Source organism: Aquicoccus sp., from assembly GCF_041686535.1.
Lineage (GTDB): Bacteria > Pseudomonadota > Alphaproteobacteria > Rhodobacterales > Rhodobacteraceae > Aquicoccus.
Genome location: NZ_JAWLDS010000002.1, coordinates 1 through 55,156, shown reverse-complemented (window position 1 = coordinate 55,156; position 55,156 = coordinate 1). Strand labels below are relative to the sequence as shown.

59 protein-coding genes, 1 tRNA gene and 1 other RNA gene (1 of these 61 cut by a window edge) are annotated in these 55,156 nt (G+C 63.4%); 37 read left to right on the top strand and 24 right to left on the bottom strand.

What is annotated here, in order from left to right; genetic code table 11:
* From ACESL9_RS01035 to ACESL9_RS00995, 9 genes are all read left to right on the top strand, one after another.
* Positions 1 to 654, top strand: the 3' portion of a protein-coding gene (locus ACESL9_RS01035; RefSeq protein WP_372674400.1) for an SDR family oxidoreductase. 585 nt of this gene lie to the left of the window's left edge; the window shows 654 of its 1,239 coding nt (coding positions 586-1,239); its start codon lies off the left edge, out of view; the stop codon is at positions 652 to 654.
* Entirely contained in the window at positions 651 to 1,430 is a 780-nt protein-coding gene (locus ACESL9_RS01030) for a cyclase family protein (protein ID WP_372610617.1), read from the top strand. The genes ACESL9_RS01035 and ACESL9_RS01030 overlap by 4 nt, the downstream gene beginning before the upstream one ends.
* Positions 1,427 to 2,146 carry an SDR family NAD(P)-dependent oxidoreductase gene (locus ACESL9_RS01025; protein ID WP_372610615.1) on the top strand — a complete coding sequence of 240 codons (720 nt, stop codon included), beginning with the start codon at positions 1,427 to 1,429 and terminating at the stop codon, positions 2,144 to 2,146. The genes ACESL9_RS01030 and ACESL9_RS01025 overlap by 4 nt, the downstream gene beginning before the upstream one ends.
* 181 nt (positions 2,147 to 2,327) lie before the next feature.
* Positions 2,328 to 4,085, top strand: coding sequence for a dihydroxy-acid dehydratase (gene ilvD, locus ACESL9_RS01020; protein WP_372610613.1), 1,758 nt, complete (start codon positions 2,328 to 2,330; stop codon positions 4,083 to 4,085).
* On the top strand, positions 4,066 to 4,719 hold the full coding sequence (locus ACESL9_RS01015) for a hypothetical protein (RefSeq protein ID WP_372610611.1): 654 nt from the start codon (positions 4,066 to 4,068) through the stop codon (positions 4,717 to 4,719). Before ilvD ends, ACESL9_RS01015 begins: the two co-directional genes overlap by 20 nt.
* Before the next feature lie 192 nt (positions 4,720 to 4,911).
* Positions 4,912 to 5,685 carry a DUF6478 family protein gene (locus ACESL9_RS01010; protein ID WP_372610609.1) on the top strand — a complete coding sequence of 258 codons (774 nt, stop codon included), beginning with the start codon at positions 4,912 to 4,914 and terminating at the stop codon, positions 5,683 to 5,685.
* Between the two features lie 8 nt (positions 5,686 to 5,693).
* Positions 5,694 to 6,068, top strand: a complete 375-nt coding sequence (locus ACESL9_RS01005; protein ID WP_372610607.1) for a hypothetical protein — start codon at positions 5,694 to 5,696, stop codon at positions 6,066 to 6,068.
* A 41-nt stretch (positions 6,069 to 6,109) separates the two neighbouring features.
* The gene (locus ACESL9_RS01000) at positions 6,110 to 6,403 is read left to right on the top strand and encodes a hypothetical protein (protein ID WP_372610605.1); all 294 of its coding nucleotides are present in this window, start codon (positions 6,110 to 6,112) and stop codon (positions 6,401 to 6,403) included.
* A gap of 145 nt (positions 6,404 to 6,548) precedes the next feature.
* Positions 6,549 to 8,576 (top strand): FAD-dependent oxidoreductase, encoded by a 2,028-nt coding sequence (locus ACESL9_RS00995; RefSeq protein WP_372610603.1) that lies wholly within the window; start codon positions 6,549 to 6,551, stop codon positions 8,574 to 8,576.
* A 19-nt stretch (positions 8,577 to 8,595) separates the two neighbouring features.
* Here ACESL9_RS00995 and rimM read toward each other — a convergent pair whose 3' ends face one another.
* From rimM to ffh, 6 genes are all read right to left on the bottom strand, one after another.
* A complete protein-coding gene (gene rimM, locus ACESL9_RS00990; protein ID WP_372610601.1) occupies positions 8,596 to 9,105 on the bottom strand; it encodes a ribosome maturation factor RimM in 510 nt (169 codons plus the stop codon).
* 59 nt (positions 9,106 to 9,164) lie between these two features.
* A complete protein-coding gene (gene rpsP, locus ACESL9_RS00985) occupies positions 9,165 to 9,551 on the bottom strand; it encodes a 30S ribosomal protein S16 (protein ID WP_372610599.1) in 387 nt (128 codons plus the stop codon).
* A 44-nt stretch (positions 9,552 to 9,595) separates the two neighbouring features.
* Positions 9,596 to 9,892 (bottom strand): chorismate mutase, encoded by a 297-nt coding sequence (locus ACESL9_RS00980; RefSeq protein ID WP_372610597.1) that lies wholly within the window; start codon positions 9,890 to 9,892, stop codon positions 9,596 to 9,598.
* Between the two features lie 289 nt (positions 9,893 to 10,181).
* Positions 10,182 to 10,733 (bottom strand): GNAT family N-acetyltransferase, encoded by a 552-nt coding sequence (locus tag ACESL9_RS00975; RefSeq protein ID WP_372610595.1) that lies wholly within the window; start codon positions 10,731 to 10,733, stop codon positions 10,182 to 10,184.
* Positions 10,730 to 11,323 (bottom strand): GNAT family N-acetyltransferase, encoded by a 594-nt coding sequence (locus ACESL9_RS00970; protein ID WP_372610593.1) that lies wholly within the window; start codon positions 11,321 to 11,323, stop codon positions 10,730 to 10,732. Before ACESL9_RS00970 ends, ACESL9_RS00975 begins: the two co-directional genes overlap by 4 nt.
* Before the next feature lie 4 nt (positions 11,324 to 11,327).
* Entirely contained in the window at positions 11,328 to 12,827 is a 1,500-nt protein-coding gene (gene ffh, locus ACESL9_RS00965; protein WP_372610591.1) for a signal recognition particle protein, read from the bottom strand.
* Between the two features lie 302 nt (positions 12,828 to 13,129).
* Between ffh and ACESL9_RS00960 the strand changes: the two genes are divergently transcribed.
* A complete protein-coding gene (locus ACESL9_RS00960) occupies positions 13,130 to 13,912 on the top strand; it encodes a hypothetical protein (RefSeq protein WP_372610589.1) in 783 nt (260 codons plus the stop codon).
* On the opposite strand, the gene ACESL9_RS00955 is transcribed toward ACESL9_RS00960, so the two are convergent.
* Positions 13,890 to 14,357, bottom strand: coding sequence for a hypothetical protein (locus ACESL9_RS00955; protein WP_372610587.1), 468 nt, complete (start codon positions 14,355 to 14,357; stop codon positions 13,890 to 13,892). The genes ACESL9_RS00960 and ACESL9_RS00955 overlap by 23 nt on opposite strands.
* A gap of 100 nt (positions 14,358 to 14,457) precedes the next feature.
* Here ACESL9_RS00955 and ACESL9_RS00950 point away from each other — a divergent pair, with 100 nt between their 5' ends.
* Both ACESL9_RS00950 and ACESL9_RS00945 read left to right on the top strand, forming a co-directional pair.
* On the top strand, positions 14,458 to 15,342 hold the full coding sequence (locus ACESL9_RS00950) for a LysR family transcriptional regulator (protein WP_372610585.1): 885 nt from the start codon (positions 14,458 to 14,460) through the stop codon (positions 15,340 to 15,342).
* On the top strand, positions 15,339 to 16,223 hold the full coding sequence (locus tag ACESL9_RS00945) for a DMT family transporter (protein ID WP_372610583.1): 885 nt from the start codon (positions 15,339 to 15,341) through the stop codon (positions 16,221 to 16,223). The genes ACESL9_RS00950 and ACESL9_RS00945 overlap by 4 nt, the downstream gene beginning before the upstream one ends.
* Before the next feature lie 14 nt (positions 16,224 to 16,237).
* On the opposite strand, the gene ACESL9_RS00940 is transcribed toward ACESL9_RS00945, so the two are convergent.
* Entirely contained in the window at positions 16,238 to 16,573 is a 336-nt protein-coding gene (locus ACESL9_RS00940; protein ID WP_372610581.1) for an ArsR/SmtB family transcription factor, read from the bottom strand.
* A 231-nt stretch (positions 16,574 to 16,804) separates the two neighbouring features.
* On the opposite strand from ACESL9_RS00940, the gene ACESL9_RS00935 reads away from it, so the two are divergent.
* The 5 genes from ACESL9_RS00935 (at position 16,805) to ACESL9_RS00915 (ending at position 19,400) form a co-directional block, all read left to right on the top strand.
* Entirely contained in the window at positions 16,805 to 17,137 is a 333-nt protein-coding gene (locus ACESL9_RS00935; RefSeq protein ID WP_372610579.1) for an AtpZ/AtpI family protein, read from the top strand.
* Positions 17,138 to 17,191: 54 nt separating this feature from the next.
* A complete protein-coding gene (locus ACESL9_RS00930) occupies positions 17,192 to 17,899 on the top strand; it encodes a F0F1 ATP synthase subunit A (protein WP_372610717.1) in 708 nt (235 codons plus the stop codon).
* 74 nt (positions 17,900 to 17,973) lie between these two features.
* Positions 17,974 to 18,210: a F0F1 ATP synthase subunit C gene (locus tag ACESL9_RS00925; RefSeq protein ID WP_111362866.1), complete on the top strand. Its 237-nt coding sequence runs from the start codon at positions 17,974 to 17,976 to the stop codon at positions 18,208 to 18,210.
* 82 nt (positions 18,211 to 18,292) lie between these two features.
* The gene (locus ACESL9_RS00920) at positions 18,293 to 18,838 is read left to right on the top strand and encodes a F0F1 ATP synthase subunit B' (protein ID WP_372610577.1); all 546 of its coding nucleotides are present in this window, start codon (positions 18,293 to 18,295) and stop codon (positions 18,836 to 18,838) included.
* Between the two features lie 4 nt (positions 18,839 to 18,842).
* Positions 18,843 to 19,400 carry a F0F1 ATP synthase subunit B gene (locus tag ACESL9_RS00915; protein ID WP_372610575.1) on the top strand — a complete coding sequence of 186 codons (558 nt, stop codon included), beginning with the start codon at positions 18,843 to 18,845 and terminating at the stop codon, positions 19,398 to 19,400.
* A gap of 150 nt (positions 19,401 to 19,550) precedes the next feature.
* Here the strand turns inward: ACESL9_RS00915 and ACESL9_RS00910 are convergent, their stop codons facing one another.
* Positions 19,551 to 20,318, bottom strand: a complete 768-nt coding sequence (locus tag ACESL9_RS00910; RefSeq protein WP_372610573.1) for a FadR/GntR family transcriptional regulator — start codon at positions 20,316 to 20,318, stop codon at positions 19,551 to 19,553.
* 281 nt (positions 20,319 to 20,599) lie between these two features.
* Between ACESL9_RS00910 and ACESL9_RS00905 the strand changes: the two genes are divergently transcribed.
* The 4 genes from ACESL9_RS00905 (at position 20,600) to ACESL9_RS00890 (ending at position 23,812) form a co-directional block, all read left to right on the top strand.
* Positions 20,600 to 21,271, top strand: coding sequence for a COQ9 family protein (locus ACESL9_RS00905; RefSeq protein WP_372610571.1), 672 nt, complete (start codon positions 20,600 to 20,602; stop codon positions 21,269 to 21,271).
* Between the two features lie 10 nt (positions 21,272 to 21,281).
* A complete protein-coding gene (locus tag ACESL9_RS00900; protein ID WP_372610569.1) occupies positions 21,282 to 22,268 on the top strand; it encodes an NAD(P)H-quinone oxidoreductase in 987 nt (328 codons plus the stop codon).
* Positions 22,269 to 22,293: 25 nt separating this feature from the next.
* The gene (locus tag ACESL9_RS00895; protein WP_372610567.1) at positions 22,294 to 23,268 is read left to right on the top strand and encodes a quinone oxidoreductase family protein; all 975 of its coding nucleotides are present in this window, start codon (positions 22,294 to 22,296) and stop codon (positions 23,266 to 23,268) included.
* A 211-nt stretch (positions 23,269 to 23,479) separates the two neighbouring features.
* Positions 23,480 to 23,812: an H-NS family nucleoid-associated regulatory protein gene (locus ACESL9_RS00890; RefSeq protein WP_372610715.1), complete on the top strand. Its 333-nt coding sequence runs from the start codon at positions 23,480 to 23,482 to the stop codon at positions 23,810 to 23,812.
* 51 nt (positions 23,813 to 23,863) lie between these two features.
* Here ACESL9_RS00890 and fnrL read toward each other — a convergent pair whose 3' ends face one another.
* Entirely contained in the window at positions 23,864 to 24,610 is a 747-nt protein-coding gene (fnrL, locus tag ACESL9_RS00885) for a transcriptional regulator FnrL (RefSeq protein WP_372610565.1), read from the bottom strand.
* Positions 24,611 to 24,675: 65 nt separating this feature from the next.
* Here fnrL and hemN point away from each other — a divergent pair, with 65 nt between their 5' ends.
* Together hemN and ACESL9_RS00875 are read left to right on the top strand one after the other, a co-directional pair.
* On the top strand, positions 24,676 to 26,031 hold the full coding sequence (gene hemN, locus ACESL9_RS00880) for an oxygen-independent coproporphyrinogen III oxidase (RefSeq protein WP_372610563.1): 1,356 nt from the start codon (positions 24,676 to 24,678) through the stop codon (positions 26,029 to 26,031).
* Positions 26,032 to 26,048: 17 nt separating this feature from the next.
* Positions 26,049 to 26,978 carry an endonuclease/exonuclease/phosphatase family protein gene (locus ACESL9_RS00875; RefSeq protein WP_372610561.1) on the top strand — a complete coding sequence of 310 codons (930 nt, stop codon included), beginning with the start codon at positions 26,049 to 26,051 and terminating at the stop codon, positions 26,976 to 26,978.
* Positions 26,979 to 26,997: 19 nt separating this feature from the next.
* Here the strand turns inward: ACESL9_RS00875 and ACESL9_RS00870 are convergent, their stop codons facing one another.
* The 5 genes from ACESL9_RS00870 to ACESL9_RS00850 form a co-directional block, all read right to left on the bottom strand.
* Complete coding sequence (locus tag ACESL9_RS00870) at positions 26,998 to 28,596, bottom strand: ABC transporter ATP-binding protein (RefSeq protein ID WP_372610559.1); 1,599 nt, start codon at positions 28,594 to 28,596, stop codon at positions 26,998 to 27,000.
* On the bottom strand, positions 28,593 to 29,699 hold the full coding sequence (locus tag ACESL9_RS00865) for an ABC transporter permease (protein WP_372610557.1): 1,107 nt from the start codon (positions 29,697 to 29,699) through the stop codon (positions 28,593 to 28,595). The genes ACESL9_RS00870 and ACESL9_RS00865 overlap by 4 nt, the downstream gene beginning before the upstream one ends.
* Before the next feature lie 101 nt (positions 29,700 to 29,800).
* Positions 29,801 to 30,913, bottom strand: a complete 1,113-nt coding sequence (locus ACESL9_RS00860; RefSeq protein WP_372610555.1) for a microcin C ABC transporter permease YejB — start codon at positions 30,911 to 30,913, stop codon at positions 29,801 to 29,803.
* Between the two features lie 7 nt (positions 30,914 to 30,920).
* Complete coding sequence (locus ACESL9_RS00855; protein ID WP_372610713.1) at positions 30,921 to 32,852, bottom strand: extracellular solute-binding protein; 1,932 nt, start codon at positions 32,850 to 32,852, stop codon at positions 30,921 to 30,923.
* Positions 32,853 to 33,057: 205 nt separating this feature from the next.
* Positions 33,058 to 33,585, bottom strand: coding sequence for a c-type cytochrome (locus ACESL9_RS00850; RefSeq protein ID WP_372610553.1), 528 nt, complete (start codon positions 33,583 to 33,585; stop codon positions 33,058 to 33,060).
* A gap of 123 nt (positions 33,586 to 33,708) precedes the next feature.
* Between ACESL9_RS00850 and ACESL9_RS00845 the strand changes: the two genes are divergently transcribed.
* On the top strand, positions 33,709 to 34,539 hold the full coding sequence (locus ACESL9_RS00845) for a prephenate dehydratase (protein ID WP_372610551.1): 831 nt from the start codon (positions 33,709 to 33,711) through the stop codon (positions 34,537 to 34,539).
* Between the two features lie 54 nt (positions 34,540 to 34,593).
* Here ACESL9_RS00845 and ACESL9_RS00840 read toward each other — a convergent pair whose 3' ends face one another.
* Positions 34,594 to 35,064: an SRPBCC family protein gene (locus tag ACESL9_RS00840; RefSeq protein ID WP_372610549.1), complete on the bottom strand. Its 471-nt coding sequence runs from the start codon at positions 35,062 to 35,064 to the stop codon at positions 34,594 to 34,596.
* 29 nt (positions 35,065 to 35,093) lie between these two features.
* Positions 35,094 to 36,059: an NAD(+) diphosphatase gene (nudC, locus tag ACESL9_RS00835; RefSeq protein ID WP_372610547.1), complete on the bottom strand. Its 966-nt coding sequence runs from the start codon at positions 36,057 to 36,059 to the stop codon at positions 35,094 to 35,096.
* Between the two features lie 248 nt (positions 36,060 to 36,307).
* Between nudC and ACESL9_RS00830 the strand changes: the two genes are divergently transcribed.
* The 4 genes from ACESL9_RS00830 to ACESL9_RS00815 all read left to right on the top strand — a co-directional run bounded on the left by ACESL9_RS00830 (position 36,308) and on the right by ACESL9_RS00815 (position 40,850).
* On the top strand, positions 36,308 to 38,182 hold the full coding sequence (locus tag ACESL9_RS00830; RefSeq protein ID WP_372610545.1) for a bifunctional 2',3'-cyclic-nucleotide 2'-phosphodiesterase/3'-nucleotidase: 1,875 nt from the start codon (positions 36,308 to 36,310) through the stop codon (positions 38,180 to 38,182).
* Between the two features lie 44 nt (positions 38,183 to 38,226).
* Positions 38,227 to 38,325: signal recognition particle sRNA small type (ffs, locus tag ACESL9_RS00825), an RNA gene on the top strand.
* 241 nt (positions 38,326 to 38,566) lie between these two features.
* Positions 38,567 to 40,048 carry an NfeD family protein gene (locus ACESL9_RS00820; protein ID WP_372610543.1) on the top strand — a complete coding sequence of 494 codons (1,482 nt, stop codon included), beginning with the start codon at positions 38,567 to 38,569 and terminating at the stop codon, positions 40,046 to 40,048.
* A gap of 34 nt (positions 40,049 to 40,082) precedes the next feature.
* Positions 40,083 to 40,850 carry a slipin family protein gene (locus ACESL9_RS00815; protein ID WP_372610541.1) on the top strand — a complete coding sequence of 256 codons (768 nt, stop codon included), beginning with the start codon at positions 40,083 to 40,085 and terminating at the stop codon, positions 40,848 to 40,850.
* Between the two features lie 114 nt (positions 40,851 to 40,964).
* On the opposite strand, the gene ACESL9_RS00810 is transcribed toward ACESL9_RS00815, so the two are convergent.
* The 3 genes from ACESL9_RS00810 to ACESL9_RS00800 all read right to left on the bottom strand — a co-directional run bounded on the left by ACESL9_RS00810 (position 40,965) and on the right by ACESL9_RS00800 (position 43,099).
* Positions 40,965 to 41,948 (bottom strand): adenosine kinase, encoded by a 984-nt coding sequence (locus tag ACESL9_RS00810; protein ID WP_372674399.1) that lies wholly within the window; start codon positions 41,946 to 41,948, stop codon positions 40,965 to 40,967.
* A complete protein-coding gene (gene nth / locus ACESL9_RS00805) occupies positions 41,945 to 42,589 on the bottom strand; it encodes an endonuclease III (RefSeq protein ID WP_372674398.1) in 645 nt (214 codons plus the stop codon). Before nth ends, ACESL9_RS00810 begins: the two co-directional genes overlap by 4 nt.
* 78 nt (positions 42,590 to 42,667) lie before the next feature.
* Entirely contained in the window at positions 42,668 to 43,099 is a 432-nt protein-coding gene (locus ACESL9_RS00800; protein ID WP_372610535.1) for a hypothetical protein, read from the bottom strand.
* A 177-nt stretch (positions 43,100 to 43,276) separates the two neighbouring features.
* Here ACESL9_RS00800 and ACESL9_RS00795 point away from each other — a divergent pair, with 177 nt between their 5' ends.
* The 3 genes from ACESL9_RS00795 (at position 43,277) to ACESL9_RS00785 (ending at position 45,629) form a co-directional block, all read left to right on the top strand.
* Positions 43,277 to 44,113 (top strand): methylated-DNA--[protein]-cysteine S-methyltransferase, encoded by an 837-nt coding sequence (locus ACESL9_RS00795; RefSeq protein ID WP_372610534.1) that lies wholly within the window; start codon positions 43,277 to 43,279, stop codon positions 44,111 to 44,113.
* A 136-nt stretch (positions 44,114 to 44,249) separates the two neighbouring features.
* Complete coding sequence (locus ACESL9_RS00790) at positions 44,250 to 44,921, top strand: OmpA family protein (protein ID WP_372610532.1); 672 nt, start codon at positions 44,250 to 44,252, stop codon at positions 44,919 to 44,921.
* 153 nt (positions 44,922 to 45,074) lie between these two features.
* Entirely contained in the window at positions 45,075 to 45,629 is a 555-nt protein-coding gene (locus ACESL9_RS00785) for an NADPH-dependent FMN reductase (protein ID WP_372610530.1), read from the top strand.
* A gap of 30 nt (positions 45,630 to 45,659) precedes the next feature.
* On the opposite strand, the gene ACESL9_RS00780 is transcribed toward ACESL9_RS00785, so the two are convergent.
* Positions 45,660 to 46,379 carry a helix-turn-helix domain-containing protein gene (locus ACESL9_RS00780; protein WP_372610528.1) on the bottom strand — a complete coding sequence of 240 codons (720 nt, stop codon included), beginning with the start codon at positions 46,377 to 46,379 and terminating at the stop codon, positions 45,660 to 45,662.
* A gap of 2 nt (positions 46,380 to 46,381) precedes the next feature.
* The gene (locus ACESL9_RS00775) at positions 46,382 to 46,621 is read right to left on the bottom strand and encodes a hypothetical protein (RefSeq protein ID WP_372610526.1); all 240 of its coding nucleotides are present in this window, start codon (positions 46,619 to 46,621) and stop codon (positions 46,382 to 46,384) included.
* 175 nt (positions 46,622 to 46,796) lie between these two features.
* Between ACESL9_RS00775 and ACESL9_RS00770 the strand changes: the two genes are divergently transcribed.
* From ACESL9_RS00770 to ACESL9_RS00755, 4 genes are all read left to right on the top strand, one after another.
* A complete protein-coding gene (locus tag ACESL9_RS00770; RefSeq protein ID WP_372610524.1) occupies positions 46,797 to 47,267 on the top strand; it encodes a hypothetical protein in 471 nt (156 codons plus the stop codon).
* A gap of 102 nt (positions 47,268 to 47,369) precedes the next feature.
* Complete coding sequence (locus ACESL9_RS00765) at positions 47,370 to 48,002, top strand: ribonuclease HII (RefSeq protein ID WP_372610522.1); 633 nt, start codon at positions 47,370 to 47,372, stop codon at positions 48,000 to 48,002.
* A gap of 90 nt (positions 48,003 to 48,092) precedes the next feature.
* Positions 48,093 to 49,199: a site-specific DNA-methyltransferase gene (locus tag ACESL9_RS00760; protein ID WP_372674397.1), complete on the top strand. Its 1,107-nt coding sequence runs from the start codon at positions 48,093 to 48,095 to the stop codon at positions 49,197 to 49,199.
* 306 nt (positions 49,200 to 49,505) lie between these two features.
* Positions 49,506 to 49,581 (top strand) — tRNA-Thr (locus tag ACESL9_RS00755).
* Positions 49,582 to 49,592: 11 nt separating this feature from the next.
* Here the strand turns inward: ACESL9_RS00755 and ACESL9_RS00750 are convergent.
* Together ACESL9_RS00750 and ACESL9_RS00745 are read right to left on the bottom strand one after the other, a co-directional pair.
* Positions 49,593 to 49,715 (bottom strand): helix-turn-helix domain-containing protein, encoded by a 123-nt coding sequence (locus tag ACESL9_RS00750; protein WP_372610711.1) that lies wholly within the window; start codon positions 49,713 to 49,715, stop codon positions 49,593 to 49,595.
* A 161-nt stretch (positions 49,716 to 49,876) separates the two neighbouring features.
* On the bottom strand, positions 49,877 to 50,755 hold the full coding sequence (locus tag ACESL9_RS00745; protein ID WP_372610518.1) for a LysR family transcriptional regulator: 879 nt from the start codon (positions 50,753 to 50,755) through the stop codon (positions 49,877 to 49,879).
* 201 nt (positions 50,756 to 50,956) lie between these two features.
* Between ACESL9_RS00745 and ACESL9_RS00740 the strand changes: the two genes are divergently transcribed.
* A complete protein-coding gene (locus tag ACESL9_RS00740; protein ID WP_372674396.1) occupies positions 50,957 to 52,399 on the top strand; it encodes a proton-conducting transporter membrane subunit in 1,443 nt (480 codons plus the stop codon).
* Positions 52,400 to 52,415: 16 nt separating this feature from the next.
* Entirely contained in the window at positions 52,416 to 54,836 is a 2,421-nt protein-coding gene (locus tag ACESL9_RS00735) for a YbcC family protein (protein WP_372674395.1), read from the top strand.
* Positions 54,837 to 55,156 lie beyond the last annotated feature (320 nt).

The window sequence follows — 55,156 nt, the reverse complement described above, 5'->3', positions numbered from 1 at the left end:
GGTGTACCCGAGATGTGGCGCCGGCCGCACGGGGTTTCGGCGCTTGAGGGCATGGAGGGGGTGAGCCTGATGCCGCTCGACGTGACCGACCAATTGAGCCTGAAGGAAGCGGCGAGCGAGATCGGCGGCAAGGTCGATATCCTGATCAACACCGCGCGGCATGTGCGCCCGGGCGGCGTCCTGGGACAGGACGTGACCCATGCGCGCGACGAGATGGCAGTGAACGCGCTGGGCCTGATGCGGCTGGCGCAGGCGTTCGGGCCGGGGATGGCGGCACGCACGGCGGACGGGGTCAATTCCTCGGCAGCCTTCGTGACGGTGCTTTCGGCGCACGCGCTGTCGCCTGATCCGACCTATGGCGCGTTCAACGCGAGCCAGGCCGCCGCGCGCTCGGTGGCACAGACCCTGCGGGCCGAGTTCGCGCCAAGCGGCTTGCGCGTGATGTGTGTCTATGCCGGGCCGCTCGATGATGACTGGCACCAGCCCTTGCCGCCGCCCAAGGTGGCGCCGGAGGCCTTGGCGCGATCTATTGTCGATGGGCTGCAACGTGGGCTCGAGGATGTCTATTGCGGGGATGTGGCCAAGGATATCGCGGAGCGCTGGCGCCGCGATCCGGGCATTCTCGAGCGGGAAATAACGGGGGGACAGGGATGAGCGTTCTGGACAGCCTGACGGCGGCGATGGCGGGGGGCGCGGTCGAGGTTGTGGACCTGACCCACCGGCTCGACCCCGATTTCCCGGTGATCGTGCTGCCGCCCGAGTTCGGTCAATGCGCGCGGTTCCGCATGGAGGAAGTGAGCGCCTATGACCATCGCGGACCGGCGTGGAAATGGCACAATCTTACGCTGAACGAGCACACGGGCACGCATTTCGACGCGCCGATCCACTGGGTGTCGGGGCGCGACTGGCCGAATGGCGCAGTGGACGAGATCCCCGCCGAGCATCTCATCGGCCCGGTCTGCGTGATCGACTGTTCCGAGGGCGCGGCGCAGGACGATGATTTCGAGCTGACGCCGCAGATCATCGAAGGCTGGGAGGCCAAGCACGGGCGCATCCCGGCGGGGTCATGGGTGCTGATGCGCACCGACTGGTCGAAGCGGTCGGGCGCGGAGTATCTCAACATGGCCGATGACGGGCCGCATTCGCCCGGGCCGGTGCCGGATGCCGTGCGCGTGTTGGTGCAGCGCGACATTCGCGGGTTCGGCACGGAATGCGTGGGCACGGATGCCGGACAAGGCGCGCATTACGACCCACCCTTCCCTGCGCATTACCTGTTGCACGGGGCCGGCAAATACGGGCTGCAATGCCTGTGCAACCTTGACCTTTTGCCGCCCACGGGCGCAGTGCTGATCGCGCCGCCATTGAAGATCAGGGGCGGGACGGGCAGCCCGCTCAGGGTATTGGCACTGAGTCCGGGGAGTGCAGCATGAGTTGCGTGGCGGTCATCACGGGGGCGTCGAAGGGAATCGGCTTCGATCTGGCACAGCGTCTTCTGGACAAGGGCTATGCGGTCATCAACCTTTCGCGCAATGCGCCCGAGTTTTCCCATGAGCAGTTCGAGACGATGGCGGTGGACCTTCTCGATGCGGATGCGGTGCGGGACGTGGCGGCGCGGCTGGCGGATCGCGGGGTCACGCATCTGGTGCATAATGCAGGGCTGATCTGGCCCAACCTGTTGGAAGATGCCGAGCCCGAGGACATCACCGGGCTGGCGCAGCTTCATCTTGGGTCGGCGCTGACGCTGCTCAAGGCGGTGCTGCCGGGGATGAAGGAACGCGGTTTTGGCCGGGTGATGTTCAACGGCTCGCGCGCGGCGCTTGGCGTGCCGACACGCACCGCCTATGCGGCGACCAAGGCGGGCATGGTGGGCATGGCGCGGACATGGGCGCTTGAGCTGGCCCCGCACGGGATCACCGTGAACGTGGTGGCGCCGGGGCCGATCCGGACCGACAATTTCTGGGAGATCATCCCCAAGGGATCGGAGCGCGAGGAAGAGCTGGCGGGGCGTATCCCGGTGCGGCGGCTGGGCACGGTCGAGGACGTGTCGAACGCGTTCCTGTTCTTCTGCGCCCCGGAAAGCGGGTTCGTGACCGGCCAGGTGCTTTACGTCTGTGGCGGGGCGAGCGTGGGGTCGGTCAGCCTTTGAGGGGGCCGCGGGGCGTTGTCCGGCCGGGTGATGCCCTTTCGTCGTGCATGACCGGCATCGGGCGCATCCAGTTCCCGGGATGCACTCCGGTGTCCGGCCGTACTCCGGTTTGGTCATCCGGCCTTGTGCCGGGCCTGTGGCTTGGCTATTCCGATTCCAACATGTTTCCGGGAGGCCCATCATGACCAAGTTCGACAAATCGAAACTGCCCAGCCGTCACGTGACCGAAGGGCCACAGCGCGCGCCGCATCGGTCCTATTACTACGCGATGGGCATGAGCGAGGAAGAGATTCACCAGCCTCTGGTCGGTGTCGCCACCTGCTGGAACGAGGCCGCGCCCTGCAACATCGCGCTGAGCCGACAGGCCCAGGCCGTCAAGGGCGGCGTGAAAGAGGCACATGGCAGCCCGCGCGAATTCACCACCATCACCGTCACCGACGGTATCGCGATGGGGCATGAGGGGATGCGATCGTCGCTGGCGAGCCGCGAGGCGATTGCCGACACGGTGGAACTGACCATGCGCGGGCATTGCTATGATGCGCTGGTCGGGCTGGCGGGTTGCGACAAGAGCCTGCCCGGCATGATGATGGCGATGGTGCGGCTCAACGTGCCGTCGGTCTTTATCTATGGTGGGTCGATCCTGCCGGGCCGTGCGCCACAGGTCGACGAGATTCCCGAGGATTTCCGCAACCGCGACCTCACCGTGCAGGACATGTTCGAGGCCGTGGGGCGGCAACAGAACGGCACCCTCTCCGAGGCGGCGCTGGACATGCTCGAACGCGTGGCCTGCCCGTCGTCGGGGGCCTGCGGCGGACAGTTCACCGCCAACACCATGGCCTGTGTTTCCGAAGCGATCGGCCTCGCGCTGATGAACTCGTCCGGGATGCCCGCCCCTTACGAGAGCCGCGACCAGTATGGCGAGGCGTCGGGGCGTGCAGTGATGAACCTGCTTGAGAAGAACATCCGCGCGCGCGACGTGGTCACGCTCAAGAGCTTGCAGAACGCTGCCCGCGTGGTGGCCTGCACCGGGGGAAGCACCAATGCCGGGCTGCACCTGCCCGCCATTGCCCACGAGGCGGGGATCGACTTCTTCCTCGAAGATGTCTGCGAGATCTTCCGCGACACGCCCTATTTCGTCGATCTCAAGCCCGGCGGGCAATTCGTGGCCAAGGACCTCTACGATGCCGGCGGCATCCCGGTAGTGATGAAGGAATTGCGCAAGGCAGGGCTGATCCACGAGGATTGCATGACCGCAAGCGGCATGAGCATCGGCGAAGAACTCGACATGATCGACCGCGAGGCCGATGGCCGCGTGATATACCCGATCGAGAACCCGCTCACCAGGACCGGTGGCGTCGTCGGCCTCAAGGGCAATCTCGCGCCGGAGGGGGCTATCGTCAAGGTCGCGGGAATCGCGCCCGAAAACCAGGTCTTTACCGGGCCCGCCCGCGTTTTCGAATGCGAGGAAGATGCCTTCGCGGCCGTGAAGGCACGCGGCTACGAGGAGGGCGAGGTGATCGTCATCCGCAACGAGGGCCCGGCAGGCGGCCCCGGCATGCGCGAGATGCTGGCCACAACCGCCGCGCTTTCGGGCCAGGGCATGGGCAAGAAGGTCGCACTCATCACCGACGGGCGGTTCTCGGGGGCAACGCGGGGGTTCTGCGTGGGTCATGTCGGGCCGGAGGCCGCCCATGGCGGGCCGATCGCGATGCTCAGGAATGGTGACATGATCACCATCGACGCGATCAAGGGCGAACTTTCGGTCGACGTTTCGGACGAGGAACTCGAGGCGCGCAAGGCCGAGTGGAAAGGCCCGCGCGAGACGATCTATGCCAGCGGCGCGATCTGGAAATTCGCCCAGCAGGTTGGCGCGACCTACAAGGGTGCGGTGACCCATCCTGGTGGCAAGGCCGAGAAGCATGTCTACATGGACCTCTAGAGCCGGTTTTTCCGGGCGCATCGGGCGCCCGGGCCTTGCGCTTGGGCTGGTTCTGTTTCTGGGCGGCTGTCTCGGCGAAGGCAGCGGTCAGGGGGGTGGGTTTTTCGAGGCGTTGTCAACCCGGGCGCCCGAAGCAGAACCACTCGGCCGGGCAAAGCTGGCCGGAGGGCAGGTCATCGTGGCCGGGCCGACCGGCTATTGCGTGGATCCGAGTTCTCTGGATGCGCGCCCGTCTGGCGGGTTCGCCCTGATCGGGGCATGTTCGGCACTGGGCAGCACCGAGCCATGGCAAGAGCCCGTGGTGATGACGGTGCAGGTGCAACGCCGGCCGTCGCGACAGGCGCCACCGGATGCACAGGCGCTGGCCGAAGCGGTCGCGCCGCTCCGGGTCATTTCACAGGAGGACGGAGAGGGCATATCGCTTGTTCAACTGGCCGAAGGCGGGGATGCCGCCCTGCCCGGCAGCGATCCGCGACATTGGCGCGGGACGATGATGATCAACGACCATACCGTGGCACTTTCGCTCTATGCGCCCGAGGGCAGCGGCGCAGCCGGGCGCGACGGGCGCACATTGCTGATTGCCTTTGCCGAAGCCATACTGGAAGCCAGTCCCGTTCGGGACCAATCGGAATAGATGGCCGCGGCACAGGGCGTTGCGTCAAAACGCGAGACCGCGCAGGGGATAGGCGCAGACCAGTGACGCGAACGGCCACGCGGAAATGTTTCACTATTTGTTTCAATGACCCCTTTTCGTTAAATCTGTTTCCGGTAAGACTGTTCCAGGAATTTCAGACAGGATGCGACAGGCAACCGACCCCCGGCAGAGATGGTGAAATTGGGCAACGGAATCGTCAAAAAGCTGCTGCACGAGGCAACGGTCCGGCGTTGGGCACGTGTCGCGCGCGAGGCCGGTTCGACCGATCTGTCGCTCTTGCGGACGCAGCGCGGGCGCGCACGGCGGCTCAAGTCGCATCTCGACAAGCTGATCCATGTCTCGGAAAGCCGGCTGGCGCTTCCGCTCATCGGCTCGCACGCCTTTCCAAGGCCGCATGATTCCGACTGGGCATGGCGGCCCGAACTTTGGCGTGGCCCCTTGCCCGTGCCGGGGATGTCGTCGGTCGCGACCAAGAGCATGCTGGGCAACGAGGTGACACTGTTTCACGATTGCAAACGCTCGGAACTGACCCTGCGCCAGTTGCGCAACCGGCGCGAGGCGGATCTTGCGCCGTTCGGCCTGCGCATGGACGTGTTCAATTTCGACGGCTCGTTCCTGTCGCTCGTGGTCGATCTGCCCGAGGAGGCGGCGCAGGGACTCAAGCGCAAGCATCTGATCCGTGTGGATGCGATCGTCGAGATGGAAAAGCCGCTGGAGATCTTTGCCCGGCTCAACGTGAAACACGGGCCCAATACCGAGCAGATCGTGCGTGAATTGCCGCTTGGTGCTGAAGAGGTCATGGTCGAGTTCGACCTGGCCTATACCAAGCTGAACGAAAAACGGGTCGACAAGCTTTGGCTCGATCTTATCTTCGAAGGGCCGCAGATGAACCAGGTCACGCTGCGTGACCTGACGTTCAGTCGGCGCCCGCGGGCCGAGTTATAGGGGGTGTGATGGGTGATCTGAGCCTGACCAAGACGCGGATGAAGGAAGGGGTCTGGGAGGGTCTCTTGCAGCGCGAGGGCGAAGAGGATGCGCCGCCGGAGATTACCGTGACGCTGGACGAGGAACCGATTTCGGGGGTCGAGGTGATCCCGGATCGGGCCGGGGCCTGGGTGTTGCGCGTGGCGGTGCCCGCCACGGCGATCGCTGACGGGGTGCAGACATTCCTGATCCGCGACAAGGCGGCGGATGAGAAGCTTGGGTCGTTCACCCTACTCGCGGGCGAGGCGCTGGACGACGACATCCGCGCCGAAATCGACCTCCTTCGCGCCGAGCTGGACATGCTCAAGCGCGCATTTCGACGGCATTGCCTTGAGACGATGTAGCACGGGGAACGGGGCCCCCGCAGGATGAAGAGGGATGACGAATGATCACCGAAATCGTGCAGTTCGACCTGCCCGCGGGCATGACGCGCGACGAGGCGGTGGCGCTTTACCAGGGAACGGTGCCGCGTTGGGAAGCCAACGAGAAGCTGGTGCGGAAATACTATCTCTTCGACGCCGAGGCGGGGATTGGCGGCGGGGTCTATCTGTGGCCGTCGGTCGAGGATGCGAAGGCGGCACATGACGCGGCATGGTGCGACATGGCCGAAAAAACCTATGGGAGCCGGCCGCGGTTCCAGTATTTCGAAACCCCATTGATTGTCGACAACGCGCGGTAGGCGCGGCCGGCGCGGCCGCCAACGCAATACCGGTCAGGCGAGGCGTTTCGGGCCTCCGGGTCTGGTGGCTGGTGCTTGACGCTGCGTTGAGGGGTGACAGGTGATCCGCCGGATTGCAATGTGGCCTGCGCAAAGGGAGGCCAACATGACTGGATACCCACATCTTCTGAAGCCGCTCGACCTCGGGCATCTCACGTTGAAGAACCGGGTTCTCATGGGCTCGATGCATACCGGGCTGGAAGAGCGGGGCGATTGGAACCGGGTGGCAGAGTATTACGCCGCGCGGGCGCGCGGGGGCGTGGGCCTGATGGTGACGGGGGGTATCGCGCCGAACAACGAGGGCGGCGTTTTCCCCGGGGCAGCGGGGCTCTATTCGGCCGAGGACATCGCCAACCACCGTCAGGTGACGGATGCGGTGCATGACGCGGGCGGGCGGATCGCGATGCAGATTCTCCATGCCGGGCGTTATGCCTATGGCCCGGAATGCGTGAGTGCGAGCCCGGTGAAAAGCCCGATCTCGCCTTTTTCGCCCAAGGAACTGGACGAGGCGGGCATCGAGAAACAGATCGCCGATTTCGCCACCACCGCCGCGCGGGCGCGCGAGGCGGGGTATGATGGAGTCGAGGTGATGGGCTCCGAAGGGTATTTCATCAACCAGTTCCTTGTGAAGCACGTGAACAAGCGCACCGACCGCTGGGGCGGCTCCTATGAGAACCGGATGCGCCTGCCGATCGAGATCATGCGCCGGGTGCGCGCGGCGGTGGGAGATGATTTCATCATCATCTACCGGCTGAGCATGATCGACCTGGTGCCCGACGGTTCGACCCACGAAGAGGTGGTGCAACTGGCCCGAGAGGTCGAGAAGGCCGGGGCCTCGATCATCAACACCGGCATCGGCTGGCACGAGGCGCGGGTGCCGACGATTGCCACATCCGTGCCGCGCGCGGCCTTTGCTTGGGTAACGAAAAAGCTGATGGGCAAGGTGTCGATCCCGCTGATCACCTCGAACCGGATCAACACGCCCGAGGTGGCCGAACAGGTTCTGGCCGAAGGATGCGCCGACATGGTGAGCATGGCGCGACCCTTCCTCGCCGATCCGGATTTCGTGCAGAAGGCCGAAAACGGGCGGGCGGAGGAGATTGCACCTTGTATCGCCTGTAATCAGGCCTGTCTCGACCACACGTTCAGCGGCAAGGTCTCAAGCTGTCTGGTGAACCCCAGGGCCTGCTTCGAGACCGAGATCATGATTGAACCCGCAGGCGAGAAAAAGCGCGTCGCGGTGGTCGGCGCGGGCCCGGCGGGGCTGTCGGTGGCGATGACGGCGGCCGAGCGGGGCCACGCGGTGACGCTCTTTGACAAGGCCCCCGAGATCGGCGGGCAGCTCAACATGGCCAAGGTGATCCCCGGCAAGGAAGAGTTTCACGGGCTGGTCGCCTGGTTCGCCACGATGATGGAAAAACACGGGGTTGAATTGCGCCTTGGCACCGAGGCAACGGCGGAAATACTGGACCCGTTCGACGAGGTGATCGTGGCCACGGGTGTGATCCCGCGCGATCCGGGCATCCCGGGGCAGGAGGCGGCGAACGTGCTGTCCTATGTCGATGTGCTGCGCGGCGGGGCCGAGGTGGGTCGCCGCGCCGCGGTGATCGGGGCCGGAGGCATCGGGTTCGATGTTTCCGAGTTCCTGGTGCATGATGGCGAAAGCCCGACCGAGAACCTTGCGCTGTGGCGCGAGGAATGGGGGGTGGGCGACCCCGAGAAGGCACCCGGCGGGTTGGCCGCGGCGGGGCCGCAGCCGCATCCCGCGGCGCGCCAGATAACACTGATGCAGCGCAAGACCAAGGCTCTGGGCAAGGGCCTGGGCAAGACGACCGGCTGGATTCACCGCGCCGCGTTGCGCATGAAGGGGGTCGAGATGGTGGGCGGCGTCAACTACGAGCGGATCGATGCCGACGGCCTGCATGTCAGCAGCGGCGAGGCACGGGAAGATCCGCGCGTGATCGAATGCGATACGATCGTTCTGTGCACCGGCCAGGTGAGCGAACGGTCGCTGGCCGATACGCTCGAGGCGCGGGGCAAACCCTGCCACGTGATCGGCGGGGCCGAGCTGGCAGCGGAGCTTGATGCCAAGCGGGCGATCGATCAGGGGGTGCGGCTGGGCGCGCAGCTTTGAGCGCACCGGGTGGCGCCGGTCACTCGGGGAAAAGCCCCTCGGGCGGGTCGGCGACAAGACGCCCGGAGGCAAGATCGACGGTTGGCACCGCCTCACGGGTGAAGGGCAAAAGCACGCTATCCTTGAGGCCCGGGCCGGTGATTTCAAGCAAATCGCCCGCGCCGTGATTCTGGACCGATTTCACCCGGCCCAGCTCGGCGCCACCGGTATCAAGGACGACAAGCCCGATCAGGTCGGCATGATAGAATTCGTCATCAGGTAGCGAGGGCAGCTTGTCTCTGGGGGCATAAAGCTCGGTCCCGCGCAGCGCATCGGCCTCTTCCTTGGTGGTGACGCCGGAAAGGCGGGCGGCAAATCCGCCCTTGACCGGACGGATGATCGCGACCGAAAAGGCGCGACCGCCGTCGCGGGTTGTCAGCGGCGCGTAATCGGCAATTGCCAAAGGATCGGCGGTGAAGCTCTTGAGCCGCACCTCGCCGCGGACGCCATAAGCGCCCGCAATGGCACCGACGCAGATGAGGTCTGTCATGGCCTTGCCTTCGCGGATCGGGGTGGACCGGGCCGGACAGTTCCGGCCCGGACACCGGATTATTCGGCGCTGGCCTCTTCGGTCGCTTCGGCCGGGGCAGCAGTGGCTTCGGCGGCTTTTGCCGCCTTGGCCTCGGCCCGTTCCTGTGCGGCCTTGCCGGGGGTACCCTTCTTCGGGTTCGAGCGCTCTTTCTTGGCGATCACGCCGGCGGCCTCGAGAAAGCGCGACACGCGGTCGGTGGTCTGCGCGCCCTGGTCGAGCCAGTATTGCACGCGCTCGAGATCCATCTTGACGCGGTCTTCGCTATCCTTGGGCAGCAGCGGGTTATAGGTACCCAGCTTCTCGATGAAACGGCCGTCGCGCGGCATGCGGGAATCGGCCGCGACGATGCGGTAGAAGGGACGTTTTTTCGAACCGCCGCGGGCGAGCCGGATTTTCATAGCCATGTCGTTTCTCCTTTGAATGGCGAGTTTGGTGGGAAAGCCCCACCCTAGGTTTGATGTTGGCGATGGTGCTGAATCACTTCAGCGATGATGAAATTGAGGAATTTGCGGGCAAATTCCGGGTCGAGATCGGCGTCTTGCGCCAATTGTTCCAACCGTCCGATCTGCTGCGCTTCGCGCGTGGGATCGGACGGGGGAAGATCGTGTTCGGCCTTAAGCTTGCCCACCGCCTGGGTGTGCTTGAACCGCTCGCCCAGCGTATAGACAAGGATTGCATCGAGCCGGTCGATGCTGGCGCGGTGCTCCCTGAGCAGGTCTGCGGCACGGGTGACAGCGTCAGTCAATGGTCCATCCTTTCGGTTTGAAGCGCGGATCGATGAAATTGACCGCATCCTCGCTGCCCTGCGTGGCGTGAAAAGGGGGCGCCTGCGGCAAGGTTCGCCCCAAGGACGACGGCTTGTCCGGGTCGAGCCGGACAAAGGATCAATGCGTACGCGGCACGAGCGAGCGGGCGGCCCGTGACAGGCGTGCGATGGGACGGGAAGGCTGCCTTGACCTCGGGGAAAGCGCCGCACCGGGGTCCGCGGGGGACAAGACACAGGGGTTCCGGCCTGGGGATATTCGTGGTGCGCATCAGGCGTAAGCCTCCATCCCGCCGTTTTCGATATCGGCCGGCGCGAGGTGGCGCCAGATCTCGACCGGTCCATATTCGGGGTCATCGTAGATCTTTTCGAAGGATGCACCGAGGCGGCGAGCAACGGCCTTTGACGCCTCGTTTCTCGGGTCGATCTGGGAAATCGCGGTGTCCCATCCCAGCACGTCATAGGCATGGGCGCGCGCGGCCAAAGCGGCCTCGGTAGCATAGCCTTTGCCCTGTCCATGGGGCATGAGCGTCCATCCGATCTCGCGTTCGGCCCAGCCCTCGGGGAACCAAAGGCCGACGCGACCCTGATATTGACCCGTCGCCCTGTCGTCGAGCGCCCAGAAGCCATAGCCGCGAAAGGCCCAGTGCCCGACCAGCATGGCAAGGCTCCGCCAGACCCGGTGCGCCGGAAGCGGACCACCGACAAATCGCGACCCCTCGGTGGCAAAGAAATCGCGTTCGTGCTCGAAATCACTCTCGCGCGGGGCGCGGAGGATCAGGCGCTCGGTCTCGAGAACCGGGATGTCGGGGGCGAGTGTCATTGCGGAACCTCGCTCGGATGGTGGCGGTAGACCAGCAGCGGTTCGTCGAAAGCGGCTTCGGCTTGTGGGTCGCGGCGGGCACCGAGGCGTTCAGCCAAGGCGATGGATCGGCTATTGAGTGGGTCGATATAGCTGACCAGCGAGGTCAGCCCTGCAATGCCGATCCCCCAGTCGCGCAGGGCCTGCGCCGCCTCGAACGCGATTCCGCACCCTTCAGCGTCCTGAGCAAGGAACCAGCCGAGTTCCGGCTCGCGGTCGCCGAACTCCATGCAAATCAGCACGAAGCCAAAGACGGTAGCATCTTCGCGACCGGTAATCGTCAGGAGCCCGTGGCCGCGCAGCAACCAGTTGGCCACGCATTGCGTGAAGTCAAGCCAGGCGCCTTCGCGGTCGAGCGGTTCGGAATACATGAAACCGGCCCGGTCGGACATGGCGATGGTGCGATAGGTGGCGAAATCGGAGATTTCGGGCGCACGCAAGATCAGCCGCGCGGTTTCAAGCCGTGGCAGCCCTGCACGCAATCCAGCGGCAAGGGCGGCGGAGGCGCCGGTCGGCGGAGCCTCGTGGGGATATGCGATCGGCCGGGTCAACCGTCTACTTCTTCTTGCCCAGGCCCGAGAGGCCCGAAGGCAGGCCCATGCCGCCGCCAAGGCCGGGCAGACCGCCACCCTGCCCCATCTGCCTGGCCGCCTTTTCCAGCGCCTTCTGGTCCATGCCCTCGGCCATGCCAGCCATGTCCGCGGGCGCACCGCCTTTGCCGAACATGCCCTTCATGGCCTGCTTGAGCATGCCGCCCTTGCCCATCTTCTTCATCATGTCGCCCATCTGGCGCTGCATCTTGAGAAGCTTGTTGAGGTCGGAAACGTCGAGTCCCGCGCCCTTGGCGATGCGTTTCTTGCGGCTGGCCTGAAGGATCTGGGGGTTGGCGCGCTCTTTCTTGGTCATCGACTGGATGAGCGCAATCTGGCGGGCAAGCATCTTGTCGTCGATGCCGGCGCCTTCCATCTGCTTTGCCATCTTGCCCATGCCGGGCATCATGCCCATCACGCCTTCCATGCCGCCCATCTTCTGCATCTGCTCGAGCTGCATCTTGAGATCGTTCATGTTGAAGCGGCCCTTCTGGAACCGTTTCATCATGCGCTCGGCCTGTTCGGCCTCGATGGTATCCTGTGCCTTCTCGACGAGCGAGACGATATCGCCCATGCCGAGGATGCGGCCGGCGATGCGCTCGGGCTCGAAGGTTTCGAGCGCATCCATCTTTTCGCCGAGACCGACAAAACGGATCGGCTTGCCCGTCACCGCCCGCATCGAAAGCGCCGCGCCGCCGCGCCCGTCGCCGTCCATCCGGGTGAGCACGACACCGGAAATGCCGATCTTGGCGTCGAACTCCTCGGCCACCTCGACGGCAACCTGACCGGTCAGACCATCGACCACCAGAAGCGTCTCGCGGGGATGAACCACGTCGCGGACGTCTTCGACCTCCTGCATCAGGGTTTCGTCGATCTGAAGCCGGCCGGCTGTGTCGAGCATATAGACGTCGTAACCGCCCATCGTGGCCTGTTGCTTGGCACGGCGGGCGATATCGACGGGTTTCTGGCCCGGCACGATGGGCAGCGTATCGACGCCGATCTGTGTACCCAGAATGGCAAGCTGGTCCATCGCGGCGGGGCGATAGACATCGAGCGAGGCCATGAGGACTTTCTTGCCCTCGCGGTCCTTGAGGCGCTTGGCGAGCTTGCCGGTGGTGGTGGTCTTGCCGCCACCCTGCAGACCAACCATCAGGATCGGCGCGGGCGGGTTGTCGATCTTGAGCTTGCCGGGGTCCTCGTCACCGGTGAGGGTCTCGACCAAAGCGTCGTGCACGATCTTGACGACCTGTTGACCCGGGGTGACGGATCTGGTCACCGCCTGGCCGGTGGCCTGGTCTTGCACACGCTTTATGAAACTGCGCGCAACGGGCAGCGAGACGTCAGCCTCGAGCAGGGCGACACGCACTTCGCGCAGGGCGGTCTTGACGTCGTCTTCGGACAGCGCGCCCTGTTTCGTCAGGCGGTCAAAGACACCGGAGAGGCGTTCGGACAGGTTTTCAAACATCTCGTCGGCTCCTTCGACCGTTTCATCTTCATGCCCACCAGATAAGGGTGGAGCGGCTCAATGCCAAACGACACATGCCCCCGTGGGCGCGACGCGCTGACGGGGGGCGATCCCGGGACATGGCCCATGGGACCGGAAGTCTGGCGGCTTCCGGGTATTGCGCGGGCATTACGACGATGACGCGCGGGAGTCAAGTGTCGGCATCGGTGCCTGACCCATGAAGCGAGGGCAAAGAGTGGGCCGGATGGGGGTTTCGTACGTATGACGAAGGAAGGCTGGCAACGAAGAAGAAGGAAAAGACCATGAAGGCAATGGACAAGGGTGTGATCTACGTGGCGACGGGGCACGACTACCGCGATCTTGCCCTGCAATCGGCGCGGTCGTTGCGGCAGGTGGAACCGGGACTGCCGATCGATCTGTTCACCGATGCGCCGGATGCGGTGCCGCGTGATCTGTTCGATGCGGTGCACACGATCGAGAACCCGCATCGCCGGTCAAAGCTCGACTGCATGGGGCAGACCCGGTTCGAGCGCACGCTTTACCTCGATTGCGATACGTTGGTCACGGCCCCGTTGGGCGACCTCTTCGACTTGCTGGGGCGGTTCGAGATGGCGCTGGCCCATGATGTCCGCCGGGCGAGCGACCTGATCCGCGAAGGGCTTGATCACGGCACACCCTATGCCTTTCCGCAGATGAATTCCGGCGTCGTGCTCTACCGCCGGGATAAGCGGGTCATGGATTTCCTGCGCGACTGGGCGCGGCGCTTCGCCGAAGCCGGCGTTGTGCGTGATCAGGTCGTTCTCAAGGACATGCTCTGGCAAGGCGATTTGGCCTTCTACGTGCTGCCACCCGAGTTCAACCTGCGCCGCCTGACCGTTCTGGACGCGTGGGAGCCGGAAGACGCGATCCCGACCATCCTGCACTCGCACCGGCTCATGGATCACATGCGCGGCAGCGGGACGCGGATCACGCAGGTCGACGAGTTGATCGAAGCCGAACGCGCGGCCCTTAGCGAAGAATGGGCTGGCCGGAGGGGAGGCGACGACGCCTTGACGCGCCTTATCAACCCGCGAGCCAATCGTTGATCGCGTCGGCAATGGCGTGATGATCGCCGATACTGGAGAATGCCAGCGATAGGGGATGACGACCGGCGCTTTGCCCCTGGTCGATCTCAAGCGCAACCCGGTAGAGCGGTCCGCTCTTGCCCGCGCTTTCCTCGACAACCGCGCGCGAAATCTCGTCGATGGTGTGGCGTACCCGGGAATGTCGCAGGATATTGGCACGGCGGATCTCGACCCAGCCTTCGGGTCTGTAAAAGACCAGCTGAACCCGCCGCACGAACAGAAAGAAGGCCGCAGCCCCCATCCCGCCCCCGACCACGAGGAAGATCAATCCCTGCCAGACCCCATCGAGGACCAGGCCGAGCCCGACGCCAACAAAGATCAGGATAAAGACAATGAGAATCGCGCCGAGCAGCCAGGGCGTCTCGTCGATGATCAGGAGATCGGCTGTATCGGTCTTGATCTTCATGCTGCCAGGTTAGGCGCAGTTGGAAACCGGTTTCAATTGCAATTCCCAACAGGTATGGCAAGATTCGCCCGGTATTGTTTGCTGTCGCACAGGAGAACCCGTGGAAAACTGGGATGAGGTGAGAACCGCCTTTCAGGTGGCGCGACTGGGAACGGTGAGCGGCGCGGCCGAAGTTCTGGGGGTCCATCATGCCACGGTGATCCGTCATGTCGACGCCCTCGAGGGGCGGTTGGGCGTCAAACTGTTCCAGCGCCATTCGCGCGGCTACACCCCCACAGAAGCCGGTGAAGACCTGTTGCGCGTCGCACGAGCGACCGATGACCAGTTCGCCCAGCTGGCCGGGCGCATCAAGGGACGTGGCAACGAGGTCACCGGAGAGCTTGTCGTCACCGCCCTGGCCGAGTTCAGCCGCATCCTGGCGCCGATCCTGGCGACCTTCCAGAACCAGCACCCGGGTCTCGTCGTTCGCCTCAAGGCAAGTGAGAGGTTGTTTCGGCTTGAATATGGCGAGGCGCATGTCGCCATTCGGGCAGGACAGAACGCCCCCGGCGAGCCGGACAATGTCGTGCAGAAGCTGCTGGATCAACCGGTCGGGCTTTACGCCAGCAAGACATATACCGACACCCACGGGCGCCCGTCCGGCCCCGCGGAACTTGGCGATCACCTTTTTGTCGGTACCGATGACACGGGCTCGCGCGCGCCCTTTGCCCAGTGGCTGCGCACGCATGTTTCCGAGGACCGGATCGTGTTCCGCGCCGATGATTTCCACGCGCAGGAAGAGGCGATCCTGGCCGGGGCGGGACTCGGCTTCATGGCGGTGGAGGATGCAAAGCGGGTACCTCACCTGTCGGAAGTCATGGCGCCACGCCGGGATTGGGCGATCCCGCTCTGGATCGTGACCCATATGGACCTGCACCGGACGGCCAAGGTGCAGGCCTTCCTCAAGCATCTCAAGCAGACGATTTCGGAGAGGCACAAGCCGTGACAGCTGCGCAGGCCGGGCATCTGGCAATGCTTGCCTTTTCGGCACTGGTGGCGGGATCGTTCTCGCTCGGGGTGATGGCAGCCCCGCATATCGCGCCTGCCGCGCTCAATGCGCCGCGCTTTCTGATCGCGGCAGTTCTGGTTGGCGCTGCCGCGCTGGCCACGACCGGCATACCGAAAAGCGCGGCCAAGGCGCCCTGGCGTTACCTTTTGCTTGGCGGGACTTTCGCTGCCTATTTCGTCCTCATGTTCGAGGGGCTCAAGACGGCCGCGCCGGTTTCGGCCTCGGCGGTGTTCACGCTGACCCCGGTGATGTCGGCGATCATCGGGTACGCGATGCTGCGACAGATCACGACACCGCGTATGGCGCTGGGGCTGAGCATCGGGGCGGCGGGAGCGCTCTGGGTGATCTTTCGCGCCGATTGGCAGGCGGTTCGCGCCTTCGAGGTCGGACACGGCGAGATGATCTATTTCTGGGGCTGCGTCGCGCATGCCGCCTATACGCCCATGGTACGGCTGCTCAATCGCGGGGAATCTCCGGTCGTGTTCACCTTCGGCATGCTGCTGGCGGGCTGTGTGCTGGTCACGATCTATGGCTGGAGCGATATCCGGGCGACCGATTGGGCAGCGCTGCCCGCGATTGTCTGGATCACGCTGATCTATGTCGCGGTCTTTGCCAGCGCGGTCACCTTCGTTCTCTTGCAATTCGCCACACTGCGGCTGCCCTCGGCCAAGGTGATGGCCTATACCTATCTCACGCCCAGCTGGGTGATCGCCTGGGAGATTGGCCTGGGCCATGATGTCCCGCCTGCACTGGTGATGGCGGGGGTGGGCCTTACCATGGTCGCGCTTCTGGTGCTGCTCAAGGACGAGGGGCATTGAGAAATGTGCCCGGGCTACGTCGCCGTATCGGAACCGAGTTCTCCTTCGAGAAACCGCTCGAACGCATCGAGGTTGACCGGCTCAAACTGACCGAAGCCCTGCATCCAGACCGAGGCCCCGCGCAGCGCGTCGGGTTCGAGCTTGCACCATTTCACGCGGCCACGCTTTTCCTGGCTGATGAGACCGGCGCGGGTCAGGATCGCCAGGTGCTTGGAAATCGCCGCGAGCGACATCTCGAACGGATCGGCCACATCGGTGACCGCCATGTCATCTTCGAGTAACATTGTCAGGATCGCCCGCCGCGTGGGGTCGGCCAGTGCGGCGAATGTGGCATCAAGGGTTTCGCTCATGTGATAGGGTTTGTCCGAGACCGGCACTTTCGTCAACCGTTCGGTTGAATATGACCATCTGCCTAAACGGCCCTCCACCGCCCCCGGCAGCAAGATGGGGCACTGAACGACGTACAGAGAAAAAGGCCATATATCAGGGACTTGCGCGATGCTTCCCAAGGCATCCAAGGCGCTTGACTCTGTGCAGCCCGCCGCCTAGCAAAGGCTCAAATTTCCGATGGGGGAATTCGCGTGACCGATCCCGATCCAAAGCAGCGCCTTGCGGAGTTGGACGCACGGATCGCGGCGATGAAAAAGGCCGGTGAACGCGACAAGCCCCATCAGGAAGAACACTATTCGAAGGCCCAGATCGGCTGGCGGATGGTGATTGAGATGGTTGCCGGTCTGTTGATCGGTTTCGGCATGGGATACGGGCTTGACCGCCTGCTCGGAACGCTTCCGATCTTTCTCGTGCTGATGACATTGTTGGGCTTTGTTGCCGGTGTCCGCACGATGTTGCGAACCGCGAAAGAGTTCGACATCGTGGATGAGCCCGGCAGGGCCGAAGAAGACGAGAGGATGTAGGACGTGGCAAGCGAGACGCATTCCGGGCAAGGTTCGGGGCTGGAATTTCACCCGATGGATCAGTTTATCGTCAAGCCGTTGTTCGGCGACGGACCCGTGGGCATGTTCACCGTGACCAACGTGACGCTCTGGATGGCAGCCAGCGTGCTGGCGGTGGTGCTGTTGCTGATCGTGGGCACGTCGGGCCGCGCCATAGTGCCAAGCCGCAGCCAGTCGGTGGCCGAATTGGCCTATGGCTTTGTCTACAAGATGATCGAGGACGTGACCGGCAAGGACGGGCTCAAGTATTTCCCTTACATCATGACGCTTTTCATGTTCGTGCTGTTCAGCAACGTGCTGGGCCTGATCCCGACCGCATTCACCACGACCTCGCATATCGCGGTAACCGCTGTTCTGGCCGTGGGGGTGTTCCTGAGCGTGACGATCCTTGGCCTTGTGAAGAACGGTGCCGGCTTCCTCGGGCTGTTCTGGGTGTCGAGCGCGCCGCTCGCCCTGCGCCCGGTTCTGGCCGTGATCGAGCTGATTTCCTACTTCGTGCGTCCGGTGAGCCACTCCATTCGTCTTGCCGGAAACATGATGGCCGGGCACGCGGTGCTCAAGGTGTTCGCGGGCTTTGCCGCTTCGGCCCTGATCGCCCCCTTTGCGATTGGCGCGATCACCGCGATGTACGCGCTCGAACTGCTCGTGGCCTGCGTCCAGGCCTATGTTTTCACCATCCTCACCTGCGTCTATCTCAAGGATGCACTGCACCCGTCGCACTGAGGTTTCATCAAGGTTCGGCGGGCCACCTGCCCGCCCTGCATCATTCGCCAATTCCAACGTAAGGAGAAATCACAATGGAAGGCAATATCGCTGAAATGGGTCAATTCATCGGTGCCGGCCTCGCCGCTATCGGTTCGGGCGCTGCAGCCATCGGGGTTGGCCACGTTGCCGGCAACTTCCTGTCGGGCGCACTGCGCAACCCGTCGGCGGCCCCCGGCCAGACCGCGACGCTCTTCATCGGCATCGCCTTTGCCGAAGCTCTGGGGATCTTCTCGTTCCTCGTTGCGCTTCTGCTCATGTTTGCCGTCTGATCCGATCGGGCCATCCTTACGCTCGGGCGGGTTGTCAGGCATGACCCGCCCGTTGTAATCCCGGTTCGAGGAGAATTACGACATGGCAAGCGAGACCCAAGCCCCGGCCAGTTCCTGCGTTGACGCAGGCGGTAGCGCCATAGGCATGCCGCAGCTTTGCGGCGACTGGATGGGCAACCAGATCTTCTGGCTGGTCGTGACACTGCTGGTGATGTTTTTCATCCTGTCCAAGATCGCCCTCCCGAGGATCGCATCGGTTCTGGCGGAACGTCAGGGCAGGATCACCAACGACATCGCCGCCGCCGAAGAGCTTAGAAAGAAGGCTCAAGAAGCGGAAGCGGCGTATGAAAAGGCGCTCGCCGAGGCCAAGGCCGAAGCGGGGCGTATCGTGGCCGAGGCCAAGGCCGAGATGAAGGCCGAAATGGATGTCGAGATCGCCAAGGCCGATGCCGAGATCGCGGCCCAGGCCGCGGAAAGCGAGAAGAAGATCGCCGAGATCCGCGAAGGCGCGCTCGAGGCGGTCAAGGAAGTCGCCATGGACACGGCACAGGACATCGTGACCGCCATGGGCGGAAAGGCCGACGCCAAGAGTGTGACGGCGGCCGTCAACGAACGGATGAAAGGGTAATCTCATGCGCAGCCTTGCCACATTGATCGCCCTTTTCGCTGCCAGCCCGGCGCTGGCCGCATCGGGCCCGTTCTTCTCGCTCGGCAATACCGATTTCGTGGTCCTGATCGGGTTCCTGATCTTTATCGCGATCCTGGTCTACTACAAGGTGCCTGGCATGTTGCTGGGCCTGCTGGACAAGCGCGCGGCAGGTATCCAGTCGGAACTCGACGAGGCGCGTCGCCTGCGTGACGAGGCGCAGAGTGTGCTGGCGTCCTATGAGCGCAAGCAAAAGGACGTTGCCGCACAGGCCGAACGGATCATCGCCCATGCCAAGGAAGAGGCGGCGACCGCGGCGGAACTGGCCAAGGAAGACCTGAAGAAATCCATCGCGCGTCGCATGGCCGCGGCGGAGGATCAGATCGCCAGCGCGCAAGCCGCAGCCATCAGGGACGTCCGGGACCAGGCAGTCGCCATCGCCATCGCGGCCGCCCGTGACGTGATTGCCAAGAACATGACCGCGACCGAGGGCAACAAGCTGATCGACTCGGCGATTTCCGAGGTCGAGGCCAAGCTTCACTGATCACGCGCTGTCGGTTCGGCGCGTGGTTCAAGAATGGGAAGGCCCGGGTTGCGTGCCCGGGTTTTTCATTTTCAGACGGTGCGCAGCCTGACCCAGAAAGCCTGATGAAAACAGGCGGGAGCGCGCGGTGATAATCCTTGACCAGCGTTGTCAGCGGGCCTTTTCGTGCTCGATACGCTGGCGCGCGATGGCTTCGTTGCGGTCCGCCCTGGCCTGGGCGCGCAGCGCCGTTTCGATGTAGTCCATGTGCGCCTCGACGGCGGCCTTGGCCCCGGCTGAATCGCGGGCCTGAAGGGCCGAGTTGATCGCCGCATGCTGGGCCAGGATATCCTCGCGCGAGGTGGTCTGGCGGAACATCTGGGCACGGTTATAGAACACGCCCTCGCGCAGAAGATCATACATCGAGCGCATCATGTGTTGCATCACCACATTGTGGCAGGATTCGATGATCGCCATGTGAAAATCGGCATCCGTCTCGGCCTCGAGCGCAGTATCGACCTTGTGATGCGCGGCCACCATCCGTTCGTAAGCCGTTGCAATAACCTCGAGATCGGTGTCCGACGCGTAACGTGCGGCGCGCTCGGCGGTCATTCCTTCGAGGTCGCGGCGGAACGAGACATAATCGAACACCGCCTCCTCATGCGCGGCAAAGAGCCGAACAAGCGCCGGCGAAAACGTCGACCCAAGAACGTCGGCAACATAAATCCCCGACCCGGCGCGGGATGCAAGAAGCCCGCGGGATTGCAACTCGGCCACGGCTTCGCGCAGGGACGGGCGCGAGACGCCGAGTTTCTCGGAAAGCTCACGCTCGGGGGGGAGCCGCTCGCCCGGGTGCAGGATTCCGCGCAGAATCAGCAGTTCGATCTGGCGGACAACCGCGGACGAGAGCTTTTCGGGATGGACGGGATGGAACGGCATATGAAAAACCCGATACGTTAATTGGTCAAACCTTATGACCGCTTTTCCGTGATCGCAAGACCGTGGTTAACGCCATTGGATGCGCCCAAAAGGGCGGGGTGACATCCGGCTGACATCCGGCTGCCGCCCGGCTGTCGGGTGGATCACGCATTCGTTAGCCGCGTAAAAGTTAATACGCCGCGCGCCCTCGATGGGATTTCGTGTTCGGCAATTGGCACTTCCTGCCCGTGGCGTTAAGGTCGGCGCAAACACGTCGCCCAACCGGCGACAAGGGAGTTGCCATGTCCGACATGATCGAGAAACTGCTGGATGCCGCGTTGATCCATGTGCCGTTCGACGGGTGGAGCGAGGCGACCTTCACGGCCGCCGTGGAAGAGAGCGGGGTCGAGATGGCGCTTGCCCGGGCCGTGTGCCCGCGCGGCGCCGTGGATCTTGCCGTGGCGTTTCACAAGCGCGGCGACCGACGCATGGTCGAACGCCTGAACGAGGCCGAGCTTTCGCAGATGCGCTTTCGCGACCGGATCGCGGCGGCCGTGCGGTTCCGGATCGAGGCGGTCGAGGACAAGGAACTTGTGCGCCGGGGGATGACTCTCTTCGCGCTGCCGCAACATGCGCCCGAGGGTGCGCGGCTGATCTGGGGCACGTGTGATCTGATCTGGCGCAGCCTTGGCGACACGTCGGATGACGTGAACTGGTACACCAAGCGGATGACGCTTTCCGGGGTCTATTCCTCGACCCTGCTCTATTGGCTGGGAGACGAGAGCGAGGGGTTCGCGGCGACATGGGCGTTTCTCGACCGGCGGATCGAGGACGTGATGCAGTTCGAGAAGGTCAAGGCCAACCTGCGCGACAACCCGGCGCTGTCACGGGTGCTCAAGGGGCCGCTGGATGCGCTGGGCCGCATCCGCGCACCCAGGCCACGCGATGACATGCCGGGACATTGGGACAAGTGAGGGAGCGAAGATGAGCGAGACGATGAAAGCGGTCGAGATTTCCACGCCGGGCGGGCCCGAGGTTCTGGTGCCCTGCGAGCGGCCCATGCCGCGGGCCGGACAGGGCGATGTGGTGATCCGCGTGGCCTGGGCCGGGGTCAACCGGCCCGACGCGCTGCAACGTGCGGGCAACTACGCACCGCCCCCCACGGCGAGCGACCTGCCCGGGCTGGAGGCATCGGGCGAGGTGGTCGAGGTCGGCCCGGGCGTGACCGAGTGGTCAGTGGGCGACAAGGTTTGCGCGCTTCTGCCGGGCGGCGGATATGCCGAGTACGTGGCCACGCCGGCGGCGCATTGCCTGCCGATCCCCAAGGGTATGGATTTGCGCGAAGCCGCCTGTCTGCCCGAGACGTTTTTCACCGTCTGGACCAACGTGTTCATGCGGGGCGGGTTGAGGGCCGGGGAACGGTTCCTTGTGCATGGCGGCAGCTCGGGCATCGGGACGACCGCCATTCAACTGGCAAACCATTTCGGCGCCCGGGTTTTTGCCACGGCCGGCTCGGACGAGAAATGCCAAGTCTGCACCGATCTCGGGGCGGAACGGGCGATCAACTACAGGACGGAGGATTTCGTCGAGGTGATGAAGGAAGCCGGAGGCGCCGACCTGATCCTTGACATGGTAGGGGGCGATTACCTTCCGCGTAACGTAAACGCGCTCGCCAATGACGGGCGGCTGGTGCAGATCGCGTTTCTGAACGGTCCCAAGGTCGAGTTGAATTTCGCCCAACTCATGGTGCGGCGGCTGACCATCACCGGCAGCACCCTGCGCCCGCAATCGGACCTCGCCAAGGCACGGATCGCCGAAGAGCTGCGCGCCCATGTCTGGCCGCTTCTGGATGCGGGGGCGGTGGCACCGGTGATGGACAGCGAATTCCCGCTTGAAAAGGCATCCGATGCCCATGCACGGATCGAAAGCCCGGGGCATGTGGGCAAGATCGTTTTGAAGGTCGGTGCGTGAAGGCCGCCACACAAGGAGAAATCACATGGCAAGAACAGTCATCATCGAGAAATTCGGCGGACCCGAGACCATGCAGATCGTGGATCGCCCGGTGGGCGATCCGGGGCCGGGGGAAATTCGCATTCGGCACGAATTTGCCGGGCTGAATTTCATCGACGTTTATCAGCGCACGGGGCTTTACCCCAACGATCTTCCCCTGACGCTCGGAATGGAGGGCGCGGGCATTGTCGAGGCGGTGGGCGAAGGCGTAAAGCACCTCGCGCCCGGGGATCGCGCGGGATATGCCAGCATGCCGCCCGGTGCCTATTGCGAGGCGCGGGTCATGCCCGCCGCACAGGTCATGAAACTGCCCGACGCGATCGGCACGGATACCGCGGCGGCGATGATGCTTCAGGGATTGACGGTGCAATATCTTTTCCATCGCACGACCCCGATTCAGAAAGGCGACACCGTGCTCTTTCACGCCGCTGCCGGGGGTGTGGGGCTGATCGCCTGTCAATGGGCGCGATCGGAAGGGATCACCCTGATCGGGACGGCCGGCACGGACGAGAAATGCCAATTGGCGCTCGATCACGGGGCCAGCCATTGCATCAATTACCGCGATGAAGATTTCACCGCGAAAGTGAAGGAATTGACCGATGGAAAAGGCGTGGACGTGGTGATGGATTCAGTGGGCGCCGATACGTTCGAGGGTTCGCTCGATTCGCTTAAACCCCTGGGGATGATGATTTCCTTCGGCAATGCCTCGGGTCCGGTGCCGCCGTTCAATATCGGCATTCTCGGGCAGAAAGGATCGCTCAAGATCACGCGGCCCACGCTTTTCACGCATATCGCGGATCACCACACATGCCAGGCCATGGCCAACCATCTTTTCGAGAAAGTCGAAAAAGGCGACGTGGTGATCAATATCGGCCAACGCTTTGCACTGGATGATATTCGTGCCGCACATGAAACGCTCGAAGCGCGCAAAACCACCGGATCGACAATTATAGAAATCTGAATTTGATGCGCATGGGATCGAAAATGCGAGGCCCATGCGCATTTTCAATACATCTTGGTTCACCATATGTGGACTCTCGTCTTTTACTCTTGCGTGCGCATTGCTTTGCAGTCGACAAGTGATCATCAGAAAAAAAACCTGTATCTGAACGATCAAGAAACTGTAGAATACGGATGAAATGGGGAACACCATGACTCAAGAAGACAAAATCATGATGGCGGACCTGACAGCCATGTCCACGAGCGAATTGAAATCGCTTGAACGCAAGGTTGCCAAGGCGATCGAGAAAGTGGAGGCACGCGAAAGAATGAATGCGCTGGCCGCACTGGAAGCGAAAGCCAAGGAAATGGGCTATTCACTCGATGAATTGACCACAGAAAATGCACTGCGCGGACGCGGCAAGGGCAAACCCAGGTCCAAGGGCGTGGCGAAATACGCAAATCCCGCCGATCCGTCGCAAACCTGGACAGGCAGGGGCCGGCGCCCGGCATGGGTGTTGCAAGCGCTGCAAGAGGGCAAGAGCCTGGACGACCTGGCGATCTGAATTGGTCTGACGCGGACGGGCGGCGCAGCGCGCCGCGCCCTGCCCTGACGCTCAGGCCAGCATGCCGCCGTCGCTGTCGTCGCCCGCCTCTTCCATCAGGCGGACGAAATCGGGCACGGTGACGTGGCGCTTGCCTTCGAGTTCGATCACCCCATCCCGCTTGAGCGCGGAAATCTGGCGGCTCACCGTTTCCAAGGTGAGCCCGAGATAATCGGCCATTGCCTCGCGGGTCAGCGGCAGATCGAACACCAGCGTCCCGGTCATCCCCACCTGGCGCAAGGTGGCATCGCGACGGGCGACGATCGACAACAGGCTGGCGATCTTTTCGCGGGCGGTCTTGCGGCCCAGCACCAGCATCCATTCGCGCGCCGCATCCAGCTCATCCAGGGTCATTTCGAGCAGGCGATGCGCGATATGCGGGGTGTTCTCCATCATGTGTTCGAACGGTTTCTTGCGAAAGCAGCACATCACGAGATCGGTCGTGGCCACCACGTCATAGGCAGCGCCGTCCCGACCGGGACGACCCACGAAATCGCTGGGCAAGAGCAGGCCCACCATCTGGGTGCGCCCGTCCTCCATGGTCTGGGTCAGTGACGCGATCCCGGTCACGACAGAGCCCACGAAATCCATGCGGTCGCCCGCCCAGATGACAGTCTGCCCGGCTTCGAACTTCCGGTAATACTTGATCTCTTCAAGCAGTCCCAGTTCCTCGGGCTCGCAGCGCGCACAAACCGCCCTGTGCCTGATCGGACAATCGGCACATTCCTGCGGCGTCGCAATGGTTGGTTCTTTCAGCATATCGACCTGTTCGCGCTTGATCTAAGTCAAAGATATGAATTGTACTCGACGCTACCTGTTTACGGATGGTTACGCAAACGCAACTCGCCCATTTGGGTCTATTTGACGCGAAAGTGCCGCGGTATACGAGTTATCCCACGGCACCGCAGTTCAATACGTCGGTCGGCCCCGGGGAATTCACCAGCTGGATCGGAGCGATCGCGCCCGATTCAGAGGTCTCGCTCTATATTCATGTTCCGTTCTGCCGCAGGCTGTGCTGGTTCTGTGCCTGCCGCACTCAGGGCACCCAGTCCGATGCTCCTGTGCTGGCCTATCTCGAAACCCTGAAGGCCGAGATCGAAATGCTCGGGCAGGTGCTTCCCGAAGGCGTGCGCCTGTCGCGTCTGCATTGGGGCGGCGGCACGCCGACACTGCTTGCCCCGTCGATGATGCGTGATCTGGCCGGGGCCATTGCCGACATCGCCCCTTTCGCGGAAGGCTATGAATTCTCGGTGGAAATCGACCCGAACGAGATCGACGGGCCACGGCTCGACGCGCTGGCGGCGGCGGGGATGAACCGCGCCTCGATCGGGGTGCAGGATTTCAACGACGAGATCCAGAAAACCATCGGCCGCATCCAGAGCTTTGACATCACACGCCAGGCCGTGGACGAGATTCGCGCGCGCGGCGTGACCTCGCTCAACGCCGATATTCTCTTTGGCCTGCCCGACCAGTCGAATGCGCGAATCACCGAAAGCGTCCAGAAGCTGCTGGCGCTCTCGCCAGACCGTGTGGCGCTTTACGGTTACGCCCATGTGCCGTGGATGGCCAAGCGGCAACAGATGATCCCCTCCGACAAGCTTCCCACGCCGCAAGAGCGGTTGGCGCTCTTCAAAACCGCCCGCAAGCTGTTCTTGTGGGACGGCTATGCCGAGATCGGGATCGACCACTTCGCGGTCGAGGGGGACGGGCTGAACAAGGCACAGCGCAACGGCACGCTGCGACGCAATTTCCAGGGTTACACCGATGATCCGGCCGATGCCCTGATCGGGCTGGGCGCATCGTCGATCTCGCGCTTTCCGCAAGGCTATGCCCAGAACGCGCCGGCCACGTCGGCCCACACCGCGCGGATTCGTGACGGGCAATTCTCGACCACGCGGGGCCACGTCTTTACGGCCGAGGACAAGATGCGCAGCCGGATGATCGAGATGCTGATGTGCGATTTCAGGATCGATGCGGCCGAGATCCTGCGCGATTTCGACATCTCGCACGAGGCGCTCTTCGCGATGTTCGACAAGGTGCAGGCCGAGTTCGACGGCCTGCTGAAGATCACCGAAGCCGGGCTCGCGATTCCGCTCAAGGCGCGTCCGCTCACCCGGATTGTGGCGCGCGCCTTTGACGCCTATGACCTGTCCAAGGCCGGTCACAGTTCGGCAATCTGATCGCGGGCGGCAGGCCCATGCGCATCGCCACGCTCAACGTGCAGAACATGCGCCTGCGGCACGACGCGAACGGGCGCGCAAATCTCGACGGGGCGCGCGATCGGGACACGGCACAGGATCTCGGGGACGCGGCGAAGGATCTCGACCCGACCGACCGGCGCCTGACCGCGGCCTTGATCCGCGAGGCGCGGGCCGATGTCGTCGCCTTGCAGGAGGTGTTCGACATCGAGACCCTCGATCACTTTCACGACCGGTATCTCGTGCCCGCGGGCGCGCCCTATCCGCACCGCGTCTGCCTGCCGGGCAATGACGGGCGCGGGCTCGATCTCGCGCTGCTCTCGCGCGTCGCACCCGGGCAGGTCACCAGCTATGCGCAGCTCACTCCGCGCCAGGCCGGACTCGACCCCGCGCTGGGGCTCGACGCAGATGCACCGGTGTTCCGACGCGACTGCCTCGTCGTCGAGCTTGCCGGCATCACCCTCTTCGTCTGTCATTTCAAGGCGCCCTATCCCGATGAGGCGGGCGCGTGGTTCACCCGACGCGCCGAGGCGCTGGCGCTGCGCCACCTGATCGAGAGGCGCTTTGACGATCCGCCGGGGGCGGCATGGCTCGTCCTCGGCGATCTCAACGATCCGCGCGATGCGCCGGGCGGGCATCGGCGGGCCATTGCACCGCTTCTCTCACCCTTCTCGGTCAACCTGATCGACCGGCTGCCCGAAGCCGAGCGATGGTCATGGTATCAACCCGACGAACATCTCTATGCCTGTCCTGACAAGCTCCTGGCGTCGCCTGCGCTGGCGGCGCGCAATCCCGACGCCCGCCCCGCGATCCTGCGACAGGGCATGGGATACGAGGTGCGGCGCTACCATGGTCCGCATCTGTCCGGCACCGGCCACCACCGGCCCCATGCCAGCGATCACGCGTTGATTCACGTCGATCTCGCCTGAGCCCGTCCGGTCGGCAGGGTCAGGCGGGCTTGGCCTTCACATCGAGTGCCGCGGCCAGCAGCGTGCGCGCATACTCGGTCTGCGGCGCTTCGAACAGGGCCTGCGCGTCGCCCGCCTCGACGATATCGCCCTGTTTCATCACGAGCATCTTGTGGCTCATCGCGCGCACCACGTTGAGATCATGGCTGATGAAGAGATAGGCCAGCCCGTATTTCACCTGAAGATCGCGCAGCAGGTCGACGATCTGCACCTGCACCGTCATGTCGAGCGCACTGGTCGGCTCGTCCAGCACCACGAGGCGCGGGCGCAGGATCATCGCGCGGGCGATCGCGATGCGCTGGCGCTGGCCGCCACTGAATTCATGCGGGTAACGGTCCATCGTGACCGGATCGAGCCCCACCTCTTCCATCACCTCGGCCACCAGTTCACGCTCGGATCGGCCGCCGGGGTTGCCATGCACACCCAGCCCCTCGGCAATGATCTGTTCGCAGGTCATGCGCGGCGACAATGAGCCGAAGGGGTCCTGAAACACGATCTGCATCTCGCGGCGCAGCTTGCGCAGCTTCCTGGTGGACCATGCGCGCACGTCCTGACCGTCGAAGGTGATGCCACCCTCTGAGGAAATCAGCCGCATGATGGCGAGCGCCAGAGTCGTCTTGCCGCTGCCCGATTCTCCCACTATCCCCAGCGTCTCGCCCGCCCGCACGCTGATCGTGGCGTCATTGACCGCCTTCACGTAGCCGACCGTGCGCCTGAGAAAGCCTTTCTGGATCGGGAACCAGACCTTGAGGTGATCGGTGCGCACGATCTCTTGCGCGCCGGAATTTACCGGCGCGGGCTGCCCCACCGCGCGCGCGCCGATCAACTTTTTCGTATAGGGATGCTGCGGATTGGCGAAAAGCTCCTGCGTCCGGCCGGCCTCGACGATCTCACCTTCCTTCATCACGCAGACCTTGTCGGCGATCCGCTGCACGATGCCCAGATCATGGGTGATGAACAAAAGCCCCATGTCCTCGGTGCGCTTCAGTTCGGCCAGCAATTCGAGGATCTGCGCCTGGATCGTCACGTCGAGCGCGGTGGTCGGCTCGTCCGCGATCAGGATGTCGGGCTTGTTCGACAGCGCCATCGCGATCATCACCCGCTGCCGCTGCCCGCCCGAAAGCTGGTGCGGATAGGCGGTGAGCCGCGTCTCGGCATCCTGAATGCCGACCCTTTCGAGCAGCGAGAGGATATGCGCGCGCGCCGCCTTGCCCTCCAGCCCCTGATGCAGGGCGATGCTTTCGGCCAGTTGTTTCTCGATCGTGTGCAACGGGTTGAGCGATGTCATCGGCTCCTGAAAGATGAAGCTGATGTCGTTGCCCCGCACCTTGCGCAGCCGCGCGCCATCCGCGCCGATCATTTCCTGACCGTCATAAGTGACCGACCCGGCGACCTCGGCGCTGCCCGACAACAGCGACACGGTCGAAAGCGCCGTCACGGACTTGCCGGACCCGCTTTCGCCCACCAGCGCAACGGTCTCGCCCCGGTCGACACTGAACGACACGCCACGCACCGCCTCGATCACCTTGCCATCCTGACGGAAGGCCACCGACAGATTGCGCACATCCAGAAGGCTCATTGAAAGGTCTTTCTCGGATCGAACGCGTCGCGCACACCTTCGAAGATGAATACCAGGAGCGACAGCATGACGGCGAACGTGGTGAAGGCGGTAAAGGCCAGCCAGGGCGCCTGGAGGTTCTGCTTGGCCTGGAGTGTCAGTTCCCCAAGGCTGGGCGCGCTGGCCGGGAGGCCAAAGCCCAGGAAATCGAGACTGGCCAACAGTGCGATCGTGCCGGTGACGATGAAGGGCAGCATGGTCAGCGTTGCCACCATGGCGTTGGGCAGCATGTGGCGGAACATGATCTTTGCGTTCGACACGCCCAGCGCCTTGGCCGCACGCACGTATTCAAGGTTGCGCGCGCGCAGGAACTCGGCCCGCACCACGCCGACAAGCGCGGTCCAGCCGAAAAGCACCGTGATGAAGACCAGGAGCCAGAAACTTCGCCCGAGCACGGCGAACATGATGATGATCACGTAAAGCTGTGGTGTCGCACTCCAGATCTCGATGAGGCGCTGGAAGATCAGGTCAAGCCAGCCCCCGAAATACCCCTGCACCGCGCCCGCCGCGATGCCCAGAAGGCTGGCCAGCGCCGTCACGATCAGGGTGAAGAGCACCGACAATCGGAACCCGTAGATGACGCGCGCCATCACGTCGCGCTTGGTATCGTCCGTGCCCAGAAGATTGCCCTCGCCGGGTGGCAGCGGGGCCGCGCCAAGCCGATCGACGCTGGTGTCATATGAATAAGGGATGATCGGCCAGATCATCCAGCCTTTCTCGATCGCCTCGCCTTCGATCTCGCCATCCGCCGCATCTTCGATCAGGGCTTCGGGGTCATCGAAACAAAGCTCGAGCCCCCCGGTCACGATCAGGCATTGCACCTCGGGGTCGCGATAGACCGCCTCGGTTCGGAAATCACCACCAAAGGTGGTCTCGGGATAGAAATCGAAGATCGGGTAATAGAAATCGCCGCGATACTGCACGATGATCGGTTTGTCATTCGCGATGAACTCGGCAAAGAGGCTAGTCACGAACAGGACAAGGAAGAGCCACAAGGACCAGAACGCCCGCCCGTTGCGGCGGAAATTGCGCCAGCGGCGCTGGTTGAGTGGGGAAAGCGCCATCTAAGGTGTTTCCTTTTCACGGGAAACATCGGCATGGGATTTCGCGTTCGAGCCGAAGGCGAGAGGCAGCGAAATCTGATACCGCTTGAAAAGGAACCGCATCAGCCCTCCCTCCGCTCGAAGTCGATTCGCGGATCGACAAGCACATACATCGCGTCACTGAGGATACCGACGATGAGGCCGATCAGGCCGAATATGAAGAGCGTGCCGAACATCACCGGATAATCGCGCGCCACTGCCGCTTCGAACCCGAGCCGCCCGAGACCGTCGAGCGAGAAGATCGTCTCGATGATCAGCGAGCCGCCGAAGAACACCCCGATGAAAACCGCCGGGAAGCCCGCGATCACGATCAGCATCGCGTTGCGGAAAACATGGCCGTATAGCACGCGCCCCTCGCTCAGCCCCTTGGCACGGGCGGTCATGACATAGTGCTTCTTGATCTCGTCGAGAAAGCTGTTCTTGGTCAGAAGCGTGAGCGTCGCAAAGGCCGAAATGGTCGAGGCCAGAACCGGCAGGGTGATGTGCCAGAAATAATCCAGCACCTTGCCGATCAGGCTCAGCTCGCTCCAGTTGTCACTGGTCAGCCCGCGCAGGGGAAAGATCTGCCAGTAGGATCCGCCGGCGAACAGCACGAGGAGCAGGATGGCAAACAGGAATCCGGGGATCGCATAGGCCACGATGATCGCGCCGCTGGTCCAGGTGTCGAACTTGCTCCCGTCTCGCACGGCCTTGCGAATGCCGAGCGGGATCGAAACCAGATAGGCAATCAGCGTTGACCAGAGGCCGAGCGTGATCGACACCGGCATCTTTTCGAGAACGAGGTCGATCACGCTGATCGAGCGGAAATAACTTTCGCCGAAATCGAACCGCATGTAGTTCCACACCATGCCAAGGAACCGCTCAAGCGGCGGCTTGTCGAAGCCGAATTCACGCTCGAGCTGTTCGATGAACTCCTTGGGCAGGCCACGGGCACCGGCATACTGCGAATCGTTCCCGGACCCTACAAAGAAATCGTCGCCCACAAGCTCTGAACTGCCGGCCTGATCGCCGCCACCGGCAAAACCCGAGAACACGTCGCCACGGCCCTGGACCTGTGCCAGCACCTGCTCGACCGGGCCACCCGGGACGAACTGAACAAGCGTGAAATTGATGACCATGATCCCGAAAAGCGTGGGAACGATCAGCAACAACCGCCGAAGGAAATAGGCGCCCATGCCGTCCCTACCTCAGCGCGCCCGAAGCCTTGAGAGCCTCGGCCTTCTCGGGGTCCACCCACCAGAAATCCAACACCCCGACATCAAAGGGTGGCAGGGGATCGGGATGTTCGTACATGTCCCAGTAGCTCAGCCAGTGTTTGTCCTTGAACCATGTCGGCACCATGAACCGCTCATGACGCAGAACCCGGTCCAGCGCCATGAGCGCGGTCTGCTCTTCCTCGAGGCTCTCTGATTCAAGCGCGGTGTCGATGATCCGGTCGACCAGCGGGCTGGCCAGTCCGGCGGGGTTGAACACGCTGATCTCGGCCTCGGCCGAACCGTAACGCTGATGCAGGCCGGTGCCGGCCTCCAGGAACGGGATATAGGAGTCATAGATCATGTCATAATCGAAATCGCGCTCGAGCAGCGTGTATTGCGCCGAGTCGATGGAATTGACCTGCGCATCTATCCCCATTCGCTTGAGATTCTTGGCAAACACCTCGATCGCCGCACTCAGCGTCGAGGGAAAGCTCGACGGAATCGGAAAGTCGATGGTCAGCGGCTCGCCCTCGGCATTGCGCCGCATCCCGTCATCACCCACGACCCACCCCGCCTCGTCCAGAAGCCGCATCGCACGACGCAGGTTGCGCCGGTCGGTCTGCCGATCGCCTTGCGATTCGTGCGCCATCACCGCGGGTTCCTCGAGCACCTCTCGCGGCACCAGATCGCCGAGGCTTTCCAGAAGCGCGCGCTCGGCGCCTTCCGGCACGCCCTCGGCCTCGTGCGGGGCATTCTGCACGAAGGAATGGCGCTGTGCATAAAGGTCATATTGCAGCGATGCGTTGGTCCATTCGAAATTGAACGCCAGCGCGATCGCCTCGCGCAGTTTCGGATCGGAAAACTTGTCGCGCCGCAGGTTGAAGACGAGCCCGGTCGGCGTCGGCGGCGAGCCGTCTGGCAGTTCGACAACCTTGACATTGCCCCGCTCCACTGCAGGGAAATCGTAACTCGTCGCCCATTTCTTGGGGTCGGTCTCTTCGCGGAACGTGTATTCACCCGCCTTGAACGCCTCGAACGCGGCGGAATCGTCGGCAAAATACTCGACGCGGATCTCGTCGAAATTGTGCCGTCCCCGGTTGATCGGCAGATCCCTGCCCCAGTAATCGGGGTTGCGGCGATAAACCACGCGGCGGTTCACCTCATGATCTTCGAGAACATAAGGCCCCGAACCCGGCGGATGGGCCAGCCGCGACTCATCGAGCCGCGCGCCGGTTTCCTCGAACCATTTGCGGGGGAAAACCGGAGTGCCACCGACCTGATCGATCAGGCTCCGGCGGGAAATGCCCTCGGCAAAGGTGAACTTGACCGTGTGATCATCGAGCGCCTCGGCGCTCAGCACCCGCTTGGCCACCGCGATGGAATAGGATGGCAGGCCCTGTTCGAGAAACAGCTCGTGCGAGAACACCACGTCATGCGCCGTGACCGGCGTGCCGTCCGAAAACTCTGCCTCGGGGCGCATGTGGAAGATCACCCATGTCTTGTCTTCGTCATATTCGAGGCTCTCGGCCAGAAGTCCGTAATTCTCGCCATAGGCATCCGCGGGCCCCGCCCCGAGAAGCGATTCATAGGTCATCCAGATCAAGGTGCCGTTGGCCCGTCCCTTGCGGGTGTAGGGGTTGAGCGAATCGAACGTGCCCAGAGAATAACGCTTCATCACGCCCCCCTTGGGCGCATCGGGGTTCACATAATCGAAATGCTCGAAATCGGCGGGGTATTTCAGCTCCCCGAAATAGGAATAGCCATGGCTGCGGATGATCCCGTCATCTTCGGCGCGCAACGGCCACGCGGCGAGCGCAAGAATCGCAATAGTCAAAAGCACCGTCATCAGGCGCGCGGCGGAACGGGCCTGGAACGCCGCCGCAGAGGCCGCATGGGCCCGTGCCTTGCCGGATTTCATCTCTGCTGAGCCCGCGTGTCTCATTCCGTCTCCCTCTCTGCCTTGCCTGCAACGGCCCGTCCTCGCACCGGCAAACCGCCTGATCCACGCTAACGGTCAGGGGCGGGCATGTTCAAGTTGCGAATGCGTCAACAGGACGTGAGGGTGTCAAGGAAAACGGCCGCCACCCACGAGGATGACGGCCGTTGCTTGATTTCCGGTCGATTCAGTCGCCGAAGGTATCGAGATAGGCGATCAGGTTGGCGCGATCCTCGGCCTTGCCGAGTCCAGCAAAGCTCATCGATGTGCCGGGCGTCGCGGTGCGCGGATTTTCGAGGAAAGCATCAAGATTCTCGGGCGTCCAGGTATCGCCGATCTGTTCGAGGTTGCCGGAATAGCCCCCGAAGCCATCCACACCGCCGACCTCGCGTCCGACCACGGCGTAAAGCGACGGGCCGGTGCCATGCTCACCTTCGTCCATCATGTGACAGGCGCGGCACTTGGCAAAAACGCGCTCACCCTTGTCCGGGTCGGCCGATGCCAACAGCTCTTCGAAAGTCGGCTCATCGTCGGCTTCGGCGCTTGCATCATCGCCTTCGTCCACGGCAATGACATAGCCTGCCGCATGGTCGTCACCACCATGTCCGCCGCCGGTTGCATAAAGCTCTTCCGCCGCCCATTTTCCCAGCATGAACACCAGAAGCGCCCCACAGAAGGCGCCGATTATCTTGGTGGATGTCATCGTGTCAAACATGTGCCCGCTTCCGAATTGATCTCGCTTCGGCGCGTATCTATCCGCTTCCCCTCGGGCAAAGCAAGGTGTAGTTTCCGCGACCAATCGCCCTTTTGGTCGTAAATCGACAGGAAAGCAGGAAAAATGACACAGCGGATCGCCTTTCAGGGAGAGCCGGGCGCCTATTCACACGAAGCCTGCCATGCCGCCCGCCCCGAGCTCGAGGCGCTGCCCTGCCATACGTTCGAAGAGGTGATCGGCGCGGTCCGCGACGGTCGGGCCGATCTCGCCATGCTTCCGGTCGAGAACACGACCTATGGCCGCGTTGCCGACATTCACCGACTGTTGCCCGAAAGCGGATTGCACATCGTTGGCGAATCCTTTGTCCGCGTGCGCATCTGCCTGCTGGCCAATCCCGGCACGCGAATCGAGCATATACACACCGTGCGGGCGCATCTCGTACTGCTGCCGCAATCGGCGATGTTTCTCAAGCAGCACGGAATCAAGGGCGTCGCCGCCGCCGACAGTGCCGGCGCGGCCGCCGAACTCGCCCAGCTCAAGACCCCGGGCGAGGGCGTCCTGGCATCGGCTCTTGCGGGCGAAATCTACGGGCTGGACGTGCTGGCCCGCAATATCGAGGATAACGGCCACAACACCACCCGTTTTGTCATCATGGCGCGCGAGCCCGACTATACCCCGCGGGGCGAGCTAGGCATGATGACCAGCTTTGTTTTCGAGGTGCGCAACATTCCCGCTGCGCTTTACAAGGCGATGGGCGGGTTCGCCACCAACGGGGTGAACATGACCAAGCTCGAAAGCTACATGGTCGACGGCTCGTTCACCGCCACCCGTTTCTGGGCCGACATCGACGGTCACCCGGATGACCCGGCGGTCAAGCGCGCGCTGGACGAGCTGGGCTATTTCACCTCGCATCTGGAGATCATGGGCGTCTATCCGGCCGACCGCGTGCGCTGATCGACGCAACGCCTGGCGCGGAAGTCTCGCAAAGCAATCGCCCCGAACGCCGGGTCAGGCCATGCGTGACCGGTAGCTCTCTTCCGTCGCCTTGGCATATTCGGCCACGCGAATCTTGAACCGCTTGTTCAGGTTCCCCTTGGCCAGTTTCATCGACTGCACCAGCAAGCGCGCCGCAAGGGTCGTTGGTTTCAACTCGATCTCGAGCCCCAGCCGCGTGCGATGCGGCGAAAGCGCGACCAGATCGACAATCATCTGGCCGTCCATGTTGGGCGAGCGGCTTTCGAACACCATGCGGTTGGGCGGATCATATTCCACCAGCTCGATCTGGATTTCGCGCCGCTTGCCACGAAACCGAAATGCAATGTGCCACATCATGCCGAGGCCCGGCTCGGTCTGCGAGTCCAACCGCGAGATCTCGGCCCCGCGCCGCAGCGCCTGCCGCTCGAACCTGTCGAAATCCGACACGGCGGCAAAGACATGCTCTCGCGGGGCTTCGATATCTTCCTTGGTCGTGAAAATCATGGACGCCTGCCGTTTTTTCCAGTGTCACCTCAATCGAGACGATCCGCAAGCCAGTTCCACAGCAGGAAATGCGCAATCGCCCCTTTTCGGGCCGGCTTGATCCGGGGGTTTTGCCCCGAAAAGGAATCGGCGATTTCTTCGCGGGTAACCCATTGCGCGGTTTCGATCTCGACCGGATCGATCGTGATCTCGTCGCTCAGCGCCTCGCCGCGGCAGCCGATCATCAGCGAACTGGGATAGGGCCAGGGCTGCGAGGACAGGTAGTCGACGCGCCCGACCTTGATCGACGCCTCCTCCTCGACCTCGCGGCGCACCGCGGCCTCGATCGTCTCGCCCGGTTCGACGAATCCCGCCAGCAGCGAATACATGCCCTCGGGCCAGCCGTGGCTGCGCCCCATCAGCACCTTGTTGCCGCGCGTGATCAGCATAATCACCACCGGGTCGGTGCGCGGGAAATGCTGGGCGCCGCAGCCCGGGCAAGATCGCTGCCACCCGGCCATGATCATCTCGCTTTCATGTCCGCATTTGGCACAGAACCTGTGGCTTCTGTGCCAGCTCAGGATCGCCTTGGCTGTCGCCGCCAGTTCCGCATCGCGTGGATCGATCCGCGCCATCACGGCGCGCAACTCGCAAAAGGCGCTGCCCTCGGGGGCCTTGGGATGGACCTGCTCGCTGGGGTCGAAGAACGCGGCCAGCGCCTCTGCGTCGATCTCGCCCGGCTCCCAGTGCGAGATATCGGCGCCGAAAAGTGCCGTGTTCTCTTCGCGCCCGAGGAAAATCATCTCGCTGGCACCGATCAGGACCGGATGATCGAGCGGTACGCGCACGAGGGTCTCGCGCGCCGCGCCCGAGAAGAGTGGCTTGCTGCGCCAGATCACGATCGCGCGACTGTCGGGATCGCGACGCGCCCTGGCCAGCCCGTCGGCATCGCCGCGCAAATCCGCCGCCCGATCGAGACCGGACCCCCCGAATGTCACCGTTTCCGCAAGTCGCATCCCTGCCCCTCCCTTTGCGATGGGATGTCGCATGTTTGCATCGGGCACGCAATCGCGCGCCGGCCCGACGCCGCGCGATGCGGCGGATACGCCCAGTGGTTGAAGGACAGGGATTTATTCGCCCGAATGAATTGAAGACCTGCAATCGCTCCCCTATCCTGAACCCGCATCGACAGGCAGGCAGTCACGTCGCGCCGCAATCCCCAACCGAAAGCCATGGCCAAGCCGTGAAACACCCAGAACCGCCCGTGTCCAGACCTGCGGACCTCGCGCTCACGATCATGCAAACCACGGATCTGCATGGAAAACTGCGTGATTACGACTATCTTTCCGGCGAGCCCTGCGACACGGGCGGGCTTGCCCGCGTTGCCACGCTGGTCCACGAGGTTCGGCGCGAACGGCCCAACACCCTCCTGTTCGATTGCGGTGACACGCTTCAGGGCACGGTCACCTGTGATCTGATCGCCAGGCGAGAACTCGGCACGACCGGGGCACATCCGATGATCGCGGCGATGAACAGCCTGTGCTATGACGCCGCGGCGCCGGGCAATCATGATTTCGACTATGGGGCCGATTTCCTGTTCGACAGCATCGCCACTGCGCGCTTTCCCTTCCTGTGCTGCAACCTGCACCACATCGGCCCCGGAGCGAACCCTGGCCCGACCGCGTTCGACCGGCACCGCATCCTCGAACGGCGCTTTCGCGACATGCAAGGCGCGATGCATGATCTGCGGATCGGCGTCACCGGCTGCCTGCCACCGCAAACCCTTGAATGGGACCATCACCTCGCCGCGGATTTCCAGATACGCGAAATGGTCGATGCGGTCCGGCAAGAGGTGGCCATCATGCGCGGCAATGGGTGTGATCTGGTGATCATCCTCGCCCATAGCGGGCTTGAGACCGGGGATCGCGCAGCGACCGAGAACACCGTTCTGCAACTGGCCGCGCTTGATGGCGTGGATGCGGTTCTCGGGGGGCACACACATGCGCGATTTCCCGGGCCGATCGCCGTCACGGATCCCACGATCGACGTGGGAACCGGCATGGTTCACGGCACGCCCGTGGTTATGAGCGGGTTCTGGGGCAGTCATCTGGGCCTGATCGAGATGACGCTTGAACAGGTGGCGGGTGCGGGCTGGCGGGTGAAACAGGCCGCATCCAGTCTTGTCGCGACCACAGCGGCGCCAGCCACGCGGCCCGTTGCAGAGGACCATGCGATACTCTCCATCACCCGGCCCACTCATGAGGCAACGCTTGCCCGTATCCGTGAACCGGTTGGTGAAACCCGTGGCCCGCTGCACAGCTTCTTTTCGCTTTTCGCCAATGATGCCGCCCTGCAACTCGTGGCGCGGGCACAGGCGGCGTTCTTGCGCGAGGCAATTCATGGCACCGAGCTTGCCCGACTGCCGCTTCTCTCGGCTGCGGCTCCGTTCAAGACCGGGCGAAGAGCCGGGGTTGATCACTTCACGCATGTACCGCCCGGCCCCGTGACCCTTCAAGGCATTGCCGATCTCTACATTTTTCCCAACCCGTTCTGTGCCCTGCGCGTCACCGGCCGGGCCCTTCGACACTGGCTCGAACACAGCGCCAGCTTGTTCTCACGGCTTGATCCGGACGCCCTGGCACCTCAACCCCTGCTGCGCGACGGGTTTCCGGGCTACAAGTTCGACGTGATCCATGGCGTAAGCTATGAAATCGACATTTCGCGCCCGGCCCGGTTCGACGAAAACGGCATTTTGGCCGATCACGGGGCTTGCCGCATCCGCAATCTTCGCTGGAATGGGGAACGCGTGACCGACGACATGGAGTTTGTCGTCGCCACCAATGGCTTTCGCGCCCATGGCATCGGCTTTCCTGCGGAACAGGGATATGACCCAGTACCCGAGATCGTGTTCGAAAGCCCCGTCTGGACGCGCGACATCCTGCACCGCCACTTCACCAGTCAAAGCCCGCTTGACGACGAGGTCGCACCCACCTGGACCTTCAGGCCGCTTGGCGGCGTGCATGCCACTGTCGCGACATCGCCGAAAGCGCGCGCCTATCTCGATTATCCACGATTGCCACCGGTCGCGGATCTGGGCGATACGCCCGAAGGCTTCATGCAGCTTTGCCTGACGATTTGACACCCCTGCTTGCGAATCTTCCGCCGACTGCCTATATGACGCGTTGAGAGGTTGGCGCGGGCAAGCGCCTCGCCAACCCGGTCAGGTCCGGAAGGAAGCAGCCGTAACGAGCCCCGCTTGGGTCGTTGTCCAGCCTCTCACCCTACCCCAACCCTGCCAAAGCGGCGATGCCCCCTGAAACAGGGGGGGCATGTCGGTTAGAAGGTGCCGGACATGGTTGCAGGGGATCATGGGCCGGCAGGCGAGTTCGGCAACATGGTGAGTCCAGCCAGGGCATGAAATGGTGCGCTTGATCCCTCGGCAAAATCAGGCCACCCTGAGCTAGACCCGCTGGACACCCGGGGAATACCGGGGCTTGAGTGAGTGCCGAAGGGAACCGTTCGCATGGCACAGCATCACCGCAATCTTCACGGACGGCTCGGCGCGCTCTGGCGCATGTTGCGTGCACGAGGCCTGTTCGCGCTGGCGCTGCTGTTGGGGGCGTTCGGGCTTTCGGCACAGTCACCGCAGACGGGCGCGCCCGCGATGGTGCTGGAATTCGACGGGGCGGTGAGCCCGGCATCGGCCGACTACATCACCCGTGCGCTCGATGACGCAGCCGCGCGCGACCTGCCGCTCGTGATCTTGCGAATGGACACGCCGGGCGGGCTGGATTCCTCGATGCGCGAGATCATCCGCGCGATCCTCGCCTCGCCGGTGCCGGTGGCAAGCTATGTCAGCCCGCGCGGCGCACGTGCGGCGAGTGCAGGCACCTATATCATGTATGCCAGCCATGTCGCCGCGATGGCACCGGCGACCAATCTCGGCGCGGCGACACCGGTTGCGATCGGCGGCGGAGGTGGCGGCGACGACGATGGCGAGGACAGCCCGATGCCCTTTCAGCTCCAGGCCGACGACGCGGAGGGCAATGGCGCCGACGGCGAGGGCGCCGCGCGCAACGACGACGAGGACCCGGAGGAGTTCACGCCAGGCACCGCCGCCGAATCCAAGGCAGTCAACGACGCGGTGGCGTATATTCGCGGCCTTGCCGAGCTGCGCGACCGAAACGCCGATTGGGCCGAAGGCGCCGTTCGACGTGCCGAGAGCCTGAGCGCCACGGAGGCCGCCGAACAGGGCGTGATCGACTTCGTGGCCGAAAACCTCGACGATCTGCTCGCCCAGGCCGACGGCATGGTGGTCAAGATGTCCGACGGCAGCGAAATCACGCTGGACACCGAGGGGCTTTCGCTTGAGCATGTCGAGCCCGACTGGCGCACGGAGCTGCTTTCGATCATCACCAACCCGAATGTCGCGCTGATACTGATGCTCGTGGGCATTTACGGGCTGATCTTCGAGTTTCTCAACCCCGGCGCGCTGGTGCCCGGCACCGTCGGCGGCATCAGCCTGATCATGGGGCTCTATTCTCTGGCGCTCTTGCCGCTCAATTGGGCCGGGGCCGGGCTGATCCTGCTGGGGCTCGGGCTGATCGTGGCCGAGGCGTTCGCGCCCTCCTTCGGTATCCTGGGTATTGGCGGAACGGTGGCGCTTGTGACCGGGGCGGTGATCCTGGTGGATACGGATGTGGAGGGTATCGCAGTGTCCGAACCTCTTATCGCGGCAACGGCGGTTGCCGGTTTGGTCGCAACCTATCTCGTGGTTTACCTCACGGCCGGTTCCTTCCGGGCCCGGGTCGTGAGCGGGAGCGAAGAACTCGTGGACGCCGAGGCACGGGTGACCGACTGGCAGGGCGAAACCGGGCATGTCTGGCTGCACGGAGAACGATGGAAAGCACGCGGCCCGCGCGATCTGGCCCCCGATGACATGGTGCGGGTGCGCAAGGTGACTGGCCTCGTGGTCGAAGTGAAACCGCTGGAGCGGGCGGGCTGATCCGCCGCGTCCCTCCCGAGCAATGGAGAAAATGATGGATATCTTTTACGATCTGGGCTTTTACGGCCTGCTTGCGATTTTCCTGATCGCCTTTCTGGCCTCGGCGATCAAGATCCTGCGCGAATACGAACGCGCGGTCGTCTTCACGCTTGGCCGATTCACCGGCACCAAGGGGCCGGGGTTGATCATCCTGATCCCGGGCATCCAGCAACTGGTCCGGGTCGATCTGCGCACGATCGTGCTCGACGTGCCCAAGCAGGACGTGATTTCCAAGGACAACGTGTCGGTCAACGTCTCGGCCGTGATCTATTTCCGCGTCCTCGACGCCGAAAAGGCGACGATCCAGGTGGAGAACTTCATGTCCGCCACGTCGGAACTGGCGCAGACGACGCTGCGCGCCGTTCTGGGCAAGCACGAGCTCGACGAGATGCTGGCCGACCGCGACAAGCTCAATGACGACATCCAGGAGATTCTCGACTCCCAGACCGAGACCTGGGGGATCAAGGTCGCCAATGTCGAGATCAAGCATGTCGACATCGCCGAGTCGATGATCCGAGCCATCGCGCGGCAGGCCGAGGCAGAGCGCGAGCGCCGTGCAAAGATCATCAACGCCGAGGGCGAGCAGCAGGCGGCTCAGAAGCTTCTGGAGGCGGCCGAGATCATGGCCCAGGACCCCGGCGCGATGCAGCTTCGTTATCTCAGCTCGCTCAACTTCATCGCCGGTGACAAGAGTTCGACCATTGTCTTCCCGTTTCCCATGGAACTGGCAGGAATGGTTCCGGGTCTGAAGAAGGACGGCTGACCCTGGCCCATCCATTCCGCATCCACACGGTGACCTGTGCCGCGATGCGTAACATTGGAGACAACATGAAGCCCCCAACATGCGGCCGGCGTGGCCACGTGTTGGGAACGGGCTTCAAGCGAGGCCGGCCTCGCGGAAGAGCGCCATCACATCGCGTTCGGGTCGCGCACCATAATGCGAGATCACTTCGGCAGCGGCGATACACCCCATCCGCCCTGAAACCTCAAGACTCGCGCCTGTGGCCAGCCCGTAAAGGAAGCCGGCAGCAAACTGATCGCCTGCTCCGGTCGCGTCGACCGGCACGATCTCGTCCACCGGCACCACCGCCTCTTCCGCCCCGCGCACCAGGACCACGTCATGCCCCGAACGCGTGCACACCACGAGGCCGGAGTCCGCCGCCGCCTGTTCCAGCGCCGTGCTCAGATCGGTCTGGTACAGCGCTTCCCATTCATGCTGATTGCCGATGACGTAATCCAGTTCCCGGACCAGCTTGCGAAAATCCTCCCTGTGGCGGTCCACGCAGAACGGATCGGAAAGGGCGATACCCGCCTTGCCGCCGCCCGCCCGACAGGCCCGCGCCGCGGCCTCGAATGCCGCCTTGCCCTTGGGCTTGTCATAAAGGTAGCCCTCGAGAAACAGGATCTCGGCCTGCCCGGCCACGCGCGCATCCACGTCCTCGGGGCCCAGTTCGGCGGAGATACCCAGATAGGTGTTCATCGATCGCTCGCCATCCGGGCTCACAAAGATCATGCTGCGCGATGTCGGCAATTCCCCGCCCTCAACCGGCGGATTGACGAAATCGGTGCCGCCATTTTTCATCTCGCTGGCATAGAAGCGGCCGAGATCATCATCATGCACCCGGCCGATGAACCCGGTCGCCAGGCCAAGGCTGCCCAATCCCGCGATCGTGTTGGCCACCGACCCGCCCGGTGCCTGCCAGCGATTCTCCATCTGCGCATAAAGGAACTCGCCCCGGTCCTGCTCGACCAGTTGCATCACGCCCTTTTCGATTCCCATCCGCGACAGGAATCCGTCGTCGCATTGCGAAATCACGTCGACGATCGCATTGCCGATGCCGACCACCTTGTAGCTTGTCAAAGATTCTTCTCCTCGTATTGGCACAAATCACGGATCAGGCAGGCCCCGCATTTGGGCTTGCGCGCCACGCAGACATAACGCCCGTGCAGGATCAGCCAGTGATGTGCATGTTGCTGGAAATCCACCGGGATATTGTCTTCTATGGCCCGCTCGACCGCCACGACATCCTTGCCGGGGCAGATGCCGGTACGGTTGCCGACGCGAAAGATATGAGTGTCCACTGCCTGCGCCGGATAGTGCCACCACATGTTGAGCACGACATTCGCCGTCTTGCGTCCGACCCCCGGCAACGCCTGAAGCGCGGCGCGGCTGTTGGGCACTTCTCCGCCATACTCATCGGCCAGGATGCGCGCCATCTTCATCACGTTCCTGGCCTTGTTGCGGTAAAGCCCGATGGTCTTGATATGAGCGATCAGCCCCTCTTCGCCCAACGCCAGCATCTTTTCGGGGGTGTCAGCATGTTTGAACAGCTCACGCGTCGCCTTGTTGACACCGGCATCCGTCGCCTGGGCCGAAAGCGCCACCGCCACCAGGAGCGTATAGGCGTTCACGTGGTGAAGTTCACCCTTTGGCTCGGGTTCGGCCGCCTGAAAGCGGGTGAAAATCTCGCGGATCGTGTGATAATCGAGCTGCCTTGCCATGACAAAGCTATGCCCGCCCCGGTGCCCGAGGGCAAGGGCAGGCGAAGGGCCGAATGGCCCCCCGCCGGTGTTTCAGTCTCAGAACGACCAGACGATGCTGTCGTCATCGACCATCGCATCGGCCATCGCCGGTGGCTCGGCCACGCCCACACCGTCGATCAGAACGGATTCATCCGCACCCATGCCCGGAAGATAGATCGCGCAAACCTCGACGGTCGCGCCTTTCTTGATCGCGGCCTGCAACAGGCCCTGCGGGCTTGCGTCGCGGGGCGGCTGCGGCGCGGTCGCGCTTTCGGGCGCGTCCTTGAGAGCGATATCACCCCCCGGGCCGCACAGAAGGATATGTGAGGCATGCCCCTTGTCGATGGCCTGATGGGTCAGAACCATCGACATCAGTTGCACCTGCGGTTCATCCGCAGTGACAACCGTCACAAGCTTGTCGTGCCCGTCCGCCAGGGCAGGGCCTGCAAGACCAAGCGCCAGGAATGCTGCGGTGAGAATTTTCTTCATCTCGAACTCCAATGGGAAAAGTGACATTCGCGCGTTCGAATATGAACCTACATCCTGCATATGTCTTTGCCATGCGATAATCCGACGCGCCCATGGCTGACGGCGCAATTCCGCACAATCCGGGTCGCACGGGCCGGCCTGGCGGCTTATTCTCGACGCGAAGCCAGAGGACAGCGCATGAACGCCAACCCAAATTCAAGCTATCACTACCAGGTCATGCGCCGCGCGCTCGACCTGCTCGATTCCGCCGACGGGCCGATCTCCCTCGACGATCTGGCCGCCCGCATGCAGATAAGCCCCGCCCATTTCCAGCGGATTTTCTCGAAATGGGTCGGCGTTTCACCCAAACGCTACCAGCAGTATCTGCAACTGGGCCAGGCCAAGCGGATGCTGACAGACCACATGACCACGCTTCAGGTTTCGCACTCTCTGGGGCTCTCGGGCTCGGGCCGGTTGCATGATCTCTTCATCCGCTGGGAAGCGATGAGCCCCGGCGAATTCGCCCGCCGTGGCGAAGGTCTCACCGTCTTCTGGGGCTGGTTCGACAGCCCATTCGGCCCAGCCCTGGTGATGGGAACCGACAAGGGGATCTGCGGGCTGGCCCTGGCTGCCGAAACCGGTCGGCAGGTGGCGATGCAGGACATGCGCGCGCGCTGGCCAAAGGCGAGCTTTGTCGAAGACCCGGCAACGCTCGAACCGCTGGTCGACGCGGCCTTCACCCGGAATGGCGAGACCCGGCTCCACATGATCGGAGCGCCGTTCCAGATCAAGGTCTGGGAGGCGCTCTTGCAGATTCCTTCGGGTCAGGTCACCACCTATTCCGAAATCGCGGGCGCGATCGGCAATCCCAACGCCGTACGGGCTGTTGGCACCGCGGTTGGCCGCAACCCGGTTTCCTGGCTCATTCCCTGCCACCGCGCGCTCAGGAAATCGGGCGCCCTGGGCGGGTATCACTGGGGCCTTCCGGTCAAGCGTGCGATGCTGGCCTGGGAAAGTGCCCGGGCCGAGGCGTGACCGAGGGGATCCCATGAAAATGCGCGGCTTGCCGCCGGTTTCGCAACGATCTGCGCTTGGGTCGGCGCCGTCCCTGCCGTATATTGCGCCTGATCAAGCGGCAAGGCCGCACCATCATCATCACGAGGCAGAGCCCATGAAACGAGCAAACAAGATAATTCTCGCCCTGTCGGGCGCTGCGCTGGCCACCACCACGGCCTGCACCGATCCGTCCTATGTCGGCACCGACGACCCCAACCGCAACACCAAGCAAGGCGCGCTGATGGGGGCCGGTCTGGGGGCCGCCCTTGGCGCCATCGTGGCGGGCGACGGCAACCGCGGGCGCGGGGCCATGACCGGGGCCGTGGCCGGGGCCGCGGCGGGCGTCGTCGGCGGTTCCATCCTCGACCGCCAGGAACGCGACCTGCGCAATGCCACGGGCGATGACGTTGAGATCAACAATACCGGCGACCAGCTGGTCGTGACCCTGCCCCAGGATATCCTCTTTGCCACCGACAGCGCCACGCTGCGTTCCGACCTTGTGCGCGACCTCCGCGCCGTGGCGGAAAACCTCAATGCCTATCCCGATTCGACGGTGCAGGTTTTGGGTCATACCGACAGCGAGGGTGACGCAGAGTATAATCAGAACCTGTCCACGCGGCGCGCACAATCCGTCGCGTCGGTGCTCATCGATCAAGGTGTCAGTTCGGGCCGCATCCAGTCCGTCGGGCGCGGCGAGGATCAGCCCGTCGCCTCGAACCTTACGCCGGAGGGACGCCAACAGAACCGGCGTGTCGAAATCGTGATCCTGCCCGATCCTGCCGCCTGACACGCAGCCTCTGTCCCGTCAAACAGGACAACAGCCCCGCCCCGACCGGCGGGGCTGTTGCATTGCACACAGGCAGCCTGCGGATTCGCGACCTTGTCCCGCCTTCCGGCGGGGCCTATGTGACCGGGACAGTTGATCAAAAAAGGCTCGAACATGACCAGACCCGTCCTCCTCGGCATCTGCGGCGCGTTGCGCGCGGACTCGACCAACCGCAAGCTTCTCAACGAGGCCGCGCGCCTGTTCGGCGAGGCCGAATTCGCGATCGCCGATCTCGATTTTCCGCTTTACGATGGCGATGCCGAGGATGCGAACGGCATCCCGCAGGCGGTCCAGACATTGTCCGATCAGATCGCTGCGGCGGATGCCGTGATCATCTCGACCCCGGAATATAACAAGGGGGTCACCGGCGTGCTCAAGAACGCGCTCGACTGGGTCAGCCGCACCAAGGGCAACCCGTGGAAGGACAAGCCGGTGGCGACCATGTCGGCGGCCGCCGGGCGCGCCGGCGGCGAACGCGCGCAGGTCATGCTGCGCGCCTGCCTCACCGCCTTTCGCCCGCGCCTTCTGCTGGGCCCCGAAATCGCGCTGCATGACAGCGCCAACCAGTTCGACGAGAACGGCCGGCTGACCGGCGAGCTTTACGAGAAGAATCTCGATACGCTGATGCAGAGCCTGCGCGCCGAGATTGCCGACTGGCAACCCGCCTGACCAGGGCCGGGAATCCCTCTCGTATCCCGATCACAACATGCGGATCACGTCCTTGTTTATGGCAAGGAAATAACCCCGCCGCGCGACATTCTTGACCAACAGTTCGCTGACGAGCTGATTGCCCAGCGTATCGCGCAAACGCTTGATCCGGGTTGCGCCCGCCGCTTCGTCGCAATCGGCCGCGTCGCGACCCGAGATCATCGCCTCGATCTGGCTGCCGCTCAGAACATCGTCATCCATCCGGGCCTCGGCCAGGATGCTCAGCGTCTCCATCGCCGCATCGGTCAGCCTGAACCCGAGGTTGTTGAGATAGACCGTGTTCTCGGCCCGCGAGATCAACAGGGAACTGACCTGGATCCCCGCCCGCTCGATCTGCGCCATGCGGCGATTCATCACCACCAGCATGACCAGGAACACCAGCGCCGCCACCAGAAGCGCCGTGGCAAAGACCAGCAGCACGAAGATCACCACCCGGTAGGAGGTCAGCGTTTCGGAAAACGCCGTGCCCGACAGGGCCAGGATTTCCAGCAACTTGATTTCCGCATCCGAAGTCAGCGCATCGTTTTCCACGAAGATTTGCTCGACCCGGGCATTGAACGCATTCGCATCCGGCAGCGACAGGAACAGGAACACCGCCGTCATGGTCAGCACGACCACGATGGCCAGAACACCGAATGTAACCACCCGCTGCCCGGCCCGGCGCGACTCGAGTGCCGTCACCGGCTTGTCGCCTGTTTCTTCGTCCTGCATCGCTAGTCTTTCCTGACCGACAGCACCTTGAGCAGCGTCAGCCCCTCTCGGGCCAGGCGCTCGCGCACGCGCGCGGTCGCATCTTCTGTACTGCAATCACCGCCGACCTCGACCGTATCGTGAAAGAGCTCAAGCGGATTGTCACGCTTGGCCTTGTATTCGACGAAACAGGCGGCTTGCGCGCCCGTTGCGCCCAGCACCAGCACGAGGGCCGGCACAGTGATGCGTGTGATCTGTTTCATGCGCCGACGATGCGCGAGCTTTCGTCGATATTCAATATCCCCCGGTCCTGTATTGCCCTGTTATTCGATAACCGCACGGCGTTATTGCCTGTCTGTCACGGTCCTTTCCAATGTCGAACCATCGAAAGTGCGAGCGCTCCCCGCTCACGGACTGCAACACGAAAGGACCGTTCCCATGTCACGCAAGTTCATCGCGACCATCGTCGCCGGCGCCATCGCCATCACGGGATTTACCGCCGCCCAGGCCGAGGCGGGCAACCGCGACCTCGCGCGTTTCCTTGCCGGGGCAACGGCCCTCGTCATCATCGGCAAGGCAATCAGCGACAACAACGATCGTCACAAGCCAAAGGTCGTCACACGCAGCCACCGCCCTCACGGCCATGTCCATCGTCCCCATGACCGCGGACAGGCCCGGATCGACAGGACCTATGAACAGGCCCGTCAACAGGCCATCCTGCGCGCCAAGCGCGAGGAAGCACGGCGTCAGGAATACCTGCGGCAAAAACGCTACGAAGAGAGGCGCGAAGAATTTCGCCGCGAGGCGAGACGCGAAGCTCTGCGCGACAACCGCCGCCACAGCCACGGCTACAGCCAGATTCGGCCCCGCCCGCTGCCTGACCGCGTGCGCCGCCACGGCACGCGCTGAACACGAAGTGCAGGCCCTGGGCGCCAAATCCCGCGCGGCCCGAGGACAAGAGGACCGGGCGCAGGGCTTGCCCCTGCGCCCGGTTTGGTGTTTCCAAGGCCCATGACAGCGCCCGATTTCACCTTTGAACAAAGCGCCATGGCACGCGGGTTCGCGCGCATTGCAGGCGTGGACGAAGTCGGGCGCGGCCCGCTGGCCGGGCCGGTCGTTGCCGCGGCCGTCGTGCTTGACCCCGCGCGCATCCCTCCAGGGCTCAACGACTCCAAGAAGCTCACCGGCAAGCGCCGCGCCGTGCTCAGCACCGCGATCCTGGCCTCGGCCGAAGTCTCGATCGGGCAGGCCAGCGTCGCGGAGATCGACGAACTCAACATCCTTCGCGCCTCGCACCTGGCCATGATACGCGCCATCGATGGGCTCTCCGCGCCGCCCGATCACTGCCTGATCGACGGCAACCTGATCCCTCGCGACCTTGCCCGTTCCGCCGAACCCGTGATCAAGGGCGATGCCCGTTCGCTGTCGATCGCGGCGGCCTCGATCGTGGCGAAAATCAGGCGCGATCACGTCATGCGGGATTTGGCGCAACACTTCCCCGGTTACGGCTGGGAGACCAACGCCGGATACCCGTCGAAAAGCCACAGATTGGCGCTTCAAAATATCGGGATCACCCCACACCATAGACGATCCTTCAAACCGGTCCACAATATATTGTGGCAACAGAAAAATGTAAGTGACTGATTCAAAAAAGAAATTGACGACGAATCGCCTCTGACTCATCTTTGACGTCGAATAACGCGTGCGCCAAGGCACCGGGGACAGAGGCAGAAAATGACAACGATCAAGAATGCGAAGGGCGCAGCCAAGCTCCCGCTCAATACGATTATCGATGGCGACTGCATCAAGGCGATGAACGCCTTGCCGGCCAATTCCATCGACCTGATTTTCGCCGACCCGCCCTATAACCTGCAATTGCGCGGCGACCTGCACCGCCCCGACAATTCCCGTGTCGATGCGGTCGACGACCATTGGGACCGGTTCGACAGCTTCAAGGTCTATGACACCTTCACCGCGGAATGGCTCAAGGCCGCGCGCCGACTTCTGAAACCCGATGGTGCGCTCTGGGTGATCGGTTCCTATCACAACGTGTTTCGCATGGGGGTCGAGCTTCAGAACCAGGGTTACTGGATTCTCAACGACGTCGTATGGCGCAAATCCAACCCGATGCCCAATTTCCGCGGCAAACGCTTTACCAATGCCCATGAAACCCTGATCTGGGCCAGCAAGTCGGAAGGCGCGAAATACACGTTCAACTACGAGGCGCTGAAGGCACTCAACGATGGCATTCAAATGCGCTCCGACTGGGTGATCCCGATCTGCAATGGCGGCGAGCGGCTCAAGGACGAGAACGGCGAAAAGGCCCACCCCACCCAGAAGCCCGAGGCGTTGTTGCATCGCATCCTGGTCGGCACCAGCAACCCCGGTGACGTGGTGCTCGACCCGTTCTTCGGCACGGGCACCACCGGCGCCGTGGCCAAGATGCTGGGCCGCGATTTCATCGGCATCGAACGCGAGGAAAGCTATCGCCGCGTCGCCGAACGCCGCCTGTCGAAAATCCGCAGGTTCGACAAATCCGCGCTCGAAGTCACCGCTTCCAAACGGGCCGAGCCGCGCGTGCCCTTCGGGCAGCTTGTCGAACGCGGCATGTTGCGCCCGGGCGAAGAGCTTTATTCGATGAACAACCGCTACAAGGCCAAGGTGCGCGCCGACGGCACGTTGGTCGGTGACGGCATCAAGGGCTCGATCCACCAGGTCGGCGCCCATCTCGAAGGCGCGCCCTCCTGCAATGGCTGGACCTACTGGTGCATCCGGCGCGACGGCAAAAGCGTGCCCATCGACATCTTCCGCCAACAGATCCGCGCGGAAATGAGTGGCTGAACGCGAGGCACAGGACCGGCACACCTCGCTCGGGCCGCGGCTCGACCACGCAAGTTTTTCGCCCGCGCGTCCCGGCCGCGCCCCTGGCAGCCGGGGAAAACGGCGCCCCGGCGGCCGCGATTTCCCAATCCGATTTCAGCTTGCGCGTTGAACATCGAAGGGTTAAACGGTCGCTCGGTTTCGCTGCGCTCGTCAAGCCGTCAGAGTCAGGTCCTCCCGCTTTGCGGGCTGGCTTGACCCGGACGTACAGATTCGATGGGTTCGGCGGGAAGATGGAACAGGTCGGACCCAGTTTCGGCCCGTTTAGCCGGTGTAGCTCAGCTGGTAGAGCACGTCATTCGTAATGATGGGGTCGTAGGTTCGAGTCCTATCACCGGCACCATTCTTCTCAAATTAATCATTTAAGTCCAATAACTTCAACGGCTCTACGCCCAGCGCGTTCGCGAGCTTGGCGACGATGAGGGCTGTTGGGTTTCGAATGTCGTGCTCAACGGCGCTGACATGGAGGCGATGCAGGTCACAGGTTTGTCCGGTCGATTCGGCACGGGATAACCGGGATTGAACAAGCCGGCCGAAGGCATTCCTTTCGACACCTCACTTGGTACATGCGGCGGCATCACGGTGCGAAACGCATACATCGCCGGGTAACGCGAGAGACGTCTGCCGTCGGCCGGGTTCTATGTTCGGCTTTGCAAGACTTCTGCAATCAAGGGATTGGGGAAACGCCGCTGCTGAGTGACGGCGAAAAAGGTTTCGCTGATTCCATCCAGCCTTGCCGCCTCGATCAAGGCGCCCGTCTGAAGCTCGTCGCGCACGACGATCGGCGGAATGATCGCCAGCCCTGCATCTTCCCGAGCCAGAAGCCGGATCATCGCCATGTCGTCGACTTCGGCCGCCAGGATCGGCGTCACCTCAAGCCGCGCCGCCAACGCATCGAAAGCAGCACGCAGGCCGGTCTCGCGTGTGGGCACGATGAGCGGATGCGCAACCAGCAGGTCTTTCAACGAACGCGCTGTCCGCCCCAGACGATCGGGCGTGCCGATCAAGCCCACGGGCTGCTCGTCGATCCGGTGAACCAGCCATTGGCTGGCCGCATCCCTCGCCGGGGCAAGATTGGTCAGCACGATGTCGAGGGCCAGCCCGTCGAGCCCGCGCAACAGCTCATCCTGCGAACCCGAGCGGAGGATGACTTCGACATCCGCGCGTCCGATCAGCGGACGCAGAAACTGCACCTGAAGATTGCGCGACAAGGTGGCAAGCGCCCCCACGCGCAGCGCCCGCCGGGCACGGCCTGTTTCGCGCAGCGTGGCGGCAAGGTCGTCAGCGGTGCGAAAGATCGCTTCGGCATGGTCAAGGGCGATACGGCCCGCTTCGGTCAGCACGAGCCCGCGCCCGCGGCGTTCGAAAAGATCCTGCCCCAGAGCGGTTTCCAGCGTGCGCAGCTGAGTTGAAAGCGCGGACTGCGAAAGGTTCAGACCGCGCGCCGCCCCGGTCAGCGTGCCGTCGCGAGCAACGGCACGGAAAAGCCGAAGATGATGGAGGTTCAGTTGCGCCACTGTTCTATTATATTGAATGGTTTTTAATAATATATGTATTTTTATATAAGTCTCGCAAGCCCTAAATCGCTTTGCATGATCCCAAACCCGGAGCCAATCATGTCGAACATTCCATTGACTTCCCTTGCCCCGATTCTGTTGCTGGCAACAGCGCTCTTGTTTGTCTTGCACCCCGGCCGTCGACCGGGTCGTCTGCTCGCCTTGGCCCAAATCGCAAGCGTCTCCGCCCTCGGCCTCGGCATTGCCGGCCTCGGTCAGCTTTGGATTTCAGGGCCGGGGCTTCTGGCCCTGGGCGACATCGCGGTCATGCGGATGGATCCGATCAGTGCAACGCTCGCGCTTCTGGTCTCCTTTGTCGGTTGGATCGTGACCCGCTATGCGCGCCGCTATCTTGATGGCGAGGAAAGGGAGGGCCGGTTCCATGGCCTGACCCTCACGGCTGTCGCGCTCGTCCTCGTCCTTGTGCAGGCTGCCAGCCTTCCGGTTCTGGCTGCAAGCTTTGTGGCAACCGGTGTCGTACTCCGACAACTCCTGCTCTTCTATCCCGACCGGGCCGAAGCACAGCGCGCCGCCAAAAAGTTCAGTCAGATCTGGGGGGCAGGCGATGTCGCCTTGATCCTCGCCTCGGTCTTGTTGTGGCTGAGCCTGGGCACTGTCAACATAAGTGAACTCGCCGGCGCGGATCGCCTGTCGGCATTGTCGCAGATCGCAATCGGATTTCTCGTCCTGGCCGCGGCATTGAAAACAGCCGCCTTTCCGGTCCATGGCTGGCTGACCGAGGTGATGGAGGCCCCGACGCCTGTCTCGGCCCTGCTTCATGCCGGCATAGTCAACTCGGGTGGTGTCCTTCTGATCACGTTGGCCGGCCTCGTAGAGCTCAGCCCCTGGGCCATGGCAGTGCTGGTCATCATCGGCGGGTTCAGCGCGTTGTTCGGCGCGCTGGTCATGTTGACGCAAAGCGCGGTCAAGACCGCGCTGGCCTGGTCGACCGTTGCGCAGATGGGCTTCATGCTGCTGCAATGCGGGCTCGGGCTATGGGCACTGGCACTTCTGCATATTGTCGCACATTCGCTTTACAAGGCGCATGCCTTCCTGGCGTCCGGCGGGGCGGTGGACGCAGTCAATGCCATCCGCAAGCCGGGGCCGGTTGCGGTACCCAGTGTGGGCGCAGTGGCTCAGTCCTTTGCCCTTGCGCTGTTGCTCTACGGAATCGTGGCAGCAGGCTTCACCGTTCTGGTGGGCGAAAAGTCCCCGCAGGCGCTGGCACTTGGCGCAATTCTGATCTTCGGGGTCTCCTACCTGATTGCCCAGGGACTCGCCGACGACGCACCCGGCGCTTTGACATGGCGGACGATCACGGCCTCAGTCGGTGCAGCGCTTGCCTATTTCGGCTTTCAGGTCATCGCGCTCGCGATCTGGGGCCCTGCCCTGCCGGCCACCCCGGTCGCCGGTTCTCTGGAATGGGCACTGATCGTACTGACGGTCCTGTCCTTTGGCCTGGTGGCATTTGCCCAGGCGCTGTTTCCTCTATGGGCACATCACCCCGCAACCGCCGGATTGCGCGTACATCTCGCAAACGGCCTTTACATCAACGCACTCCTGGACCGCCTGATCAATGGCTTCCGGGCACCCAGAAGATCCTGATCCGGGAGAGTCTTTCATGTTCCTAAAACACACCCAGATTGCCCCATCCCTCGCCTCGCAGTTGCTTGCTTCGGCCGAAGCAGCTGCGCGTGCCATACCGCCCGCCTTCCCGCTGGATGCGACCGTCGCGGTCAACCCCTTTCTTGGCCAGGCGGGCGAGGACTTGCCCATGGCGTCCGCCCGGCTCGGCCGTGTGGCCGGCGCAAGGCTGACCCAGCCGCGCGCTGCGCTTGTCGCGCAGGTGGCCGCTGGCGAGATCACCGACGACGATCTGGCCGTCGCGCTGATCGCCTCGACCTCTCCGGTCAAGCCCTGCGATCTGGCCCTGCTCAAGGCGCAGATGAAGGCCGAAAGCCCCGTGATCGACGCGCTTCCCACGGTGGCGGAACTGGCGGCCGGCAGAACCGGCACCGATTGGCCTGCCATTCTCGCGCGCAGTTTCGGCCTTTGGGCGGCAGGGCATTTCGATAGGGGGCAGGCACTCTGGACGCCGCGACCCGGCCAGGGAGCCTTCGCCGCCTGGCGAGAATGGGCCACGCATGACCTGACGCCGGAAATTGCCGGTCTGACCGGCTTTTCGGCGCATGTCGCGGAGGCCCCAGATACTGCCGAGCGCGCGACCCTGCGCGCATCCGAAAGGCTGGGGCTGACACCTGCAGCCGCCGAGACGGCATTCCACCGTTTGCTCGTCGATCTGGGCGGCTGGCCACAGCACGCGCGCTGGCTCTTGTGGCAGGCCGAGTTGGCAGGTGATACCGACACGACATTGACCGATCTACTCGCGATACGTCTCATCTGGGAGGAGGCGTTCCTCGACCATTGTCCGGATGTGGCAGAGGAATGGCAGGCCACCGTGGCCGACCATGCTGCGCCGCTCGAGCCAACGCCGGATCAAGTGCTTGACGCGATCCTGCAAGATGCCGCCGAGCGGGCACATCAGCGCAAGCTGGCATCGCGGCTGAGCGATGCCGCGACACACTCGGACCGGGCCGAGATGCAGGCGGCCTTTTGTATCGACGTGCGCTCCGAAGTCTTTCGCCGGGCCCTCGAGGCGCAGGATACCGGTATCGAGACCGTGGGCTTCGCGGGGTTCTTTGGCCTGCCCGTCGCGCACCGGCCGCAAGGAACGGACGAGCTGCAGTCGCATTTGCCCGCCCTTCTGAACCCCGCGCTGACATCAACCAGCCATGGTGACGAAAGCGCGGAGACAGCCATCCGGATCTCCGCCCGCGCCAAGCGCGCCTGGGGCCGGTTCCGGCAGGCGGCAGTGTCCTCCTTTGCCTTTGTCGAAGCCGCCGGCCCGGCATATGGCGTAAAGCTTGTGCGCGAAGCGCTTGCGCTTGGACCAAAGCGGCAGATGCCGGCACCGTTGCCACGGCTCGAGGGGGAATTGACCGCGGATCGGAAAGCGCAGACAGCGGCGGGAGTGCTGAGAGCAATGAGCATGACAGAGAGACATGCCCGACTTGTCCTGCTGATCGGGCATGGTGCACAACTGCGCAATAACCCCCATCAAAGCGCCTATCACTGCGGTGCCTGCAGCGGTCAGACCGGCGAAATCTCATCCAGACTCCTTGCGAGGCTGCTGAATGACCCGGAAACGCGTGCCGGGTTGCCGGAGTTGGGGCTGTCCTTGCCCTCCGATACACTCTTTGTCGCGGGCCTGCACGATACGGTGACCGACGAGGTGACGCTCTATCTCGACGCGCCCGCGCCCGATCACGCCCATGATATCGCCCGGGCCGAAGTCTGGCTGGCTGCCGCCGGAGCCCAGGCCAAGGCCGAGCGTGCGATCCGCCTGCCCGCTGTGCATGGCCATGATCTCGCGCGGCGCGCCACGGACTGGTCCGAGGTGCGACCCGAGTGGGGCCTTGCAAATTGCAGCGCCTTCATCGCCGCGCCGCGCAGCGCGACCGCAGGACGCGACCTCAAGGGGCGCGCCTTCCTGCACACATATGACTGGACGGCGGATGACGGCTTTGACACGCTGGAACTGATCCTGACCGCCCCGGTGGTCGTGGCAAGCTGGATCAGCCTGCAATACTATGGCTCTACGGTGGCGCCGCGCGTGTTCGGAAGTGGCAACAAGCTGATCCATAACGTCGTCGGCGGAATCGGCGTGGTCCAGGGTAATGGTGGCCTGTTGCGGCCCGGTCTGCCTTGGCAAGCGGTGCATGACGGCGAGCGCCCCGCTCATGAAGCACTTCGGTTGTCCGTTTTGATCGAGGCCCCGACCGAAGCGATCACCGAGATCCTGCGCAAGCATGACCATGTGCGAGACCTTTTCGACAATGGATGGCTGCATCTGTTCGCGCTGAAAGATGGGCAGGTCTCGGCACGTTACCGCCGCGGCCTGACCTGGGAACGCTTCAGTATGCGCGATCCATCTGACCAGGGCGTGTCACGATTGACGGGGATCACCCGGCCGCGACCATAGAAGAATGTGCACGCCGGGTGCGCGTGTCGCACCCGGCGCCCGCGCCAGGGGCGTGCTTTCGCAACGACAGCACCGGGCGCGACGACTTCCCGTGCTGGACTTACAACGTGCGGGACTTCGGGATCAGCGTGCCTTTCTCATTCAAACGGGGCCGACAAGCGCCAGAATACCTGCGCGGTTTCCGGCGATTTCGGATGCTGTTATCTCCGGTATCCAGTCACAGCAGCTCATTCCGCAGGCTCCATCAATGTTTTTGGCACGGTCACCGGCATCGACAACAGGATCTGCGCAAAACCTTTTCCCAACGCGTCATTGCGAAG

Coding starts and splice junctions, on each gene's coding strand:
- ACESL9_RS01030 (WP_372610617.1), top strand. CDS start 651: ATGAGCGTTCTGGACAGCCTGACGGCGGCGATGGCGGGGGGCGCGGTC.
- ACESL9_RS01025 (WP_372610615.1), top strand. CDS start 1,427: ATGAGTTGCGTGGCGGTCATCACGGGGGCGTCGAAGGGAATCGGCTTC.
- ilvD (WP_372610613.1), top strand. CDS start 2,328: ATGACCAAGTTCGACAAATCGAAACTGCCCAGCCGTCACGTGACCGAA.
- ACESL9_RS01015 (WP_372610611.1), top strand. CDS start 4,066: ATGTCTACATGGACCTCTAGAGCCGGTTTTTCCGGGCGCATCGGGCGC.
- ACESL9_RS01010 (WP_372610609.1), top strand. CDS start 4,912: ATGGTGAAATTGGGCAACGGAATCGTCAAAAAGCTGCTGCACGAGGCA.
- ACESL9_RS01005 (WP_372610607.1), top strand. CDS start 5,694: ATGGGTGATCTGAGCCTGACCAAGACGCGGATGAAGGAAGGGGTCTGG.
- ACESL9_RS01000 (WP_372610605.1), top strand. CDS start 6,110: ATGATCACCGAAATCGTGCAGTTCGACCTGCCCGCGGGCATGACGCGC.
- ACESL9_RS00995 (WP_372610603.1), top strand. CDS start 6,549: ATGACTGGATACCCACATCTTCTGAAGCCGCTCGACCTCGGGCATCTC.
- rimM (WP_372610601.1), bottom strand. CDS start 9,105: ATGACAGACCTCATCTGCGTCGGTGCCATTGCGGGCGCTTATGGCGTC.
- rpsP (WP_372610599.1), bottom strand. CDS start 9,551: ATGGCTATGAAAATCCGGCTCGCCCGCGGCGGTTCGAAAAAACGTCCC.
- ACESL9_RS00975 (WP_372610595.1), bottom strand. CDS start 10,733: ATGACACTCGCCCCCGACATCCCGGTTCTCGAGACCGAGCGCCTGATC.
- ffh (WP_372610591.1), bottom strand. CDS start 12,827: ATGTTTGAAAACCTGTCCGAACGCCTCTCCGGTGTCTTTGACCGCCTG.
- ACESL9_RS00960 (WP_372610589.1), top strand. CDS start 13,130: ATGAAGGCAATGGACAAGGGTGTGATCTACGTGGCGACGGGGCACGAC.
- ACESL9_RS00955 (WP_372610587.1), bottom strand. CDS start 14,357: ATGAAGATCAAGACCGATACAGCCGATCTCCTGATCATCGACGAGACG.
- ACESL9_RS00940 (WP_372610581.1), bottom strand. CDS start 16,573: ATGAGCGAAACCCTTGATGCCACATTCGCCGCACTGGCCGACCCCACG.
- ACESL9_RS00930 (WP_372610717.1), top strand. CDS start 17,192: ATGGATCAGTTTATCGTCAAGCCGTTGTTCGGCGACGGACCCGTGGGC.
- ACESL9_RS00925 (WP_111362866.1), top strand. CDS start 17,974: ATGGAAGGCAATATCGCTGAAATGGGTCAATTCATCGGTGCCGGCCTC.
- ACESL9_RS00920 (WP_372610577.1), top strand. CDS start 18,293: ATGGCAAGCGAGACCCAAGCCCCGGCCAGTTCCTGCGTTGACGCAGGC.
- ACESL9_RS00915 (WP_372610575.1), top strand. CDS start 18,843: ATGCGCAGCCTTGCCACATTGATCGCCCTTTTCGCTGCCAGCCCGGCG.
- ACESL9_RS00910 (WP_372610573.1), bottom strand. CDS start 20,318: ATGCCGTTCCATCCCGTCCATCCCGAAAAGCTCTCGTCCGCGGTTGTC.
- ACESL9_RS00905 (WP_372610571.1), top strand. CDS start 20,600: ATGTCCGACATGATCGAGAAACTGCTGGATGCCGCGTTGATCCATGTG.
- ACESL9_RS00900 (WP_372610569.1), top strand. CDS start 21,282: ATGAGCGAGACGATGAAAGCGGTCGAGATTTCCACGCCGGGCGGGCCC.
- ACESL9_RS00895 (WP_372610567.1), top strand. CDS start 22,294: ATGGCAAGAACAGTCATCATCGAGAAATTCGGCGGACCCGAGACCATG.
- ACESL9_RS00890 (WP_372610715.1), top strand. CDS start 23,480: ATGATGGCGGACCTGACAGCCATGTCCACGAGCGAATTGAAATCGCTT.
- fnrL (WP_372610565.1), bottom strand. CDS start 24,610: ATGCTGAAAGAACCAACCATTGCGACGCCGCAGGAATGTGCCGATTGT.
- hemN (WP_372610563.1), top strand. CDS start 24,676: ATGGTTACGCAAACGCAACTCGCCCATTTGGGTCTATTTGACGCGAAA.
- ACESL9_RS00875 (WP_372610561.1), top strand. CDS start 26,049: ATGCGCATCGCCACGCTCAACGTGCAGAACATGCGCCTGCGGCACGAC.
- ACESL9_RS00870 (WP_372610559.1), bottom strand. CDS start 28,596: ATGAGCCTTCTGGATGTGCGCAATCTGTCGGTGGCCTTCCGTCAGGAT.
- ACESL9_RS00865 (WP_372610557.1), bottom strand. CDS start 29,699: ATGGCGCTTTCCCCACTCAACCAGCGCCGCTGGCGCAATTTCCGCCGC.
- ACESL9_RS00860 (WP_372610555.1), bottom strand. CDS start 30,913: ATGGGCGCCTATTTCCTTCGGCGGTTGTTGCTGATCGTTCCCACGCTT.
- ACESL9_RS00855 (WP_372610713.1), bottom strand. CDS start 32,852: ATGAAATCCGGCAAGGCACGGGCCCATGCGGCCTCTGCGGCGGCGTTC.
- ACESL9_RS00850 (WP_372610553.1), bottom strand. CDS start 33,585: ATGTTTGACACGATGACATCCACCAAGATAATCGGCGCCTTCTGTGGG.
- ACESL9_RS00845 (WP_372610551.1), top strand. CDS start 33,709: ATGACACAGCGGATCGCCTTTCAGGGAGAGCCGGGCGCCTATTCACAC.
- ACESL9_RS00840 (WP_372610549.1), bottom strand. CDS start 35,064: ATGATTTTCACGACCAAGGAAGATATCGAAGCCCCGCGAGAGCATGTC.
- nudC (WP_372610547.1), bottom strand. CDS start 36,059: ATGCGACTTGCGGAAACGGTGACATTCGGGGGGTCCGGTCTCGATCGG.
- ACESL9_RS00820 (WP_372610543.1), top strand. CDS start 38,567: ATGGCACAGCATCACCGCAATCTTCACGGACGGCTCGGCGCGCTCTGG.
- ACESL9_RS00815 (WP_372610541.1), top strand. CDS start 40,083: ATGGATATCTTTTACGATCTGGGCTTTTACGGCCTGCTTGCGATTTTC.
- nth (WP_372674398.1), bottom strand. CDS start 42,589: ATGGCAAGGCAGCTCGATTATCACACGATCCGCGAGATTTTCACCCGC.
- ACESL9_RS00800 (WP_372610535.1), bottom strand. CDS start 43,099: ATGAAGAAAATTCTCACCGCAGCATTCCTGGCGCTTGGTCTTGCAGGC.
- ACESL9_RS00795 (WP_372610534.1), top strand. CDS start 43,277: ATGAACGCCAACCCAAATTCAAGCTATCACTACCAGGTCATGCGCCGC.
- ACESL9_RS00790 (WP_372610532.1), top strand. CDS start 44,250: ATGAAACGAGCAAACAAGATAATTCTCGCCCTGTCGGGCGCTGCGCTG.
- ACESL9_RS00785 (WP_372610530.1), top strand. CDS start 45,075: ATGACCAGACCCGTCCTCCTCGGCATCTGCGGCGCGTTGCGCGCGGAC.
- ACESL9_RS00780 (WP_372610528.1), bottom strand. CDS start 46,379: ATGCAGGACGAAGAAACAGGCGACAAGCCGGTGACGGCACTCGAGTCG.
- ACESL9_RS00775 (WP_372610526.1), bottom strand. CDS start 46,621: ATGAAACAGATCACACGCATCACTGTGCCGGCCCTCGTGCTGGTGCTG.
- ACESL9_RS00770 (WP_372610524.1), top strand. CDS start 46,797: ATGTCACGCAAGTTCATCGCGACCATCGTCGCCGGCGCCATCGCCATC.
- ACESL9_RS00765 (WP_372610522.1), top strand. CDS start 47,370: ATGACAGCGCCCGATTTCACCTTTGAACAAAGCGCCATGGCACGCGGG.
- ACESL9_RS00760 (WP_372674397.1), top strand. CDS start 48,093: ATGACAACGATCAAGAATGCGAAGGGCGCAGCCAAGCTCCCGCTCAAT.
- ACESL9_RS00735 (WP_372674395.1), top strand. CDS start 52,416: ATGTTCCTAAAACACACCCAGATTGCCCCATCCCTCGCCTCGCAGTTG.